The organism is Streptomyces sp. NBC_00354 (genome assembly GCF_036106915.1).
GTDB lineage: Bacteria > Actinomycetota > Actinomycetes > Streptomycetales > Streptomycetaceae > Streptomyces.
Window position 1 is genome coordinate 1 of record NZ_CP107984.1, and the last position, 55858, is coordinate 55858.

Genomic DNA, 55858 nt, shown 5'->3' on the forward strand with positions numbered 1-55858 from the left:
GCGCCGATCCGCTCCCGGGTCCAGCTGCATCACGACGGGGTCGCTGCCGTCTGACGGGATGACACCGCGCTTGCCGCCGTCTCGGGAGGACCAACCAGGGGTCCACTGCGAGACGATCCCGCTGATCGTGCGGCCCGACGCAGGGTCCTGCCAGATGACCCAGCTGCCGGGGACGTAGCTGCCCGTAGCAGGCTGGGGTGCTGTCCCCTTCCGGCGGTCGCGTTGCCAGGCCTTGCGGACTTTGGCTGGGGTGTCCGGGCAGACCGCGTGCCGGACGGTCTTCGCGGAGCGCGGGATGCGGTTGTGGGCGTCCGCGACGACGTCGGCGGCCCTCTGGGGCAGCTCGGTGGCGAATGCCTGCCTGACGGCCTGGTGGTCGGTTCCGCTGGCGCACACGGTGACGGTCCATTCGCCTTGCACGAGGAAGATGGTCGGCTCGTCCTGCCAGCGGACGGGCCAGAAGGCAGGGCCCTCGGCATCGATCCGGGCCAGTGCTTCGCGGGCCATCTCCCGGTTGATGTAGGCGTGAGCCTGGTCGGTTGCCGTACGGCGGGTCTGGCGGATGGCCGCAGCCCTCCATGCCTCCTCCGACTTGTACAGGTGCGCTGATTCTGCCGGCATGGCCTCGTTCTCGATCGCCTTCAACAACGGATCCACCCACGCCTTCACCCGCAGTTGGATGGTCCGTTCCAGATTGTGGGACTGCCCGGCGCGGGCCCAGAGGTCCGTCCAGCTCACGGGGCGGACCCTCGCCGGAAGGTGGGTGATCTGCCCGGACTCCGAAATCCGCGCCGACAGCCTGAGGGTGCTCACTGTCCGGCTTTCCGTGTCATCCGTGTAGGTCATGAGAGGTCCTCCGGGAAGTGGGATGCGGTGCGATGTCATGTCCGCTCCGGTGAGGCGGGCGTGCAGGGGGGGGCGGGAGGTTTCTCCCGCCCCCCCTGGGCGGTTGTGCCGGGGCGGGCGCGGGTCAGACGGCGATCAGGTGGAAGGCGCGTTCCATCACGTCGTCGGCGGTGCCGGAGATCACGCGCTCAGCGCGGGCGGCGCTCTTCAGGTCCGGGCTGGCACCGCGTGCGGGGGCGATGTGGTTGGCGTACTCGGTGATCGCGTTGTATCCCGCCCACGCGGTGCCCCGGATGCCCGCCTGCGTGTCGGCCTGCTCGAACAGGTTGCGGATGGTGTACCAACGGGACTCTTGGTTGTTCTTCTTGCGGGTGCTGTCGGCGTCGGCGACGGGCCACAGCTTGTCGACGACCGTGCGCAGCATGGGAGTGGTCATCTCTGCGTCGAGCATGCGCTGTGCGGCCTTCTCGAACTCCTCGGCGTACTTGAAGGTGAGTCCCAGGGCCTGGCGGGCCTGTGCGATGCGGCCGCGTGCTCCGGAGGTGTGGCGGACGGTGTAGCTGCTCTTTGCGTTCCGCAGTCCGGCGCGCAGCGTGTTCGCGCAGACCACCCGCACAGGTGTGACGACGATGCGGAATGCGCTGCTGCCGTCGTGGCTGTTGAAAGCCGCGATGTACAGGTCCACGTTGTCACTGGCGCCGATGGTCATCGTTTGGGGCAGCTTCATGGTCAGGAACACCTGTCGGCCCTCTCGCAGGGATCCGGCCGTCTCGAAGTGCGCGCCGGACTCGTCTGCCAGGAAGTTGAGAAACTCGGCGTGCTCCTCGTTCTGGACGGGCGTGTAGTCGGGGCCGACAACTCCGAGGGTTTCGGGGCGCCCGGTCTTGGGATGCGTACGGACGCTCGCCCGGTGATTCGGCACGTCCAGAAGCGTCGTGCCCTCTGCCGTCAGCTCGGTGGCGTGCAGGCCGACCAAACGGACGTTCCAACCGTCCAGGGCCGCCAAACGCATAGCGTCCTCGGCGGTCAGCGCGTCGGCGGTCACCGTTCCCAGCTTGTGCCAGGCGCTCTCACGAGCGCTGACGAACGCGGCCGTACCGTCACTGAACTGCTCGATTTCGTGTGCCACGAAAGTTTCTCCTTCTTGTGGGGTGCTCTACGCCTGCGGCGGGGGTGCCACTCCCCCGCCGCAGGCGGGCTGTGGTCAGTCGTTCGAGGTGTTCGCGTACGCGGGGATCACGGCCCGCACCTTGTCAGCGTCGATGCAGCCGGGGGGCCGGTACGGGGAAGGGGTTCACGGGTCGGGACGGTCGGCCGCCGGGTTCGGCGGCCGACCGGGGCCGCTCAGGCCAAGGCGGGGGCGTCCACGAAGCTGACCGCCGGGGGAAGCGGGTCGGACAGGTCGCGGTCCTCGGCAATGCAGTAGGCAATGTGGCTCTGCGCGGCCGTGGCCGGGAAAGCGGCGAGGTCACTGACCATCCAGGACATGAACCTCACCCCGCCGTCCGGGCCCATCGTGCGTGTGGCCAACATGGCGTTGACGCCCGTCGCCGTCGTGGCCAGAAGGAGCGCGGCGAACACGACCGGGTCGTTCTCGTCGTCCTCGCTCAGCACTGGCCCGTCGATGATGCACTCGGCCTCGATGCACTCGACGTCCTCGGTCGCAAGAACCACGGTGAGGTGGTGGACACCCTCACCGGCGACGCGGGCAAGCGACCGCAGCAGGACCATGGAACGGCGCGCGAGCTCTCGCGCGGCGAGAACGTCATGGGAAGGGAAGTTGAACATGGGCGTGCCCTCTTCTCGGGTGTTCCGCGGTGGGGCCTGCGGAGACGGGTGCCACTCCCGATCCCGCAGGGTGGGACAGGGTCGGCCGGGCAGGGGCCCGGCCGACCGTGACGCCTGTCAGCGGGCTGCGCGGGAATGTGCAGGCTGCGCATCAGCACGCGCTTGGTGGTCAGGTGACGCTCGATGAGCTGGAGCACCTGGTCCTGCGTGAGGCCCTCTGCGAAGGCTGCGCAGGTGTGGGGGATAGCGCCGGTCAGTACGACCGGGCCGCAGAGGGTGTGCGGGGTGTTGAGCAACCGCTGAGCGCTGCGGTTGACCTGGACGTCCTCCCAGAGCGCGTTGTCGTCCGACCAGGCGGTCAGGGTGTCGTCGATCCGCTTTGAGCCCATCCGGGCCGTCTGGGGGATGCCTTCACGGCCGGTCAGTTCGTGGGGCTCAGTGGAGGGGGTCCAGTCGGTGAGGACGAAACTGCCGTCGTTGTGCACGATCAGGGCGAAGGGCTTGGTGTCCGTGGTCACAGCTCTCCCTGGGTTCGCAGGTTCGGGGGTTCTTCGGTGCTGGTGGGGTCTTGCCACATCCCCTCACCAACAAGAGAATTCTACCGCAATCTAACGTCATTTGGGGGCGGGAACGCCTTCACAGCCCGCCCCGAAAGAGTGATGTATTCGCAGGTCGCAGGGGGTTTACAGCCAGGCGGGGGGCGGGCATTGCGGGGCTGGTGTCGGCTGGACCCGGAGCGCGAAGCGCGGAGGGCAAGGGGTGTGGTGGCGGGTGGAAAAGGCAGGGGTATTCTGCGCGCGCAGCGCGCACCCCTGCCTTTTCCACCCGCCACCACACCCCGCAGCGCGGGCGGTCGTGAGGGCACGGCCGGCGCAGCGCAGCGGAGCCGGTCGGGACCTCACGACCGCCCGCGGCCAAGGGGGTGGGCGGCGAAGCCGCTCACCCCCGGGCCGGCGCCGGACCCGCAACGCCCGCCCCCCGCCTGGCTGAAATGCCTTGAGGGGGCCACAGCCGGACAGCTGCGGCCCCCTCAAGGGCAAGTCGGGGTCGGGTGCTAGGAGGCCTCGTAGAGCTCCTGAGCGGCCTTCAGCGCTGCCCGGCGGACCGCCGGCGGATAGCCGAGGCGCTCAGCAGCCCCTTCGGCATCGAGACCCGCTTCGGTGCGCATCAGCGCGACGATGCGCACCGCGCGCTCCTGCTGCAGGTGCCGCTGGGCGGCAGGGGTCGAAATGCCGAGGACTTCAACGGCGTGCGACGCGGTCACCGCGGGGTTGGCGTCGAGGAGTTCGGCAATGCGGCCGGGCAGCAGGTCCCGGGGGACCATGTCACCCGATCCCTTCGGCCGACCGCTGGGAGCGCTCATGGCGCCGCGGCCGGCCGCGTACGCGAGCACCGCAGCGCGCGGCCAGTGCTCGACCCCGCCCACGACGACGACATGGCCGGCAAGGCCAGGGTCGGTCTTGTAGCTGTCCACGCTGCGCGGCTTCACATCGAGCAGGAGCGCCGCCTCACGGCGGTCGAGGAGGTCCTCCTCGCGGTCGACCGCCGGGATGACCGGTTGCGGCCGGCCGTCGCGGTGAGCCTCCACCTGCTCCAGGTCCCACAAGAGGACAAGTGCGCCTTCGGCGCTGACCGGCAGCGGAAAGTCAGCAGCCGTATGCGGCTTCGTGCGCTCGAAGCTGGACCACTTCAGCCCGAGGACGTTGGCAAGCTCACGGCGCCCCACCGCGGTTCGTCCAGCACGGATCACGACTTCCGACCTCCCGATAGGCGAGACGTGCAGGGCACGCCAATACACTCGGATCCGCCAGGGCGGTGATCACGCATGCGTGAAAAAAGGTACCGCATCCGAGCGGCATGGTGTGCCGATGGATTGCCCGAGCGCTATGCTCGGCCCTGAGACGCATGTGGGTTTCTCCCAAGGTGTGTTCTTCGGTAGGCCGGCGCCCTTGCCACCCGCCCTCGGCGGAAGTGGGCGTCGGCCACATCTCTTTCACCCACCCCCCGGCCTTTTACCCCGGTCTCTCCCCTTCCGCTCCACCCCGCCCAAATCGCCGCCCTTCCCGTGCTCACCTCCCAGCCCCAGTCACACCTGCCTACAGCGACCCCATCAACACCCCTCAACCCCAAGCCCAAGCACAACCGAGCCAGCCAGAACAGACCCCAACGCCTCCGAACTCCCCCACCCCCTCAACCCCCTATAAGAAATGTCTGACTGGTCACCACCGCCGAGACCGGCGCTGACCAGCAAAAATGCAAGGCCCTCAGCGGAGTGGTTTCCCCCTAAGACTCCCCCTCGCGCTCCCCCTCATGGACCCCCCTCAGATTCCCCCTCGCTGTCCCCCTCAGTCGCCCGGCCCTTCCGCGCTGAACCAGGCTGCGCAGCCCATCCATTCGGCTGAGCACCTGCTGCGGCCTCGACATCGGCCCTCGCCTTTTAAGCCTCTATCGCAGTACACGTCCGCAGGGTGTGAGTGAGGTTGCATGATGGTAAAGATAGGCAGAAACTGAGGCTGGGTACCTCCGTTACGGTTAAGCCATTCCATCTCATATGCGACCAGCGTACGGCCGGCCCCTCGCCCATCTTCTTTCCCGGCTGTCCAGAGTAGCGTCGCACTTGTGGAATTAGCACAACAGCATATCGGGCAGAAAGGGGAATGAAATGCACTGCAGGCGATGTCTTGTTACATTTGGCGCGCCCCTCCTCGCGTCGCTGGCGATTTCCGGAAGTTTCACGGCCCATGCCTCAGCACCCAGGCAGGCGGCAGAGGTTGCGTCGATGCCAAGCGTTTGCAGGCTTATCCAAATAGACAGCCCCGGGTACGACTCCCCCTACCATCAGGGGTGCATCGCGGGATTCAGGCCTGGCAAGGTCGCAGGCGAGCGTGACGGCATGGCGTGTCACCCAGCCAATCCCAACCCAGGGTTGAGGCCTCCGGGGGCAGGTGACTACGCAGACGGCTTCACAGACCGCTATCGGGCGTCCTACACGTATGCGTACAAGGAGGCGTTCAAGCAGGCGAAATGCAGCGAAGAAACCGCCCCGACCGCCCCAACCGGACAGTCCTATGACTACAAGAAGGGATTTGCTGCGGGCCAAAAAGCGGGTAGCGAGCGTACCGACAACTGCCCCCAGCCCACCGGAAAGTTGATTGTACCTAGGGAGGGAGGAGCGGAATTCAGGCGAGGCTGGAACGCTGGATGGGCCGCGGCGACAAGTTGCGTCAGGTGATCTTCCAAACCAGGCAGCCATACTCGTCAGTCCGCGCTGAGTCGAAGACTTGCTTACTGAAAAACTAAGGCTTGTCCCGTAACTGCTGGTCACAGGTGAGATGATCTTGGTGTGGCTGGTGTGATCACGGCGTCGGAGCCGTCTTGGATAGCCCCGTTCACGGGGCTGAGTCCGCGCTGTTTCGGGAAGCTGGTGACCGTGTTGCGGCGCGAGGGTGCGGACGCGGTCCGCAAGGGCCGGCCGTGGAGCCTTCCGCTGGAGGACCGTGCTCTGCTCGTGGCGGCGTACTGGCGCACGAACTTGACGATGCGCCAGCTCGCTCCGCTGTTCGGGGTCTCGAAGTCGGCGGCGGACCGGATCGTCGACCACCTCGGGCCGATGCTCGCCCTGCAGCCCCGCAAGCGGTTCGCCAAGGACACCGTGCTGATCGTGGACGGCACCCTGGTGCCCACCCGCGACCACGCCGTGGCAGAGCAGTCCAAGAACTACCGATATTCCACGAACCACCAGATCGTCATCGACGCCGACACCCGCCTGGTCGTCGTGGTCGGCCGGCCGCCCGCCGGCAACCGCAACGACTGCAAGGCCTGGGAGGAATCCGGCGCCAAAGCCGCCGTCGGCAGAACACTCACGATCGCCGACGGCGGCTATCCCGGCACCGGACTCGTCATGCCCCACCGCCGCCGCAAAGGCGAAGACCTGCCCGACTGGAAGCAGGCGCACAACAAGTCCCACAAACAGGTCCGCGCCCGCATCGAGCACACCTTCGCCCGCATGAAGACCTGGAAGATCCTCCGCGACTGCCGACTCAAAGGCGACGGAGTCCACCACGCCATGCTCGGCATCGCCCGCCTGCACAACCTCGCCCTCGCCGGATAGGCCAGCAGATCGCGACCGACCCTGCCCAGGGCGACTCAAAGATCATTTACGGGACAAGCCTTAGTGGTCGAGTTTGGAAGTCCTTCGGGGGTTGACGCTGAGGAAGCTCCCGTGCCTGGTGGTGGCGTGGAACGCGCCGAGGGGCGAGTTGACCTTCAAGTTGGATGAAGGTCAACAATCGGGTCCATGGACGGCACCACGGAACTACTGAGCATCAGCGCTTTCGCGCGGCGAGTGGGTCTCGCTTCGAGCGCCCTGCGTTTCTACGACGACTGCCGCGTTCTGCGGCCAGCGTGGGTTGACGGGGCGACCGGATACCGCTTCTACAGCCCTGCTCAGGAGGCCCGTGCCGCTCTCCTGCGCAGTCTGCGAGAAGCGGGACTGCCGCTGGCCGAGGTCACCGTGGTACTCGATGGGCCCGAGCGTGAGGGCCGAGAGGTGTTGGAGCGGCACCTGGAGAGGATGCGGGACCAGACTCAGACCGCCAAGGCCGCCATCGCGGTGGCTCTGCGTTCCCTCTCGACTGCCGACAGTACGACGGAAGCGCGGATCGGCGGCGTGGAGTTGGCCAGTGCAGTACGCCAGGTGGTGCCGGCCGCGGCTTCCGACGGGGAACACCCTGCGCTGGGTTGCGTCCTCATCGAATTCGAAGACGGCGAGGTTCGTCTGGTGGCCACCGATCGCTATCGCCTGTCGATGCGCGTCCTGAGGCTAGCGGCACTCGACGGAGGGCCCCGCCGTCTGCTGGTGCACGCGGCTGACCTGATCGAGTTCGGTCAATGGGCAGCGCGAGTCCACCAGGTCACCATCCAGGTCGGACCGGACGGGGCCCGAGCACGCAGTACGTCAGAGTCCCGTGTCCTGGTGACGACCGATGACCTGTTCCCTGCCTACCGCGAGATGCTCTCGGCTCTGGCCCCGCCCGAACACCGCGTGATCGTGGATCGCCTGGCCCTGCGTGACGCGGTCAACAGCCACGCAGACGCTACACACCTCGCCTTGAGCTTCGCCGGCGACGAGCTGGTCGTCTCTCTCGCCGATCACTCCAACGCCGTCACCCTGCCTGCGATCTGCCATGGAGACCTGCCCCAGCGGATCGGGTTCGACCCTGCCGTCCTGGCTCCCGCTCTGGAGGCCAGTGTCGGGCCCGACGTTCTGCTGGAGATCTCCGCCGTAGACCGGCCTGTCGTGGTGCGTTCCGCAGACCAGGGCAGCTTCACCACGCTGGTCATGCCCGTCTCCCTCAGCACCTCCAGCTGATTCTTCCTCAACACCGCACCTTCATCACCCCAGGAGAACCGTGACCGACCCCCAGAACATCGTCGTGCAGCTGTGCGTGCAGGGTATGCAGGCCGAGACCGAAGGACGAGATGCCCGAGCGCGGGACCTCTTTCTCCAAGCGTGGGAAGCGGCTGAGGACGACTACGACGCCTGCATCGCCGCGCACTACCTCGCCCGGCACCAGCCAACCCCGCAGGAGACCCTGCGCTGGAACCAGGAGTGCCTGAACCGGGCCGACAAGGTCGGCGACGACCGTGTCCGCGGCTTCTACGCTTCACTTCACGGCAACATGGCCCGCGCCCACCGGGACCTGGGCCAGATCGACCAAGCCCGCGAACACTTCGAGTACGCAGCGAAGCACATCGACGACGTCCCAGCAGGCCCCCACCAGCAATGGCTCCGCTACCGCATCGCGGCAGGACTGCGTGCCACCGCCCCGGCCGCACCACAGCAGCACGAAGACCCGGTCGGCGAACTCCTCACCAAGCTCTGCGCCCGCACGGACCTCGAAGCCCTGAGTCTGCTGCTGCCTCCGTACATGGGCAGCCTCGGCACACCTGAGGACGAGGAGAGCATCACCGCCGCCCTGCGCATGCTCCATGCCGAGCGTCGCCTTCCCGACGAGGAGCAGACCGCCCTCAGCCACGCAATCAAGGTGCGGTTCGCTGTGTGAGCACCCGATCCTCGGTGACACGCGCGTAGGCAACCGGCCGCCTTCCTCGGTGCCGATGGACCTTCAACGATCACGCCGGCCCTCCGACCTCGCGGTCGGTGGGCCGTCATACGTGCCAGTCACTACCCGCTCCTCCTACCTCCCCGAACGTCCAACGAGGTGGCAGGAAGAGCGGGGGACAGTCGAAATCGCTCACGCTTATCGGCCTGCCGCAGGATCCAGGGGGACAGGCACTTGTCCATACGCGCTGCCGTGGCGGTGGTGCTGACCGCCTCCGAGCGCCACCGACTGAAGAAGATGGCTTACGGTCATAAGACTCCTCACCAAGCCCGGCAGCGTGCAGCAGTCGTCCTCCTGGCAGCACGTGGCTGGGGTAATGGCAGGATCGCCGCCGAGACCCACCTGCACGTGGACACGGTCCGGACCTGGCGCGGCCGGTTCGCTCATGGCGGGCTGCCAGCCCTGGCCGACCGCAAGCGCTCAGGGCGCCCCGCCCGTTTCACTCCCGTGCAGGTTGCCGAGGCCAAGGCGCTGGCCTGCCAGTTACCCGCCGAGACCGGCGTACCGCTGTCGCGCTGGTCCTGCCCTGAGCTGGCCGCCGAGCTGACCGCGCGCGGGATCACCAACACCGTGTCCGCGTCCACGGTGCGCCGCTGGCTGCGCGAGGACGCGCTCAAGCCCTGGCAGAACCGGTCCTGGATCTTCATCCGTGACCCGGACTTCCGTGCCAAGGCCCAGCGTGTCCTGGACCTGTACGCCCGCACGTTCGACGGTGTCCCGCTGGGCGAGGACGAGTACGTCGTCTCCAGCGACGAGAAGACCTCCGTCCAGGCCCGCTGCCGCTGCCATCCGACCCTGGCCCCAGGCCGGGCCCGGGCGATGCGCGTCAACCATGAGTACGGTCGCGGCGGTGCGCTGGCCTACCTGGCCGCCTACGACGTCCACCGCGCGAAAGTCTTCGGCCGCTGCGAGCCGAAGACCGGAATCGTCCCCTTCATGAACCTGGTCACCCAGGTCATGACGACCGAGCCCTACGCGAGCGCCAGACGCGTCTTCTGGATCGTCGACAACGGCTCCTCCCACCGGGGGAAGAAGGCCATAGACCGTCTGACCAAGGCGTTTCCGAACGCGGTCATGGTCCACACCCCTATACACGCCTCCTGGACGAACCAGATCGAGATCTTCTTCTCGATCGTCCAGCGCAAGGTCGTCCGACCCAACGACTTCACGGACCTGACTCAGGTCCGGAACCGGCTCCGAGCGTTCGAAGACCGCTACAACGCCACGGCACAGCCGTTCCAATGGAGGTTCACCACCTCCGACCTGGACGATCTACTGGCCCGGCTCGACCGACACACATCCGCCGACCGACAAGAAGAATCCTCCGTCGCCCTGGCAGCCTGATCAACCCCCGAAGGACTTCCAGCGCCGACCACTAAGCAGGCGATCTTGCAGTTGGGAAGCCATGGCTCTTTCGGGAACCAGCTGGCGCGTTTGACCTGGGCAGTAGCCTCTGCCAACCACGACTGTGAACGAAGCCAAGCGACCAACATCGACCCAGCGTCCCTATCGCGTGGCCGCCGCAGCTTCACCGGGCAGGTGAATCCGGTACAAGCGGAGGTACGAGTGGGCAGGGTCGGCCCATGCGAGCACACCGGTTCTCGAAATCGGCCGGGAGCCAGCCATGGTGGAGCAGTCGGGGATGAGCTGTGAAACGTGCTCGCGCGGCCAGGACGAAGAGTAGAGAGGCCCACGGAGTGTGAAACCGCAGAGTGCAGTGGCCTCCCTGATTGGTGCGGAGCGCGATCTGAAAGTCCTCAGGCCCGACCAGATCGATGCTGTCCGTCACGCCAGTCCAGTACAGGGAAACAGGGGCGTGCGGATGGCCGAAGTAAGCGCCTTGATCAGTAACCGTGAGTTCCCCACTCCCGTCCAGGACCCAGCGAGGCTGCGCAGCGGCTGCTGCTGCACGGCGGCGTGAGGCATTTCCGAGAGCAGACCCCAGCATGCTGCCGATGACAAATGACGGACGGCCGACAGCAACCACGTTCGTGTGCTGGTAGCTGCCGTTCCCCCGGGCGCGCCAAGTCAGCCGCTGAGCTGGCCCCACCGCCAGGACGCGCTCATTCGGAGCAAGCCGCGCGTAAGTAGCGAGACGTGGGCGCCTCTGTAACCTGCCACTCACTAGATCCGCGAGGATGTCGCACGTATGCCACAGGTGTTCGTCCAGGTAGGTCCAGGATTGCTCGCCGTGGGGTAAAGCCCTCGGATGATCCACACACTCCCCCTCGACCGCGCTCCGGCGCCACCGTCTCCCTGGCCAGACAGTATCCGGCCCGAGGCGCCCTCTTCGCATCAACCACATGAGAAGGACGGCCGGGGAACGATCACGCTGCAGTTGGGGAAAGATCTTCAGTCCTCTTCGGAGCTGCTCATCGTCAGCACCTGGCAGGACACAGTGATGCCGGAACCAGGGGGCGTGATCTCCCGGGCGGGGACCGCCAGGGTCGCACCTTCGGCGTCCGCCGCGCCGCCCAGCATCTTCCTACGGGCGCCATCGGGGTCCTTGAACTGGCCGTACATCCCGGAGAAGACCAGGGCACCCTGTCCCTTCGGGGAGTTGGAGGTGTACTGGCCGACGACCGGCTTCGGATTGCGGATCTTCGAGTCGTAGCTGCCCTTCAGGGCTTTCTTTCCCTCGGTGTCCGACAGGTCCTGGACCAGCTCGTACTTGCCGTCCAGCATGGTCTTGGGAACAGTGAGCCGGTACCGGGCCTCGGGGAAGCCGGATCCGCTCGCCAAGGATCCGGCCCCCGCCAGCAGCCTCACGCCGAATCCGAGAACGCCGAGCACCACAAACGAGCCCGCGACGATCCCGATCACCATGCCCGTCCGCTTCTTGCGCGGCGAGCCCATCGGGGGCTGGCCCCACACACCCTGACCGGGATACGGCTGCGGCGGGTAGGGGTGACCCGGGTACTGCTGCTGGTACGGGTGGGGTGAGGACTGCGGGGCGTGCAGCTGTCCACCGTACGGATTCGGGGGCTGCGAAGACCCGTAAGGGCCAGGGGGCTGCGACATGCTCATGCCCGAACGCTACGTCAGCCCCGCATGCCGGAGCCGACCCAGGGTGCGCCGGTCGTAGGGTTCACTGGGTGAGTGACATCTATGAGCTGATGATTGCCGTCGATTTGAGGGACGAGATATCCGAGCAGGAGCTCGCCGAGCTGAGCTGGCATCTGGGGACCGGGCCCCAACCTGAGCGCCTGTCCATCGTCACCGAGTTCCCGGTCGTAGTGGTGGACGACTCTGGGGTCCCGGAGATTGAGGACGACCCCTATCCGCTGCTGGCCGGGGACGGCACAGCCTGGCGGGTGGGTGGTGTGCTCTGCTCGGCACTGACCCGTCGCGCGGACCTGCCGTGGAAGGGCTGGTCGCTGACGTCCCGCCAGGAGATCCACCCCGACGAGTTCGAGAAGGTCGGCGAGCTGCTCTGCTGGCTGGCCGCAAGGGCTCACGAAACGCACCAACTCGGGGATAGCGCAGTCGGGATCGGATCCCTCAGGTTCTATGAAGACGAGGCTCCGGATGCACTTCAGGTCAAGAGCCAGGCAGGTCAACTGGCCGACCTGAAGATTGGTGAGGAGCCTCCTCCAAGCCGTCGCGCGCCGGGCGGCAGTGCTCAGAAACGCCAAACCACCACCAGGACACCAGCGTGGTTGGCTCAGCCGACCTTGTGGTGTTCGCGGATGGCGACGATCTCGCGTACCGCGTCGGCGACGGCTCGGAAGTCCTTGCGCAGGATCTTGGAGTGGTTGCTGACGACCTTCGCGCTGACCCGGATGTTCGGGTTACGGGCGACCACCGGGTCGAGGTTGGCGCGGATCCGTTCCATCAGCTTCGGGTCGCCGCCGAGGTTGCCGCCGGTGGCGAGCACGTACCGGGCCGGCACGGTCACACGGTCGAAGACCGGGTTGAGGGCGGCGGGCGTGCAGAGCTCGTTGATCTCGATGTTGATCTCGGCGTGTTGCGCGGCGCTCATCCGCGCGGCCAGGCCGAGCGGGCGGGCGATCGGGAACAGCGGGCTCATCTTGCGGAACAGCTTGCGGATCTGTTCGCGGGCGGCGTCGTCGAGCCACTCGTGCGGCATGGCGCCGTCCACGGACACCACCCCCGCGACGCGGTCCGGGTTCCGGGCGGCCCAGTGCACGGCGAGCATGGCGCCGTAGGACCAGCCCACCAGGATCGGCCGTTCCACGCCCCTGGCCGTGAGGACGGCGTCGAGGTCGCGCAGGCACGCCTCGAACGAATAGTCCGTGGCGCGCTTCGACTTGCCGCGGGCGCGCTCGTCGTAGGTGATGTGCCGGTAGTCGCTGCCGAGGGCGCTGATGACGCGCCGCCAGTGCGACTGGTCGGCGTAGGAGCCGTTGAGGTAGACCACGGGGCGGCCAGAACCGCCGGTATCGGTCACGGCCAGTGCGGTGTCATCGATCGACACCATGCCGGTCCAGGCGGACTGCTTGATGGAGTTCATGGCTTGCCTCTACTTCCGGGGTCAGAGGTGAATCACAGCGGTGGACTGACAGTGATGTCCGAACAGGGAGTGCGGCGCCGCGTACTTCGGGGCTCTCCTCGGCCTCTTCGGGCCGGGTGACTGCTCAGGGGCTGCGGGTCAGATGCTGCGGGCGGTGATGTCGCCGTAGGCGGTGGTGGCGTGGATGTTCAGGGCGGTGGTGCCCTCGGTGTTCTTGAGGGAGTTGTGGATGCGGCCGTAGGAGGTGCCGGCGTCCAGGGCGGCGGAGACTCCGGCGGCGGCGCCGACCGAGATGTTGCCGTGCTCGGTGCGCAGCCGGACCGTGCCGCGCACGGCCTCGGCGATGGTCAGGTTGCCCTTCTGGGTGCTGATCTCCGCGGGGCCGCCCAGGCGGCCGACCGAGACGTCACCGGCGAGGAGGCTGAGGTGGGCGCTTGCGGCCTCGTCGAGGTTGACGGAGGCCTGGGCGCCCTCGAAGGTGACGTCGCCGAGGCGTCCGACACCGTGGAACTCGGCACCGGCCGCCTTCGCCTCGATACGCGAGCCGGCGGGCAGCTGGACGGTCACCTCGACCGAGCCGGAGTTGCCCAGGGTGCGGTTCTTCGCCGGTGCGGCCTGGATGCGCAGGACGCCGTCGGCGTATCCGACCGTGATCTGCTCCGCGGCCGTCACGTCACGGCCGCTCGAGGCGTTCGCCGGCAGGACCTCGACCGCGGTGTCCGTGCGGTCGGCGGCGACGAAGCGGATGCGGCCCGCGGGGATGTCCAGGACGGCGGCGATCGGGGCGGGGGTGTCGAACTTCTGCATGGTGCTTTCCTTCGGCTCGTTGTTTCCGATGAAGGAAAAGCTACGTTGCGTTCAGAGATTCTTCAACATGTTCGTTGCGTATGAATGGTGTTTGCGCAGGTCAGACTCGGCAAATTGTTGCAATGGGTTACAAATTAATGCAACGAGAACGCCTTCTGCGTTGCAATCAACTGGGAGTGAAGGCTATGCCGGAGGCATTGCGAGCGGGCTGCGGAAGGGGGCTGGGTGGCGTGCCTGGTCGTCAGCGCCGAACTCGCGCGCGCAACAGTTCCCGTACTTCCGCGACGCCCTCCCCGTGATCGAACTTGGTGTCGAGGCGCTGCGTGTCCTCGGAGGACGGCTCCGCCCACAGCGGCGGCGACCGTCGGGGCGTCCCGGGGAGCCGGATCGGCCGGCGTCTCCACAAGATCGGGATCAGGTCTCGGCAGGACCGCTCCACCGCACTGTTAGACCTTGCCGCCGAACTGCCCGCCGCCATGCTCGCCAGGGTGCTCGGCGTCCACATCCAAGTCGCCATCTGGTAGCAGAAGGCATCAGCCGGCGACCGGGGCGCCTACGCAGCCGAAGTCAGCCGGCGCACGACCTCGTGAGCGCACGCGAATCCCGACGCCGGAGACGGTGGCTGGTCGAGAGCAGTGGCCGGGCCAGGCGCTTCTCGCGGCGGTCCAGCTCGGCAAGCAGATCGGTGTCCTTGCCGTCGATGCCGAAGGTGCGGTCCTCTGCGGTGTCGGCGGCCTCGGCGTCCGCGAGCAGGGCGGCGGCCTGGGCCTCCAGAGCGGCGATCTCGGCCTCGATCCGCTCCTCCTTGCCGACCAGGCGGCCGTAGCTCATCGCTTTGTACTTGGAGGCGTTCGCTTCAAGCTTGGTGCCGTCCAGAGCGACGCGGCCCATCTCGACCACGCCGAGCCTCTGCGCGAGGTGCAGAGACTGGGTGAACAGGTCCGCGAGGGCGTCCAGGTGGCGGCGGCGGAACCGCGAGATCGAGCGGAAGTCCGGGGCCTGGTCGGCGGCCAGGAACCGGAACGCGACGTCGTCGGCGCACTTGCGCTCGATCGCCCGCGATGAGCGAACCCGGTGGTGTAGCCGTAGATCAGCAGACGCAGCATCAGCCGCGGGTCGTAGGGCGGGTAGCCGCGCTTCTCGGTGCAGTCGGCCAGGACCGGCCCCAGGTCCAGCACGTCGTCGACCAGGTCGGCGACGAAACGGGCGAGGTGGTCCTGGGGCAGTCAGTCGTCCAGCGACGGGGGCAACAGCAGGACCTGGTGCGGGTCGAACGCCCTGAACCGCTTGTCCACCCCCACCGGACGTCCCTGCGGCTGCTGCTTTTCCACCGGCTCGACCTCGAACAGCCCGTCCCCACCGCGCATGCCGTGGTCCTTCCGTCCCTACGATCATCAACCGGAGGCGGGGCGCTGTCCGGTCGGATAATCCAAGTGCGGTCTGGTCGCCCCGCGTGATACTCCTCCCCGCCATGAGCGATCTTCTGACAGCACGGCTCGTGCTTCATCCGATGACCGTCAGCGAGGCTGAGCAAGTGGTGGCGGGCGAGTCGGATGGCGGTGCCCGATGGGCGCCCGGGTACCCCACCGATGGGGACGTGTCCGCCGCCAGGCGCTTCCTGGACACCTGCGCGAACACCGGTGATCCCCAGCCGTTCGGTAACTATGAGATCCGTCGCCGCGAGGACGGTCAGGCGATCGGCGGCCTGGGCTTCCACGGACCTGCCGACGAGAACGGCAGCGTCACGATCGGCTACGGCCTCATCCCGTCAGCGCGAGGCAGGGGATACGCCTCCGAATCCCTCCGCGAACTGCTGCTGTTCGCGCGGGCACGCGGCGTCACCTGCGTGAAAGGCGACGCCGACCACGACAACATCGCGTCCCAGCACGTCATGATGGCAGCCGGCATGCGGCCAGCCGGACAAGACGAACGCGTCAGGTACTTCGAGATCGCCTGGACCGACACGACGACGAATACGACTGACCCACGCCCCTAGTTGTTGCGGGCGGGACGTTCGTGACGCTCCGCAACAACCAGGCAGCGCCGCGCGTTGCGCACGTGTCGTTCGGTGCACTTGGCACCTAAGCAGTATGGAGCGGTCCGAATCGCGTCGGCAGCGGCCCGCGTAAGGCGACAACCCTCAGAATGACTCGCCGTAGCATGTGGCGATCGCGGCGGCGCGGTTGCGTAGGGAGGTGCGCAACGACTGCGGGGCCAGGGCTTCCGCGTCCGTGCTGAGCTGCCACAGCGCCCATTCCGCGTGTCGTGAATCTTGGAAGGTCACCTCCAGCCGCAGCCAGCCGTCTGCGTCGGGGTCTTCTGCGCGGACGGCCAGCGCGGTGTCCAGCAGGTCCTCCCGCCGCGCCGGGTTCACCCGTACCCGCACGGTGATGTGGTCGCCGCCGGAGAGAAACTGCGCGGAGCGTTCCCGCCAGATCCGGTCCAGATCGACCCGGTTTGGTCGCTGTGCCGTTTCGGGGAGTTCCTCGGCGGCCAACACCCGCGACAGCCGGTAGGTGCGGTCCGCGCCAGATCTCGTAGCCAGCAAGTACCCCCGGTCGCGTACGGTGACCAAGCCGATCGGGTCCACCGTGCGCCACTGTGGTGTCTGGCCTGTGGCCGCGTAGTGGATGCGCAGCTTGTGCCCGGCGAGCACCGCGCGCCGGACCTCGATCATTGTGGTGTCCGGTACCTCCTCAGTGACCAGCCGGCGTGAGAGCAGGTCGGTCTCCGGGTCGACGAGAAATCGCTGGACCGCGTCGCTCGCGGTGGCCCGGTGGCTTTCGGGCAGCGCGTCGACCACCTTCCGCATGGCGGAAGCAAGCGCCGAGCCGAGGCCGAACACCTGCTCGCCGCGCCCCGATCCGGCGGTCAGCAAGGCAAGGGTCTCGTCGTGGTTCAGACCGGTGAGCTCGGTCCGGAAACCGGGCGACAACGCGAAACCGCCGTGCCGGCCGCGTTCGGCATAGACCGGGACGCCGGCCGCGGACAGCGCCTCGATGTCGCGCAGCACGGTGCGGGTGGATACCTCCAGCTCGCGGGCCAGCGTGTCCGCAGTCAGCCGACCGCGCTGACGCAGCAGCAGCACGAGCGAGACCAACCGGTCGGCGCGCATGCGAGAACTTTATCGGAATACATGACTGAGGATGTCGTGATTTGCTGCGAGGTTCGTTGACACGACGTCGAGCCGGCGACTACCGAGCCGATGGACGTACGTACTCCCCATGAATCGAATGGAGCTGACGTGGCGATGGAACAAATGGCGGTCAACCCGGTGTCGTGGTCGGTGGAGATGGGATTCAACCAGGGTGAGGTCGTCTCCGGGCACACGCGGACCCTGTACATCTCGGGGCAGACCGCGATGAGCGGCGACGGCAAGCCCCAGCATGACGGTGACATGGCGGCGCAGTTGGCGCTGAGCATCGACAACCTGGAGGCCGTGCTCGGCGAGGCCGGCATGTCTCTCGCGAACCTCGTCCGGCTCAACGTCTACACGACCGACGTCGATCTGCTTTTCCAGCACTACGGCGTGCTGGCGGCGCGGTTGGGCACTGCCGGGGTTGCGCCGACCACCACGATGCTCGGGGTGACGCGGCTGGCGATCCCCGGCCAGATGGTCGAGCTCGAGGGGACCGCCGTCGCGTGATGCGACCTCGCCACCTCCGCTGCTCGGGATGGTGACGTACATCGCCCCTGCACCCGACCCCGTCGCGGTCGCGGTCGGCGTCGACGGGTTCCGCCCCGGGACTCTCGTACTCGACCGCCGCTCAGCCGACTGCCCGGACACGTCACCGAGGAAGGCGCAGACCTGCAGCCGACCTATCTGCTCCGGCGGGGCAGTTGGGGAGCGGGGCCGGCATTCGAGGCCACCACGGCTATGTTGCGAGCCGCCGCCGGTGAGCTGCCCGATCAGCCGGTCAGTTCTGTCCCACGGCGCGTAGCAGGGTCGCGTTCGACACAACGTTCCGGGTGCCCGCGTCGACCCCGGGGCGGGGCGTACCACTCCAGGGAGCGGACGGAGGCGGGGCGGGAGCGGGCCGGCAGCACCGGTGCCGGTGGGTGGCCGTTGTTCACCCGGCCAGGAATTATGCTCCTTCAGGAAGTTCCGGGTCCGGAGCGCTCGCGCGGTGTCCTCGCCCCACTTCCGGTACGAGGGGAGCTGCTCGAGCACCTCGAGGTTCGTGCGCCGTACGAGCAGTTCCGCGCTGTCGCTCAGTACTTCGCGGCCGTCCGGTCCGAGGAGGGCCTTCCAGACCTGCTTGGGGTTCCGCTTCTCCTTGCAGCCCTTCATCGTGACATGGCCCTCCAGCGCGGAGGGCGCGGTGTACGGGTACGCCTTCAGGGGTTCGGCTCCGACGACCTGTTCCAGGGCTTTCCGGTCAGCCAGCATCCAGGACTCGGTCATGAGCACCGGAACAAGAGGTACCGAGGCCCCGGCCCGCGCGACCAGTCCCCGCCGCTGCTCCAGCTCGGCGACCAGCTTCAGGCGTTCGTCGCGGGCATCCTCACCACCGTGGACGAAGGCCACGTCACAGTCCCGGGCGAGTTCCTCGGCCGCGCGCAATACCCGCTCCGGCTTGGCGTTCGTGCGTACGCCGGACACTTCGCACCGCAGTACCTCCACGGTCTGCGAGCTGCGTTGCTGGATCAGCCGGTCCAGCTGGCGCTTGACGAGGCTCGCCAGGTAGGGCCCGTCGCTGCCTTCGACGAGCAGCCCGGGTTTCAACGGCCCGTACTTGTACGTCACGAAGCCCCCCGGCCCAGGTTCCTCAGCAGCCTCTCCACGTGCTCCGGTGAGACCGTCTCGCCGGGATCCCACTCCGGATCGAAGGCCCGCAGCGGACGGGCCACGGTTGTGCGGACGACGCTCTGCGTCTGCGGATCCACCCGGTCGGCCTGCTCCATGAAGACGAGGCTGCCGGAGAGGTCGTCGCGGAGCGCTGCCAGCAGGGCCGGGGAGTGCGTGGTGGCGATGAGCTGCCGGTACGGGGTGGCGGCGCGGGCAGAGACGGGGGCGGCGGCGTCCGGTGTCACTCCGGAGCCGCGCCTGAGCCTGCGTACGAGATCGGCGATGTGCTCGGGGTGCAGGCCGTTCTCGATCTCCTCCACGTACATCCCGCCTGGCCAGACCGGGTCCGCGGCAGTGGCGAGCAGGGCCACCATCCGCAGGGTGCCGTCGGAGAGGGCGGGCGGGCTGATCCAGCCCGTGTTGCTGAACCCCACCTCGAAGTCGTATTCCTCCCGGCGCCGGTCGTACAGCGGCCGGATGTCCTGCACTCCGTCGATGAGGGCGGCCAGATCGCCGACGAACCGCCTCCAGTTGCCCGGCGACTCGTCCTTGATGCGGTGCAGGACCGCCGCCAGGTTGCCGCCGTCCGGGGTGGTCCTGCCGGTGGCGAGAGCAGCCGTCGGCGTGCGCAGCGCCTCCGGATCGAGGACGAAGGGGTGCCAGGAGGCGCACTCACGGGCCACCAGTGCGCGCAGCTCGGCGCCCGGCGCCACCGCGAAGTCCTCGGTGTACCTTTCGCCGTCCTCTTCGGCGCCGCCTTCGAAGTCCCCCAGAGCCTGCGGATCCCAGGCGGGGCCGATATTCCCCTTGAAGGCCAGATAGTCCACGTCGTCCGTGCGGGCAAGGAAGGCAGAGCGCGCCTGCGCGATGGCAGACTGCGCTTCCTCATCCAGCCCCACGTTCGTCATCCACCCGGGTTTGACGAGGCTGCTGACCCAGACGGCGCTCGTCCTGTGCACTCCCACCTTGCCGTTCGGCATGCGGCCCACGCTCAGGCGGATACGGACCGGGAGCGGGCCGTCCTGCGAGGCGATCAGTGTTCCGACGGTGATGGCGAGCGTGTGGCCCGGCTCATCGGCGCCCCGGTGGAACAGACTCCCCGGGGACAGCCGGGAGTCTTCGCGGACCGTTGCCTCGAAACCGCGGTCGGCAGTGCCGGCGACCAGGCGCAGCGCATCGAAGAGGTTCGACTTCCCGGCACCGTTCGGGCCCAGCAGGATGAGCGTCGGCGGCACATCGAGGCTGAAGTCGCGGAACGACTTGAAGCCGTCGATCCGAATCTGGGTGATCATCCTCTGGTCTGCTCCTCTGGGCCGTCACGTGCCCTGCCACCCTAGCGTCGAAGACATCACCGGCATGCGAACGGGTGCTCTGGCGGCGCCGTCTGACTGCTCGCCAGGCGTACGTGTCCACCACTCAGGCCGCATCCACGACGCCCTCACGGCCACTACCTGGACGGCAGCGGCACGCCGCTGGAGCTCGACATCGACCGGGCGTTGAGCAGGAACCCTGCGATGCGGGCCGATGTCCACCGGGACATCCAGAAGAATCAGGACGAGTGGAAGCAGGAGGCCCTGGCCGCCTTCGAGAAGTCCGGCGGCGCGCCCGTCTCGATTCCCGTGGAGTACCGGGCACCCGGACAAGGACTCCGAGATGGCGCGGCTGCACACCGTCGGTCTGGCCCGGGAGTTCGACATGTGGGGCACCAGTTCAGTACAGACGTACGATTTCGGTGCACCCGGTGCGGGCGTGGCGCCGCCGGCGGACGCGGGCCGTGACGGTACGCGCAGTGACCCGTCCCGCGGCGAGGAGCAGAACCGGTGAAGCGCAGAACGGTCGGGGTCGCGGTCGGGGTCGCAGCGGTGGCGATGACGGCCGTGGGGCTGGGCATCGCCCTCGGCTGAGTGCCGGAACCGAAGGACAACCGGTCTGTCGTCCCACAGTGGCTGCAGAACGTGGCGAGCAAAGAAGCGGCTGCGTACCTGCATGTGCAGATTCCGGCGGACGCCCAGGATGTGAAGGGGGCGGGCGCGGACGGCTGGGATGCCGACAGCTACCTGCTGTCCTTCACCGTGCCGCACGCCGAGGCCGAGGCGATCGCCGCCGATCTGCGCCTCGACGAGCCCTTGAAATCCCATCCTCCGCTGCCCCCGAGGGAGTACCCGTCCCCGGTTTCCTTCGCGCACCTGGGTCTGCCCAGTCCCGACACCGTGCCGAACGCGCGCACGGGCAGCGTCTGCCCGCCGTGCATCGGGGACAAGCGCAGGTCCATGCTCCAGAGCATCGGCATCACCCTCCAGGACCTGGGAGACGGGATCACCCGGGTCTATCTCGGGGGGCAGTGAGCGAGCTCGGCCAAGGTCCGCCCGGCAGGCAGTTGGGCCGGTCATGGTCCGGGGGCGGTGGAGGCAGCCCCAGACGAACCGGCTGAATCCTCACCGGCTGACCCCGCCCGCGCCGGGTGTGCGCCGGCCCGGTCCGTCAGCGGGGCGTGAGGCGCCACTGCTGCTCGGGGCGGCCTACGCACGGCGACTGGACCACCGGTGCCGTCTGCTCCGTGTCCGCGCGGGCGACGCTCAGGCACAGCCCGCTGTTGTCGTTGACGAGGCGGTACAGGACGCGGCCCGAGGGGTCCCGGGCCGGCTCCGGGGCGACGCGCCACAGGTGATCGGGGTAGTCCCCGCAGGGGAACTGGTTGACGGTGACACCGGCGGCCTTGTTCGCGGCAGGTACGGCCGCGCACAGTCCGCTGTTGTCGTTGGCGATCCGGTACAGCGGCCCGGCGGGGCCTTGGCCCCAGGGCTCGATCCGCCAGTAGTGGTCGGGGTGGTTCCCACAGCCGAACTGGTTCAGGTCGACGACCTCGGTGCTCGCGCCGGGAACGGCCAGGCACAGGCCGCTGTTGCGGTTCACGATCCGCACCGGGGCGTCGATCGGTACCGCCGCCGGCTCGGTGGCCCCGTCCTTCCCCGTGGACGGAGACGGTCCCGCCTCAGAGGTCGGGCGTCCGGCCGGGGACGACGCGGGCGGGCTGCCCGGAGGAACGGAGGGGGTCGGTGTCGGGGATGGTGTGCCTTGAGCGGTGGCGCCGGTGGACGGCGAGGGGCTCGCCGTACCGGCCGATGGCGCGGCGACCGAACGCGGCGGCCCCGGTGGGTGTTCCGCCCCACGCTGCTGTCCCGCCACCATGGTCACCAGGACCCCGACCACCGGCACGACCAGCCCGACCAGCCACCAGGCCCACCGCGGCGGTGTGTAGCCCGTACGGGCCCCCGAACCCGTGGTGCCCGGCGTCGCCCCCGCCGCCCCTCCGGACCCGACGTCCTCCGCCACGGCCATCCCCCGCCCCCGAGTTCGCCCCACGGCTCAACTCGCCGTCACCAAAGTATTACTGAGGGAGTATCGGACAATCGGCCAGGTGCCGTGATTCCGGAGGGCATCGTGGGGGAGAACGCCGTGATCGTCGCGTTGTCGTCGCACTCGGCGAACACCCCGTCGTACATCGGGATCTGGTGCGACCCCGCACCGGGAACGCCCGGCACCAGCGTGGGGAAGCCGGACGGGGTGGCCCCGGACACGCAGCAGCCGTCCGCCTCGCCCTGGACGTTGACGAAGGTGAGCCGGGGTCACCGTGCCCGCCGCGCGGTCAGGGACGGTTCCTGTCCGGCGATCCGTTGCCCGCGCCGGCGACAGTGGGGAAGCCGTGCAGCATGCAGGGCTGCGCGGAGGTGTTCGTGACCAAGACGATGGCGGCGCCCGTACTGGTCGACGTCGACTCGGACAACCCGGCAGCCTGGCGCACGCTCAGGTACTTTCGGCTCGCGCCTCGGCCGCTTTCCGCGACGAAAGTTGCCCGTACGATCATCCTCCGTGCGGACGAAGACCGCGCCACGGGTCCCTAGCGTGGTCCGCATGACCAGTGACTCGGGGGACCGTAGCGGCGGACGCCAATGGCTGCGGGCTGCAATGGGTGTCGTGGCGGGAGTGCTCGCTGCGGCAGGTGTGTGCGCGATTTTTTGGTGGCTGGGCCTGAACCTGGGCGTCGGCGCGGCCTGGCTGTCCGGCAAGGCCGCGGTGAAGGTGGGCTTCTTCGTGGCCGCCGGTGGCCTCGCCGCTGTGACCGTGTGGTGGCAGGGGCGCCGTGCATCGCGTTCCACGCCGCCCGAGGAGACGGGCTGAGGCCCGTGCGCGGCCCTTTGGTCACCCGACCGATCGCACCGTCAGCCGGACCGACCAGGGCGTGGCACGCTGCTGGTGGTAGGCGCGGCTGAGGACGAGGACGAGAACGCGGCGAGCTGAGCCACCAGGTACGGGAGCGCCGTGGCCCAGTGCAGCCGCCGAGCGACCCTGGTTCGGGTGACCGGCGGCGTCACCGGCGGGAAGAAGTCCCGGTGGCGGACGCGGGCGGCGGGGTCGACGCCGGCCCCGCGGCAGGTGAGGGACTTGGCGTTGCGGGGGCTGGGTAAGGCTGCTGCATTGGCGGGTAACGCGGCGGCGCCGAGAAGGCTGATGGCGAGCGGGATGGTGAACAGGGCCTGGATGCGGGTGCGGTGACTCCTCCCCCTGAAGGAGGGGGTTTCTCGCTATGCCGGTTGGGCGTCGCGACGGACCAGCCCGGCCCGTAGAACGTTGAGTGCGCCCACTGTGTCCGCGTGCGCCTGGTGGCCGCACGAGACGCAGTGGAACTTCTCCTGGGTGGGCCGGTTCTCCGCCGCGACGTGCCCGCATTCGGGGCAGGTCCGGGAGGTGTTGCGGGGGTCCACGGCGATCACTTCCCGTCCGGCGCTCTCAGCCTTGGCGTGCAGGATCGTCAGGAACACCCCCCATCCGGCATCCGAGATCGAACGGTTGAGCCCGGCCTTCGCGGCGCCCCCGTTGGGCAGGAAGCCGCCCGGTGTTCCGGGGTCGGGCTTCGACGCGGGGGCCTTGACCATGTTGTGGATCTTGAGGTCTTCGTGCGCGATGAAGTCGTGTTCGCGGACCAGGCCCAAGGCGGTCTTGTGCGCGTGGTCGAGCCGCTGGCGTGCGACCTTGCGGTGCAGGCCGGCAACTTTGTGGACGGCACGGCGGTGGTTGGCGGTGCGCTTGTCGCGGCGCACGCGCGGGAACCGGGAGAGGCTCTGCTGTGCGGCTTCGAGTTTCGCGGCGGCCTTCCGGCCGTGGCGTGGGTTGGCGACATGCTCACCATTGGAGGTGGTGAGGAACGAGGCTATGCCCATGTCGATGCCGACCGCGCTGCCCGTCTGGGGCAACGGCTCGGGCTGTTTCTGCTCGGCCGTCAGGATGACGTACCAGCGTCGGCCTTCGCGCTTGACGCTGACGGTCTTGACCTTGCCGACCACCGGACGGTGCTGGTTGACCTTGACGTGCCCGATGCCTTGGAAGCGGACGCGGGTGACCTGATCGTGTGGGGTGGAGTTCCAGCGGCAGCCGTCGCCGTCCTTGGGGAAGTCGACCGTGTCGAACCAGTTGACGCCCCGGAAGCGGGGGTAGCCGGGCGCCTCACCTGACTTGACGCGGCGGAAGAACGCGGCGAACGCCTTGTCGAGTCGGCGAAGCGTCGCCTGCTGGGAGGAGAACGACCAGCGGCCCTGACGCTCCGCGTCGAATGCCCGGATCTCCTTGAGCTGCGCCGACTGCTGCCCGTACTTGACGGACGTCTTCGACACGTGCCGCCAGGCGTCACGGCGTTCCTGCAACGCCCCGTTGTAGAGCGAGCAGTGATCGCGCAGCATCCCGCCCAGCGCGACCTGCTGGCCCACGGTGGGCCGCATGAGGAACCTGTACGCACGAATCACCCGGCCCACCCCCTTCGGTTCTGTGATCAACCTAGAGGAGGCCACTGACAACGCAGCGAACCCCGGCGCTCCGCGCCTTCGGTCCAAGGATGCGTTTCCCTCCCTGGCTGAAGCCGGGGATACCCACGCAAGATCAGGGATGGATGCCGGGCATGGGGATTCCCCTTCGGTGTTCCGTGTTCGGCGGGTGGGCGTTGCCGAGCGGCAGAGCATCAAGCGACCGTTAGAGGCTATAATCGATTTGAGTGAGGGGCAATAGGTTGCATGAGACCTTCTAACCGTCGTCGGGCGCGGGTGCCGTGGTCCCTGGCCGCCTTCCTGTATCCCGGTTCCGGTACCGCAGCAGCGAGGACGCCAGGCGTGGGGTCGCCTCAGTCGCCGCTTCCGACACCGCGATCGGGTGCGCTCATGTCCCCCGTCGCGGGCGTGCCTTCGGCGAGCCCGTAGCGCAGGTACACGGTGCCCTTCGGGCCGGCTGCCGGGGGTGCGAGGAGCGTGACGTTGGTGGGCACCGCGCCGTCGTCGAACACCTTCTTCCCGACGCCGAGCACGATCGGGTGCAGCCAGAGGTCGAGACGGTCGAAGAGCTTCTCGCGCAGGAGGGTCTGCACGAGGTTCAGGCTGCCGACGACCTTCACGTGCTCGTGCCGGTCGCGGATCTCGCGCAGCGCGCCGGCCAGGTCCGGGCCGAGTTGCGTGGACCCGGCCCACGAGAGGTCGGGCCGGCCGCGAGAGGCCACGTACTTCGGGACGCTGTTGAAGAGGGTGGCGATCTCGTTGTCCTGGCCGCCCTCCTGGTGAGGCCAGTAGGCGGCGAAGATGTCGTACGTCCGCCGGCCGAGCAGCAGGGCGTCCGTGCCTTCGTACGCGGCTCCGACCTGTGCCCCGGCGACCTCGTCCAGCAGCGGCGCCTGCCAGCCGCCGAACGGGAACCCCACCGGGTCCTCGTCGGGGCCGCCGGGTGCCTGCCCGACGAGGTCGAGGGTCGCGAACATCTCGATGTGGATGAGGCCCATGGCTTGCTCCCGATGAGTCGGCTGTCTCCGTCAAGAGATAGACCTGCGGGCGCCCGCAGACTCGTCGCCGCGCCGGAACCCGGCTTCCCCGCACGGCACGGCAGGTCCAGCCGGACAGCGTCAGCGCCTGGACGCTCCGAGGGTCTGGCCGGCCGTTGCGAAGCGGTGCTCCGTCAGCTTCAGCTCCTCGTGGAGGTGGCCGAAGTACTCCGTTTCCGCGGTTCCTGTGAGTACCGCAAGCAGGAAGGCGAGGCACCCCATGTCGTGGCTCTCCCACAGCGGGCCGCGCCCCTCGTTGTAGAGCACGGACCACTCGTCGGGGTGCTGCCCGGGCCGCGCCAGCCAGTACAGGAACGCCCCCGTGCCCTCCTCGAACGCCCACGGCAGGACCCGCGCCCCCGCCTCCAGCAGGCCGGCGGGCTTCGCCTCGAATGCCCACAGGTCGGTCAGGATCTCGTCCCGTTCCGTCGTCTGCGCGTGCAGGTCGCAGTCGCTGTAGGCGGAGTCGGGGACGAGCAGCCAGATCGTCTCGTCGAAGATGCCGTCGCCGTACGTCTCGACGAGCTGCTTGTAGTCCGCGGGCAAGGCCGCACCCAGGGCACGCTCGGCCTGCGCCCAGTCCACCGCGGGCGGTGGTTCAGCGGGCGGCGGGCAGAGGCGAACGAGGGCGTCGAGAGCATCAGGGGCATCGGGGGTATCAGGGGCATCGGGGGTATCGGGGGTGATCATGGAACCGACGCTACGTGAACCCCAGTCTGTGCCCGCGACCGGTCGCCGGGCACGTGGCGGCCAGCGGCCCGGGGTCCGTTGGTCAGGGGCCGGTCGGGTGGAGGTCAGCGGGCGCTGCCGATGTTGCGGTCGGCGTCGGAGCCGCTCAGCATCAGGGTGGTTTCCTCGATGCGGTGGAAGCGGCCGTCGGGGGCGAGGTCGGCGAAGACGTAGACCTCCATGGTGACGGTGGTGCCGTCGTTCTTGGTGATGTGGCAGGTGTGCCGGTCGGCGTACTTGTTGCGGTCGTACAGCTCGTCGTGGACCTCGACGCTGCCGCCCGCGACGATGCCGCGCAGGTGCCTGATGTGGTCGAGGAACTCGGCGCGGTCGGCCCAGTCGCCGTCCGTGCGCTGGCGGTACCCGGGGGTGAAGTGGCGCTCGGCGGCCTCCTCCAGGGTGATGTCGTGGTTGAAGAGCAGGTCGCCCAGGGCGGCTTCGATACCGGTGCGGTTCATGAGGGTTCCTTCGGGTGTGGGTCGGGGTGGGTCTGCTCGGGTCTGCTCGGGTCGGGTCGGTCCGGTCGGGTCCGGTCGGGGGTGTGCCGGGGCGTCAGGCGACGGTGGCGAGGGTGGTGTCGAGCCAGTCGTAGATACGGGCGAGGGCCAGGCGCATGGCGCCGGGGTGGCAGTGGGCGCCGGCGCCTTCCTCGGCGGTGAACAGCATCAGGGTCTTGGGGCAGGTCAGGTGCTCGTAGAGCTGCTCGGGCTGGCCCTTGAAGAACTCGTCCTCGGCGGCGTCGCACACGAGGGTGGGGCACTGGATCAGCTCGGCGATGCCGCCGCTCAGGGTGTAGTCGAGGTACGAGGCGCTGAAGGCCCGGGGACTGTCGACGCCCATCACGTACATGCCGTGGTTGATCGCCCACCGCGCGGTGGCGTCCTGGGCGGTGATCTGCTCGAAGCGTGCGTCGAGTTCGGGGGCGGAATCCGCGCGCAGGAGCCGTTCGGCCTCGTCGCGGTCGCCGGGGATGTGGCGGGTGGATATCTGGCCGAGGTCGTAGACGCCGTCGACGGCGATCAGGGCGGCGAGGCGGTGCTCGAAGGCTGCTGCTCTGGGGGCGAGTACGCCGCCCATGCTGCTCCCGAGGAGCGCGATGCGGCTGTTGTCGACCTCGGGCAGGGTTTCGGCGAAGTCGACGACCGGGGTGATGACGTTCTCCCAGTCGGGGCGGAAGACCAGGCCCTGGTGGTGGCGGGGGCCGGGCTGCCCCGGGCCGTCGAAGGTCAGGACGGTGTACCCGCGCTCCACGGCGGCCAGGGCGCCGCTGAAGTGGAGTTCCTCGGCGGTGCCGTCGAAACCGCTGTGCATGATCAGGGTCGGGCGGGGCGTGCCGGTGTCGTCGGCCCGGTAGAGGTAGCCGAGCAGGGTGGTGCCCTCGTAGGGGATGTGGACCGGCTCGATGCGGGGGGCGTAGAGCGCGGCCGCGGCCTGGAAGCAGGTCACGCTGCGGTCGTAGGCGTAGTCGTGGCGGGGGTCGCACGGGTGACCGTGCTGGAAGAACTCCGCCGACCGGTAGTAGTTCGAGGCGCGCAGGAATCCGTCCCGGGCGCTGATGGTGTGTCCCGCGTCCAGGGCCCGCTGGGCTTCCGCGGCGACCCGGTCGGCGGTCGCCATCCACTCCTCGTGCCAGCTGTCGTAGTCGCCTTCCTTGATGCGCTCGCTGGTGGAGACGACCTCGCCGAAGTCGGCGCCGCCATAGGCGATGTGGCTCATCGAGCGCAGGGTCTCGTACCAGAACTGGGGGTTGCCGGGGAACAGCAGCGGCTTCATCACACTCTCCTTAAGCACAGATCTGTGCGTATGGCAGGACTGTAGACCCCTGGGGCGCCAATAAGCAAATAGTTGTGCTTACGATGTGCGGGTGACTTCGAAACAACCGGCCCCGCGCCTCCGCAAGAGCCCCGAGCAGGTCCGCTCAGCCGTCCACCAGGCGGTCATCGACCTGCTGTCCGACCCCGAGGGCGCGGACCTCACCATCCCCGCGGTCGCGCAGCGTGCCGGGGTGAACCACACCAGCGTCTACCGGCGCTGGGGCAGCCGGGAGGCGCTCTTGGCCGACGTGGTCGTCACCCGCCTCGAACGGGACTGGCCGCTGGCCGACACCGGAACCCTGCGCGGCGACCTGATGGCATGGGCCGAGGGGGGCGTCGCGAGCATCCGCACGCCCGAAGGGCGACTGCTCATCCGTGCCGTCGCCCTGTCCATGCCGGGCAGCGCCACAGCTCAGGGGGAGCGCGCGCAGCAGTTCGAGCGCCGCATCGGCGCCATCGAGCGCATCCGCGACCGTGCCACCGCCCGCGGCGAGGTCCCCCCACCCCTCGACCAGATCCTCGACCAGCTCGTCGCGCCGCTCTACCTGCGGGCGATCTTCGGCATCGACCCGCCGGCCTCCGGCTACCCGGAACTCCTCGTGGACCGTCTCCTCGGCAGCACGGCCACGCCGCAGCCGACCTGAGCGCGGACCACGCCTGCATCCCGGGCCCCGGACACCGCGCCGGCGCGGCCCGGACTGCCGGCGAACGACCAGGTCAGCGAGGAGGCGGGCCGGTGGAACCCGGAGGAGAATGGGAAGCAGCTCACGGAGGGTCATGTTTCCCCTTGCCCCATGGGCCGGCCGCTCGCTGACCGCGGTGCTGTTGAGCACGGTGTTCGCGTGGGGCGCGCCCGTTGCTGCTCCTGCCGCCGCCCCGCCGGTCCAGGCCGCGGCAGCGCGGTACATCACGCTCGATCCGACCGAGGGCCCGCCGGGGCGCAGGGGTGGAGGTCCACGGCTACGGATTCGGCAGCTGCACGAAGGCCGGCCTCGCGCCCGAGCCGCGCCCTGCCGAAGCCGCCGAGATCCACGTCACGTGGGAGGGCAGCGACAACCCGAGCGTCGTCACGGCCCGCGCCGACGGTGAGTTCGAGACCGACATCACGGTTCCGTCCGGTGCAACTCCGGGCACCTACCGCGTCACCGCCCGCTGCACGGCCAATTCGAAGCTCAGGGCGACCGCCGACTTCCAAGTGACACCCGAGCCCGGGCCGGCAGCCCTGGCATTGGACCCGGCCAAGGGTCCCGTACAGACGCCGGTCACCACCACCGGCTCCGGGTTCGACGGCTGTACCGCGCACCGCGGCCAGGCCGGTACGGTCACGCTGAGTATGCGGGTCCGGTCGGAGGACAGCGGTGTTCGTCATGGTCCCGGGGACCGGCCTTTTGGGTGTCAGCGGATGCGGAGGCTCTCCAGGTAGGAGCGTGCGTTGCGGCTGGTCTCGGCGACCGAGTCGCCGCCGAACTTCTCCACCACCGCATCGGCCAGGACCAGGGCGACCATGGCCTCCGCGACGATGCCGGCCGCCGGGACGGCGCAGACGTCCGAACGTTGGTGGTCCGCCACGGCGGCCTCGCCCGTGGCGACGTCGACGCTGGCCAGGGCGCGGGGGACCGTTGCGATCGGCTTCATCGCGGCGCGCACGCGGAGCGGTTCGCCCGTCGTCAGCCCGCCTTCCGTGCCGCCCGCTCGGGACGTCGTGCGTTTGATGCCCTCCCGTGTCGGGATCATCTCGTCGTGGGCCCTCGAGCCCGGGACGCGGGCCAGTGCGAAGCCGTCGCCCACCTCGACGCCCTTGATCGCCTGGATGCCCATCAGGGCCCCGGCCAGGCGGGCGTCCAGGCGGCGATCCCAGTGGACGTGCGAGCCGAGGCCGACCGGGGCGCCGTACGCAAGGACCTCGACCACACCGCCCAAGGTGTCGCCGTCCTCGTGGGCCCGGTCGATCTCCACGACCATCGCCCTCGACGCGGCCGGGTCCAGGCAGCGCACCGGATCCGCGTCCAGTTCCGGCACGTCCGCCGGGGTGGGGTACGTACCGTACGGGGCCTTGGCCGAGGCCAGTTCCACCACATGCGACACGATCTCGATGCCTGCGGCCTCCCGCAGGAAGGAGCGGGCGACCGCCCCGAGCGCGACGCGGGCCGCCGTCTCCCGGGCGCTGGCGCGCTCCAGGACCGGGCGGGCCTCGTCGAAGCCGTACTTCTGCATACCGGCCAGGTCGGCGTGGCCTGGGCGGGGGCGGGTCAGGGGGGCGTTGCGGCCCGTCCTGTCCCGCAGGGCCGCACCATCCACCGGTTCGGGCGACATGACCTGCTGCCACTTCGGCCACTCCGTGTTGGCGACCATGACCGCCACCGGTGAGCCGATGGAAAGGCCGTGGCGGACGCCGCCCAGGAGCGTGACCTCGTCCTGTTCGAACCTCATCCGGGCGCCGCGGCCGTGGCCGAGCCGACGCCGGGCGAGGTCGGCGGCCACCAGGCCGGTGGTCACCGGGACGCCGGCGGGGAGGCCCTCCAGTGTGGCCACCAGCGCAGGGCCGTGCGACTCACCGGCGGTCAGCCAGCGCAGCCTGCTCATCGTGCCTCCCGTATCAGGGTCAGGACCTCGCCGCGGACCTGGGCCTTCTCTGCGTGAACGAGGGCCTGGGGGCCCACGACGTTCTTCGGGTTCGTCGGGTTGGCCTCGTGGTGCGAGAACGTCCTGTCCAGGTCGAACTGCATCGGGACCACGTCCGGCGGCGGGTCCGTCAGGGCTCGGATGTCCCCCAGGCCGGTGTCTTGGCCGACCACGATTGCGTCGGCGCCCGTGACGTCGACGAAGGCGCCTCCGAACAGTTCGGCGAGGCGCTCGTCGCACTCGTCCGGGACGCCGCCGCGCACGTCGTAGGCCTTCACGATCTGGTCTAGGTCTCCGAGTGACATGGAGTCTTCCCTGCGAGGTGGATCGCCAGGGCGCCGGCCAGGCCGACTGCGGCGAAGGTGACGAAGGCCCACTGTTGCGCGCCCTGGGCGACGACGGCCCCGCCCAGGGCCGGGCCGACAACCGCGCCGAGACGGCCGATTCCGGTGGCCCAGCCCATGCCCGCGGCGAGCTGCGGGGCCGGGTAGAGGGTGGGGACGGTGGCGTACACCATGACCTGGGCGCTGAACAGCCAGATGCCGGTGACGGCGACGATCACGTAGGTGACGGGGAGTGGCAGCCGTACGGCGAGCAGCAGGGCGCTGGCCGCGGTCAGCAGGAACCAGACCGCCGAGACGCGGGCAGCTCCGAACCGGGTGGCGACGGCGCCCGCGATCAGCATGCCGACCATCCCGCCCGCGTTGATGACGAGGAGGAAGGCGACCGAGGACGTGGGGCCGTATCCGGCGGCCCGCATGAGCTGGGGCAGCCAGGTGCTCACGCCGTAGACGAGCAGGAGTCCGCAGAAGGACGCGACCCACAGCAGAGGGGTGGCCCTGCGGCCGGTGCCGCGGAGCAGGGCCAGGGCAGCGTGCCAGCGGGCCCGGGCCCCGGCCGCCGGCGCCGTGGTGGCGTGCGGGGGCCGCAGACCGTAGCGCTGGGCCAGCTTCCGGGCCTCGGCTGCGCGCCCCTTGGCGAGCAGGACGGCCGGGGACTCGGGCAGCAGCCACAGCAGCAGCGGTACGGCCACCAGCGCGGGCACGGCCCCGGCCCAGAACACCGAGCGCCAGCCGCCGTCGGCCGCCAGAGTGAGGCCCAGGACGGTCGCGAGCATACCGCCGACGTGGTAAGAGGTCATCAGCGCGCCGGCAGTCAGGGCGGCTCGGGCGCCCGGCGCGAACTCCATCACCATGCTCAGGCAGGTGGGCATGACCCCGCCTAAGCCGAGGCCGGTGATGAACCGCCCCAGTCCGAAGGCCTCGACGCCTTGGGCGCCGGCGCACAGCGCCGAACCGGCTGAGAACAGCAGGGTGCAGCCGACGATCACCGGCCGACGGCCGGTCCAGTCGGTGAGATTGCCCGCGACGAGGGCCCCGATGAGCATGCCGAAGGTGGTCCAGCTGCCGACGGTCCCGGCGACGGCAGGGGTCAAACCCAGTCCAGGGTCGGCGAGCATCCGGGGCATCACCGCCCCGTAGACGTTGACGTCCATGCCGTCGAAGAGGACGACCAGCCAGCACAGGGCCGACACGACGAGGGGGCGACGGTGGCTCGGGCGGGGGGCCGCCGCAACGGCGGCCCCCCGCCCGCTCAGGGTTCGACTGGTGGTCATCATGCGGCGCCGGCCAGATCCAGGACGTAGCGGCCGTAGCCGCTGGAGGGGGACAGGCCCTTGCCGAGGCCCGCGGCTGCTCGGTGTTGTTGCATAAGCACCGAGAGCGGGTGGTAGATCATCGGCTTGTCGTGGACAGGCAGCAGCTGCTTGGAGTGGATGCTGGTCAGCGGCCGGAGCCGGGTGCCGGAGCCTCCGGCGAGGGTGATTCCGCGCATGGGCGGGCGCCTTTCTGGGTCGGGGCGGGGCCGGTGGGAGGGACCGGGCTTCAGAGGCCACCCCTAGGTCCACGAGCCGGTCTTGACCGATCCGTACACCTCGTCGGTGGAGTCGTGGAGGCAGCGCGGGCGCGGGTCGTCGGCGACGGGTTCGAGCTGGGTCGAATCGCAGAGGGGCGGGCGGGGGTGGGCGCCGGTTCCAGAGAAAGAGCCCATTACCTCTTTCCTGCCCTCGCGGATCTCGTGGTGGGGCGGGGACGGGAAGCCGTACACCCTCTCAGGTGCCGGTTTTCCCGTCCCCGCCCCCCGCTCGGCGTCGCACCCGGCGGCCGCTCAGGCGGTCAGGCTGAGGGCCGGGGTGGTGGTGACGAGGAGGGTTGCGATCAGGTCGGCCAGGTGGAGGGACTGGGACGGGTTGAGGCGGGGGTCGCACGAGGTGTGGTACCGGTGTCCGAGCCAGGTGTCGTCGATGTCCACGTCCACGCACTCGGTGACGTCGTCTCCGGAGAGCTCCAGGTGGACACCACCAGGAGGAGTGCCGGTCTCCTGGCAGGCGGCGAAGAAGCCGCGCAGTTCCTCTTCGATCGCCCGCATGGTGCGGGTCTTGACGCCCCCCGGGCTGGTGACCCCGTTGCCGTGCATGGGGTCGCTGACGAACCGGTCGGCCAGGCCTATGGTGGAGGCCGCGGTGAGCAGTTCCCGGGCACGTTCGTAAGCCAGTGCCCAGCCCATCCGAAGGACGAAGGTGAGTCGGCCGGGGACGTTGTCCGGGTTGAGGACCGCGTGCAGGGCGAGGAGTTCGTCAGGAGTACAGCCGGGGCCTACCTTGACGGCGATCGGGTTGGCGATGCCGGAGGCAAACTCGATGTGCGGGCCGGTGAGGGACCGGGTGCGCTCACCGATCCACAGCAGGTGGCCGGAGTGGGCCCAGCGGGCGCCGTCGACGGTTGAGGTGCGGGTCTGGGGGAGTTCGTAGTCGAGGAGCAGGGCTTCATGAGAGGTGTAGACCCCCGATCCGGCCAGGAAGGAGAGGGTCTTGGCCGACTCGCGGTAGGCGCGTAGCAGGTTGCGCGGGTCAGGGATGCGGCCGACGGCGGTGAAGGCAGCGGCGTTGACGGCGTCACCGAGGTAGGAGGGCAGTGAGGTGTCGCCGCGTCGTTCGACGGATGATGAGCGCGGCTTGGCGTATTGGCCGGCGATCCGACCGACGGTGACGACCCGGGTCCCGGAGGCTTGGGCGATCCGCTCGGACATGGCGCGCAGCAGGTCGACACGGTTGCGTACGGCGCGGGGGGTGTTGTCGGCGAAGGTCTCGGCGCAGTCGCCGCCCTGGAGGAGGAATGTCGGGCCGGCGAGTTCGGTCCGCAGGGCGCGGGCTTCTGCCATCGGGACGAGCGGGTCGGTGTGGGCGAGGACCCGTCGGACGCGCGCCGTCTCCCGGGGGTCGGGCCAGCGGGGCTGGTGGTCGGGGAGGGCGGCGCGCGATTGCGTTTCGGCCTCGGTCGTGGCGGTCAGGAAGCGGGGATTGAAGACCTCGTGCACGAGGACCGTGGCGTGGTTGGAGAAGGCGATTTCGTAGGCACGGCCGGGCGCGCCGGCGGGGAGCAGGCCGAAGGGTTCGACGGTGAGGCCGGTGGCGAGGATCCGGCGGCGTTCGTACAGGCCCAGGCTGCGTGTGTGCAGGCCGAAGGGGGTGTCGTCCCGGGGTATGACCTGGGGGGCATCGGTGTGGCGGAAGGTGATCAGATTTTCGCTGACCACGGACCCGGTGCGGTCGCGCAGACGGGAGCGCCGGATCCGCAGGTCCGCGTGGGGGCCGGCGCCAAAGACATCGGTGAGGTGACCGAAGGTCCGCACAGTAGCCGGGTCAGGGCCGGGCAGCACTTCGGCGGAGAGCGGGGAGTCCATGAGGGATTGCAGCAGCACGGTCGTGGAGCCTTCGTTGCGCAGCATCATGCGGGTCACCGACGGCAGCGCGGGGGGCTCGGCGAATTCGGGGTACGCGGACAATCGAAACACCCTTGGGTCGGTGATGGTCATCGTGACGTGGGCATGGGCATGGGCGTGGGCGTGGTGGCAAGTACGACCGGGACGGGCGGCGGGTCAGACCGCTTCGGCGGGCCCCCGGAAGACGGAGGTCTCGGCCACCACCTGGCCGATCAGCTTTGCGGCAGCCTCGGCCCCGTTGCCCGTCGGCGCGATGGCCCGGGATGCCTCCGCGGCCCGGGCGCGGAAGGTCTCCGGTTCGTCGAAGGCCGCGCGCAGGATGGTGAGCAGGGTGTCGGCGTCGGGCTCGGTGGCCGTGGTGTATCCGAGGTGGTCGAGCCGGGTCATGGCCTCCCGCTCGTGATACTCGTCCCGTCCGCTGAGCACGTAGGCGACCGGGGCGTCCATCACGGCTAGCTCGGTGACCGAGAGCCAGCCGGGGGGCGAGAGGATGACCTTGGCGTGCTTGACCAGGGAGTGCCAGTCGGCGACGTAGTCAACGAAAACGACTCCGTCGCGCTCCTCGGTGAACGTCTGGCGGCCGATCAGGACGAGCCGGGCCGTCGGGTGGTCGACGCGGAGCTTCTCGAAGGCGGTGAGGTACTCACCGAGCAGTCGTTCCTTGTTCTCGGTGAACATGGTGGTGCCGCCGAAGCCGACGATGGCGTACTCGGTGCCCTGCAGACCAAACCGGGCGTCGATCTCGGCGCGCGGTGCCGGGTCGGCTGCGCACTCATCGCGGACGATCGGGCCGACGACGTGGCCGTTGCCTGCCGCGAGGGCGTCGAACACCGGGGTGCCCCGGTCGAGTTCGGGAACGCTGGGCTTGTCGGTGAGGACAGCGCGGGCCCGACGGGTCACCCATCCGAAGAGGGTGGTCAGCGAGGTCCGGATGGCGTCGACCTCTTCGGGGTCGTCGAAGTCGAAGCCGGCCTCCAGGAGGGTGGCGTTGTCGATCTGGCCGAGGGTGAAATCGTAGCGCTCGGTGATCAGGACGTAGGGGACGCCGGAGATCTCGGCGGCCAGGCACGCGGCGACGTTGTAGTCGCTGACGACCACATCGGGCCGGATGGAGCCGATCAGCGCGACCGCGGCGAGCATCCGGTCGCCGCTTATGAAGGTGCGGTTGAGGTAGCCGGTGACGTACGAGGTCCAGTCGAAGCGTCGGGTGAGCTGCGAGGTGTTGGCGTGGTCCTGCTGATCGGAGGCGGTGTGCACGTGCACGCCGAGGGCTCCGAACATCGGGGTGAACAGGGCGCTCTTGGAACCGAGGTACACGTGCTGTTCCGCTTCGGGGAACAGCGTGCGCACTTTCGCGGCCACCGCGAGGGCCCGCATGTTGTGGCCGGTGCCGGTTTCGGCCGGCAGGTGGAGGATCTTCATCTGTGGCACCTTTCGATGTGGGGACGGGCCGGTTCGACCGGCCGGGTGGGAAGAACCCGGCAGGTCGCGACGGACTTGGCGGCAGGGCCGCGGTCTGACTGCGGGACGGGGGCGCGAGGGAGTGAACGGGCGATCGGGGGATCTGGGCCGGGCGGCTCAGGCGCTCGCCAGCTCCATCACGTACTGTCCGTAGCCGGATGAGGGGGAGAGCTCTTTGCCGAGCAGGGCCAACTGCTCGCGGTCGATGTAGCCCATCCGGTAGGCGACCTCCTCCAGGCAGGAGATCCGGATGCCCTGGCGCTTCTCCAGCACCTGTACGAACATCGCTGCCTCCAAGAGGCTGTCGTGGGTGCCGGTGTCGAACCAGGCCGAGCCGCGTCCCAGATTGACCAGGCGTGCCCGGCCCTCGCGGACGTAGGTGAGGTTGAGGTCGGTGATTTCCAGCTCGCCGCGGTCGGAGGGGGTGAGCTCGGCGGCCCGGCGCACCGCGTCGCCGTCGTACATGTACAGGCCGGTGACAGCGAGGTTGGAGGCGGGCGCGGCGGGCTTCTCTTCCAGGGTGACGATGTTCCCCGCCTTGTCGACGGTGGCCACCCCGTACCGTTCCGGGTCGCTGACCGGGTAGCCGAAGAGGGTGCAGCCGTCGAGGCGTTCGGCCTCGGCGCGGAGCATGTCGGGCAGCCGGTGCCCGTAGAAGATGTTGTCTCCGAGGATGAGGCAGATGTCCTGCCCGTCGGCGAACCGGCCGCCGAGGGTGAGAGCTTCGGCGATGCCGCCCGCTTCCTGCTGCACGGTGTAGCTGAGCGAGACGCCGAGGCGTTCCCCGTCACCGAGGAGCGCCCGGTAGGTGTCGAGGTGCTGGGGGGTCGAGATGACCAGGATCTCGGTGATGCCGGCCTGCATGAGCACGGACAGCGGGTAGTAGATCATCGGCTTGTCGTAGACCGGCAGCAACTGCTTGGAGTGCACGCTGGTGAGTGGGCGCAGGCGGGTGCCGGAGCCGCCGGCAAGGATGATGCCGCGCATGGTTCCCCCTTTGGGGCGCTTGGCACAGGGCGCCGGTTCGCTGGGCGCCGGGCCTTGGGTGGGTGAGGTGGGACGGGCCGTCAGTCGGCGTCAGCGGTCGTGCTTGTGTCGCCGGTGCGGACACCTGGGGTGACGGAGAGAAGGGGGCGCCACCAGTCGGTGTGCTCCCGGTACCAGGTGATGGTCTCGGCGAGGCCGTCTTCGAAGGCGACCTCGGGGCGGTAGCCGAGGGCTCGCAGCTTGGAGTCGTCCAGGGCGTAGCGGCGGTCGTGGCCCTTGCGGTCGGCGACCGGGCGGACGGCGGACCAGTCGGCGCCGCAGGCTTCGAGGATCAGTTCGGTGAGGCGGCGGTTGGTCAGTTCCCGGCCGCCGCCGATGTTATAGACCTGTCCGGACTCGCCCTTGGCGAGGACGAGGTCGATGCCCCGGCAGTGGTCGTCGACGTGGAGCCAGTCGCGGACGTTGAGGCCGTCGCCGTACAGCGGCACCGATCCGCCTCGCAGCAGGGTGGTGACAAAGAGCGGGATGACCTTCTCGGGGAACTGGTATGGGCCGTAGTTGTTGCTGCAGCGCGTGATGGAGAGGTTCAGGCCGTGAGTCCGCGTGTAGGCCAAGGCGAGCAGGTCGGCCCCGGCCTTGGCGGCCGCGTAGGGCGAGTTGGGGGCCAGCGGCCACTCCTCGGTCCAGGCCCCCTCGTCGATGGATCCGTAGACCTCGTCCGTGGAGATGTGGACGAACCTCGCCAGGCCGACGGTCCGTGCGGCGTCCAGCAGGTTCTGGGTGCCGAGGACATTGGTACGGACGAACTCGGCCGGGTCCTGGATGGAACGGTCGACGTGGGTCTCGGCGGCGAAGTTGACCACCGCGTCCACGTCGGCAAGCAGCTGCGGGACGAGGTCCGGGTCGGCGATGTCGCCCTCGACGAACCGCAGCCCGGGATGGTCCGCCACCGGGGCGAGGTTGGCGAGGTTGCCCGCGTACGTCAGCTTGTCGAGCACGGTCACGCGGTCGACTGCGAGGTCCGACCGGCCGTCGAGAAGCCTTCTCACATAATTTCCGCCGATGAAACCAGCACCACCGGTCACTAATATGTGCATGAAATGTATCCGCCCTTCGACGGTGTCACTCGATATTCCGCGGCGCATAGCGCCGTCTACAGAAATACGGAAAGAAGAGGGAGCGGAACCATATCGCCTATCCGACGCTCCCCGTTGCCCCCGCGCCCTCCGGGCCTGGACGCAGCCGCGGCCCGGAGGCGATGTCCAATGATCGTAGAACGTCGAACATGCCTGCGCAACACTATACTAGCCAAGGTCGAGGTCAGCGGGGCGCGCCGACAGCCGCACGAAGGGCAATGGCTTCGTCAAGTTCGCACTTGGGAAGCAGAAGCGGAATTCAGCATTCCCCCAAGAAGTGTCGACGTAAAACAGTTTCGATACCGGATGAACCACGCGGGAAAGGTGAGCAGAAACTTCGACAGCAGGTTGCGGAGCTGACCGCAGAACACTAGTTTCCGGCTACATGGAACATTTCCCGGCGCCGTCGGCGCTCATAGAGGGCGACACCGAGGTGGCGCCCGACACGACCATCGGGCCTGGCACCTGGATCCGGTTCGGCACCTCGATACGCGGGTCCGCCCTCGCGGGCGGGGTCTTCGTCGGCTTCCGCTGTCGACTGGACGGGGTCCGTGTGGCGAGCGGCTGCCAGATCGCCTCACTGGCCCGGATCGGACGTCTGGGCGCCGCCCCCGTCACGATCGGGGCCGGCGCCTGGATCGGCGCGCGAGCCGTGGTGGAACCCGGGGTCCGCATCGGCCCTGGCGCCGTCGTCGCTGCCGGGGCGCACGTCCTCGCGGACGTCCCTTCCGATGTGATCGTCGTGGGCCGTCCGGCGCGCGTGCTGCGTCGGCGCGAGGTGGAGGAGGACGAGGCGCCCGACTTCACTGCCATCATCGACCGGGTCCGGGCCCGCGGCGACGCCGGGCGGGCGCTTCCGCCCGCCCACTGGACCTCAGTCGGGGACGGCTTCCTCGACGCCGCCCTCTCCGGTGGCCCAGATGTGCGCCTGGGCGCAGGGGTGATCGCCATGGGCCGCCCCGACGGGCCATCGCCGCGCGGGGGCATACGCGTCGGCGCGCGCGTCCGGATCGGCGCGGGGTCGATCCTCGAGGGGTCCGGCGGCATCGACATCGAGCCGGGGGCGGACCTGGGTGACGGCGCCCTGGTCGTCTCCAGCGGCCATGACCTGAGCCGTCGCTCCCTGCCCTGGCGGGGCGGGCCGGTCCGGATCGGCGCGGGGGTTGCGATCGGCGCGGGGGCGACGATCGTCGGCCCCTGCCGACTCGGCGACAAGGCGGTCGTCGCCCCCGACTCCGTCGTCGTCGGCGACGTCTCCGCCGGCCACTTCACCACCGGCGTGGTCTTCTGCGCCGACCAACCACGCCAAGCCCTGTCGCGCTCCTGACATCGTCGCTCGCCTCAACTCCCCTTCCCTCCCGTGCTGTCGCGCCGGATCTTCTGCTACGCTCCCCTTACTTCGATTTTCTACGAACAACGAACTTCGGGAGCGGGCGCCCGACCCACGCGCTCCGGATCCAAAGGAACCCGATGACCAGTCCTCCTTCCCTCCGCACCTTCGTCCGGGAACACTTCCTTGACGAAGAGGCCCGCGTCCCGGCCGTCCTCGGCCGCGACTCCACCGACGTGATCACCCCCGACCGCACCCTGCGGGACGCCGCACTGGCCCTCCTGACCCTCCCCGGCCCGGACGACACCAACCTCGCGCGCCGACTCCTCGGCGCCCTGCAGCAGTTCGACGACCCGGACCTGCCGGGCTTCCGCGAGCTGCTCGACGTCACCGGCGCACCCCACCCGATCGGCGATGTCCGCACCCCCTCCGTGCAGGCGCTCGCCGCCTGGGCCCTGCACCGGGCCGGGACGCTGACCGGCGACGACACTCTGCTCACCGAGGCAGAGAGCCGGCTGGACCGCGTCGTCGAGGCAGTCCTCGGACACGACTGGCCAGCTCGGCTCGACCGCTCCGCGACCATGGTCCTGGACGAGGCGGGCCCGCTGGAGGAGACCACCGTACTGATCCTGGCAGCCGACGCCCTGACCCCGAGGACCGGTTCGGCCTTCCTCGACGCGGCAGCCGACCGGCTGGACCGCTACGCCCACGGTGACGCCGTCTGGGACTGCCTGACCCCCCGAGGGGTGCCGGACACACTCCGCGGCCACCGCACCGGATCGGCCGCCCTGGCAGCCCTGGCCTGGGCGGCGCTCCACCGCCGCGGTCGCGCCGGCGCCGCGGACCGAGCCCGCCGGGCCTTGGTCCACGTCCACGGCCACCACCAGCACGTCGGCACCGGCGGCTACTGGGACCGCAGCTCCGCCGACTCCGTGGTGCGCGTCGACGCGGTGGCCGCCCTGCACGGCCGCCCCGACTCGCCGTTCCCCGCGAAGTTCGTCGCCGACCACGCCCTTCTCGCCCTGGCGGCGCGGACCGTAGCCGCGCTCGACGACCCGGACGCGCAGAGCGGACCGGTCCTGAAGGCCCTCGCACAGGAGGCCGAAGCCGAGCTGGAACGGAACACCGACCCTGTGGCAGGCGGTGTCTTCCACGGCCAGGGCAGCTGGTTCTCCACCCCTGTAGACCCGACGGTCCCCCTCGCCCGACATGTCATGGTGCCCCCGCGCACCACCGGCTCGTTCGCCGTCGGCAACACCACGTACGTCCCCTTCCACGGCAAGCACGCCCGCACCCAGCTGCTGGCCCTGGCCGCCCTGGGCGACCGGGTGGTCGCCCCCCGCACCGCGCCGGAGCTCATCGAGCGTCCGGAACCGGACCCGTTCGACAACGACCTGGGACACGTCACCACCGGACGGCTGTCAGAGGGGCTCATCGAAATCGGGCGCTACCTGCGCTGGCTGCGCTCCACCGCCTCCGGCCTGGGCTACGGCCTCACCCCATACCGGTCCCCGCTGGGCCTGCGCTCCGACCGCACCGCACAGACCTTCTCGGTGCTGCACGTCGTCTCCGACCTGCTGGCCCTGGACGAGCCGGTGCCGAACACACCTGGTGTTCTCACCGGTGTCTTCGCCACGCAGAACCCGGACGGCGGCTTCGGCGAACAACCCGCTCTGCCATCCGAGACGTTCACCACCTACTGCGCGGTGCTGACGGCCGTCGTGCTGGGGGGCGCGGACCACCCCGACTTCGACCGGGACGCCTGCGTGGCCTTTCTCCGGTCCTGCCAGCGCCCGGAAGGCGGGTTCGGCAACGCGCCCGGCTTCCCCTGCGACGCCTGGCACTCCCACCTCGCCACCCTGACCCTCGTCGCCCTGGGCGTCCGCCCCGAGCGGGAAGACGACCTGGTGGCCTACCTGCTCGCGTGCCGCAACCCGGACGGCTGGCTACGGCAACCGGCCCGGCTCCCCGTCCGACACCTTCGCGACCTTCCGCGTGATCGGCGCCCTGATCGCCCTCGGCCTGCACCCGCCGCACTCCGACGAGACCGTCCTCTGGCTGCGCGGCCTGCAGACCGAGGCTGGAGGCTTCCGCTACCGGACGGACGGCGCGGAGAGCTTCGTCGGCTCGTACCACGCCATCGGCGGGCTCTACATGATGGGCGCGCTGCCAGCCGACACCGAGGCCTGCGTCCAGTGGATCACCGTCCGCCAGAGTGCCGACGGAGGGTTCTCACGCGCGCCCGGCGCCCCCTCGGAGACCACCGACGAGGGATTCATCGCGATACAGGCACTGCACATGCTCGAAGGGAAACTCAACCGCTCCTGGGCGGTGATGATGACATGACCACCACCTCACGCGCCTCCTCCACCACCGGCGCGACGCCGGTGCCGGCTCCGGCCGTCCGCTCGTCGCGGATGGTCGCCTTCCTCGCGTTCGCCACGATGTTCGTCATCGGGACGGACACCTTCCTCGTCGCCCCCCTGCTGCCGACCCTGACCCACGCCTTCGACGTCTCCCCCGACGTCTCCGGCTGGATGGTCAGCGCCTACGCCCTGGGCTACGCCCTCTTCGCCCTGATCGCCGGGCCGATCTCGGACGGGCGGGACCGGCGCCGGGTGCTGCTGACCGGGTTGACCGGATTCATCGTCATGACCGCACTGTGCGGATTCGCGCAGGGGTTCTGGACGATGATCCTCTTCCGGTTCCTCGCCGGTGTGAGCGCCGCGTTCGTCTCCCCGCAGATCTGGGCGTCCATCCCGGTGCTTGTGAAGCCCCAGGAGATCGTCCGGACCATGGGCTTCGCCACCGCGGGGCTGTCCATCGCCCAGTTCGCGGGCATCCCGCTCGGCAGCTGGCTTGCCGCAGGCTCCTGGCACCTGCCCTTCTGGGCCATCGGCGGCCTCTCGGTGGCGCTGTGGCTGCTGCTCGCCCGCCTCTTCCCGTCCGTCCCGGGCCGGCCCGGCGCAGGCAGCGGGGCAAGGGCCATCCTCAGCGCGTACAAGACGGTACTGGGCACCGGCCGGCTGCGCTGGTACCTGCTGGGCTACCTCGTCTTCCAGACCGGCAACTTCGAGGCGATCTCCTTCCTCGGTTCCTGGTTCACCAAGGACTTCGGGCTGAACGTCGCCTCCGTCGGCACCGCGATGATGGCGGTGGGTGCAGGCAACGTGATCGGCTCCCTGTTCGGCAGCCGCCTGGTCGCACGCCTGGGCCTGTACCGGTCTCTGCTGACCGGCGTGCTGACCATGGGCGCCCTGTACTGCCTGGTTCCGCTCTCCCCGAACCTGGCGGTGGCGCTGACGCTGCTGGCACTGGTGATGATGGTTGGCGGGTGCGTCTTCCCGGTCTTCATGAGCATCCTGCAGTCGCAGACCGAAACCGCCCGGGGCACCGTCTCCTCGCTCTCCAACTCCGCGATGTACGTGGGCACCACCGTCGGTGGCGCCGTCGGAGGGCTGCTCCTCGGCAACGTCACAGGGTTCTGGGGAGTGGCCGGGTTCACCGTCGCCGCCTACCTGGTCTCGCTCTTCGTGTACGCGGCGGCCAGCGCCTTCCGCAAGCAGGAGGCGAGCGCGTGAGCACCGCCCTCCTCTTCGACCAGTACGGGGAACCCGGGGTCTTGTACCCGGCCGAGGTGCCCGATCCTGTGGCCGGGCCCGGTCAGGTGGTCGTCCGGTACACCGCGATCGGGGTCAACCCGATCGACTGGAAGATCCTCTCCGGCGCGGTCCGTGAGCACGTCCCGATGGACCTGCCCGGCGGCTGCCTCGGTGTCGAGGCGGCGGGCGAGGTCGTGGAGGTCGGCGCTGGGGTGCGCCGCTTCCGGGTCGGCGATCACGTCATCCGGCACGGCCGACCCGGCGCGTTCCGGGAGTACGAAGCCGTGGCGGCCTCCCAGGAGGCTGACGAACTCACCCTCCGCCCGGACCGGTTCCCCGACGAACAGGCCGCCGTCCTGCCGGTGGCCGTCGGTACCGCCTACTCGGCCCTGCGCCGGGTGGGGCTGCAGCCCGGGGAACGGCTGCTGGTGCACGGCGCGTCCGGCGGCGTGGGCCTGGCCGTGGTGCAGCTTGCCCTGCTGCTGGGCGTGGGCGAGGTGGTCGGCACGGCCTCTCCCGCCCGCCACGGCCTGGTCCGCGCCTCGGGGGCGACCCCGGTCGTGTACGGGGAGGGGCTGTCGGAACGCCTCACGGAACTCGGACCGTTCCATGCCTCGGTCGACTGCGCAGGCGGGCCGGAGCCCACCGAGACGGCAGTCCGGCTCGTCGCGGGCGCTGCTCGCCGTGTGACGATCGTCCCGGACGCGGCGGCCCACGCGCGCGGGGTCCCCCTACTGGAGCATCTCCCGCTGGAGCTGGCGAGCACTCTGGACCTGATCGGCACAGCCCCGTTCGAGCTGCCTGTGGCCGCCCGGTACCCGCTGGAGCAGGCCGGCGGGGCACTTGCGCACTCCCTGCGGGGCGGCGTCGGCGGGAAGATCGTGCTCGTGCCCGGCGGTTGAGCCCGCGGCCCGGCCCCGAGGCCGAGTGCCCGACACCGCGGCACCGGCCGACGGGCCCCGAGGCCCGTCGCCCCTTCCTCCGGCCGACTTCGTTCTTCTATAATCGTAGAACGTTGAATCTGCCAGGCCCGGAGGTGCTCGCCGGGGAGGCGCGCGGCCCCGGTGCCCCCCACACGAAGAAGGTCGCCCATGCGCAGCCCGCTCTACCATCCTGATCGGTGTGAGTTCTCCCTGGACAGAGTGCTGCACGCGCTCAGCGATCCCATCCGTCGGGACATCGCGCGCGTGATGTACGTGGAGGGATCCCGCTCCTGCGGCCAGCTCGTCTACCCGATCGCCAAGTCGACGCTCTCGCACCACCTGAAGGTGCTGCGAGAGTCTGGTGTCATGCACACCGAGGTCCGGGGCACGACCCGGATCATCACCCTGCGGCGCGACGACCTCGAGGCCCGGTTCCCCGGGCTGCTCGACGCCACACAGATCACCAGCCCCGCACCGGACGCGGAACCGGCCGGCGCGGGCGCGGCCTCCGTCTGAGGGGACCTTCCCGGCCCCGCTCACAATCCCCTCGGGCCTCGACATCCGGCGCGTCCCCCTGCGCCGGCCTCTTGCAGCGAAGGGATACCGATGACCTCGACCGTGCCCCGGCGCTTGGCCCGCAAGGCCGGCGTCGACCTTCCGGTCCTCGGACTGGGCACCTGGCGGACGATCGACCGGGTCGGCCCGGACGGACTGGCAGGCCTGCTGGCGGCCGCCCGCGCGGTCGGCGCCCAGCTGGTGGACACAGCCCCGGTCTACTCCGACGCGGAACCCAGACTTGCGGAACTACTCCGTGATGACCCGTCGTTCTTCGTCGCCACGAAGATCTGGGACACCGAACCGGAGGCGGTCGAAGCCGTCTTCGCCCGCCAGCTCGCGGGCTACGCGCGCCCTTCCATCGACCTCCTCCAGGTGCACAACCTCAACGGATGGCAGGCAAACCTGGGCTGGCTGGACCGGCAGAAAGCGGCCGGGCGGGTCCGGTTCACCGGCGTCACCTACCAGTTCGACCACGCCTTCGGCATCGGCGGCACCCGAGCCGACCTCGCTCACATCCTCACCACGGACCTGGTGGACTTCGTCCAGGTCAACATGAACGCGGCGCAGCCCACCCTGGCCGAAGACATCCTCCCGGCCGCCGCCGAGGCCGGCATCGGCGTGGTCGTGATGCGGCCGTTCGGCGAAGGCGCGCTGCTGGCAACGCCGCCGCCTGCGGCCTTCCTGCGCGAACTGGGCTGCACGAGCTGGTCCGAAGCCCTGCTGCGCTGGGTGCTCGCGCACCCCCAAGTCACCACCGTCCTGACGGCGACCTCCCGGCCAGAGCACTTCCTTGCCAACGCGGCGGCCGTCCGCTCGGGTCCGCTGGGCCCGGCGGAGGCGTCAGCCGTGGCCGACCACGCCCGGTCGGTCCTGGGAGCGAGGGCCGGGCGATGAGCACGAACCGACGAACGGACGGCAGTCGCCCTGGCCCCACCCGGCAAGGTCCCGCCAGGGCGACGCGCCATGGCGAACGGAGCGACCCCTTGAGCCTGCACGGCGGCGGTGAGAGCCTCACCGGTCGGATCAACCACCTCTTCTCGGTAGCCGGATTTCTCGACCATCGAGGCCGGTGGCAGACCTTCGGCACCGGCGAGGTCGCCGACCTGATCAGCCGCTCCGAGGACCGCTACGGGGTCCGGCTCTCCCGCAGCTACCTGGGGATGCTCCGGTCCGGGCGCTACAACAACCCCTCGATCGCCGTGGTGATCGCGCTCGTCCGGTTCTTCAACGACCATCTCGCCGAGGGCCAGCCAGAGATCAGCGTCGACTGGCTCACGTCCGGCGCCACCGGCACTGCCCCCGGGCACGGCGCCGCCCCCGGCGCACCGTCCACCCACTTCACGGCCGACGGACCCGACACGGCCGACGGGCTCGGCGCGCTCGCGGACCGGCAGGTGCAGCACATCGCCCTACGCGCCGGCCGCATGACGCCCGAGCTGAGGAACCGGCTCATCGCGATCCTCGACACCATGGAGCAGACCCCGTGACCACTGGCCGGCTGCGCACCATGCGCGACTGCCGCAGGTACGTCCGCTCCCTGCGGCTCGATCCGTATACCTCCGCCCACGAGCTGTGCGACCAGATCGGCTCGGTGCGAGGCAGGCCCATCCGGGTGATCGAGGCGCGCCTGCCGGTCCCGGGCCCGATGGGGGTCTGGGTCTGCCGGACCGACGACGACGTTGTGATCGTCCAGGACCTTGCCGTCGGGGCCCACCGCGACCACATCGTGCTGCACGAACTCGCCCACATACTGTGCGAGCACGAGGGCGAGCGGTACCGGCACGACGAGCCGGCGCTGTCCGCGCTCGACCACGCCCCCGACGGGGGCGCGGTGGTCCGGTTCCGCTCGGTCCACGACTCGGCGGCGGAGCGCGAGGCGGAACTGCTGGCCGCCGCTTTCGCCGAGTCCGCGATCGACGACCGGGCCGAGGCAGGAGTGGCCTGGGATGTACAGCGGTACTTCGGCGGGACCTGAGCCGCCGTGATCACCCGTCTCCAGTCCCTCCTGTCCGCGTTCCTGTGCCTGGCGCTGCTCGCCAAGATGGTGGCACTGCGGGTCGGCTCCCGGCCGACCCCGCAGGCCCCGATGCTGCTGACCGCGTTGGGCAGCTTCACCGTCGCCGCGCTCGTAGGCATCCCCGCGGTCCGCGCGCGGATCCCGTTCACGACCCTGCCCGGGGTCGCCTCCATCATCATGGACACCGGTGTGTCGGTGAGCCTGGCCCTGCTGACGACCTACTTGTGGACGCCCCTGGAGCGCGCCGGCTCGGTTCCCTGGTGGCGAGGGCAGCTCTTCCTGACCGCGTGGGCGGTGAGCGGGCTGCTCGCCGCTCTGATGGCATCGACTCCGGCGGCCCTGCGCACCAATCCGCTGCAGAACCAGTACACCGGGGACTGGCGGATCGTCGGCGTCTACGTGATCGGGAACCTGTTCTTCCTGATGTGCTCCGGGGCCTCGGCGATCGCCTGCGCCCGGATCGTCCGAATGGTGCGCGGCCACATCGCCGTCGGGGTTGCGGTGGGGGCCGTCGGTATGGCGGCCTACGCGATCACTTGCGTGAACCGGCTGTTCCTGGTCGCCGGTCAGCCGCTGCTGGAAGGCGGCTGGTTCACCTGGTACAGCGTGCTGAACTTCGTCTTTACCGAGGCCGCGGTCCTGGCCAGTGTGCTCGGTCTGCATTTCACCGCCGTCTGGCGGGTCGCGGTGGGCTGTCGGCGGCGGTTCGACGACCTCCGGGCCTTCCTCCTCCTAGGGCCGGCGTGGCGGCGACTGACCGCGCTCCACCCGGACGTGGTGCTGCCCTGGGAACCCGGGCCCCGAGGCCTGCGGGACCGGCTGGACCTCTCGTACCGCAGATACCGACGGGAGATCGAGTGCCAGGACGCCCTGCTGCTGACCGGGCCGGCCTCGACCGAGTCCGGTATGAAGACCGCGAGGTAGACCACCAGCCGATGCGTCGACGAACGACGCCCACCCACCTGCCCAGTGTCAGCCGGCACCCGCACCCCACCAGATCAGGGATTGGAAACAGGAACCGGCAGAGCCACTCAAGAAGAGGCCTGGTGGCAGGTCCACGCCTGGCCCTGGTCGTCGACGTCGAGTGACCTCAGAGCAATGCGGGGCGGGAAGGTCCGCAGCAGACCGAGGTCCAGGGCCGGCTCCTCGCCGTCGACGGGGCCTCCAGGAACGACGCCGTGGAGGGTGTACGCCTCCACGCCCCGGTAGAGCGCCCACTCGCGGGGCTCGGCCCTACCTGCAAGAACCTGCCGAGGAGCCCCGGCCCGCCCTCCAGGACACCCCGGCCCTCCCGCTACCCGCGAGGGACGGCCAGGTCCGTGAGCAGTGCGCTCCCCGGCTCGAGGTCCGACCAGGCGCCCTGCCGGCTCAGTACGGCCACGGCCGAGGTCGGGAACTTGGTGCGGACGCGCTCCAAGGCGTCCCCCACGGCCGCCCCTGCGACCAGCAGCACCAGATCCTCCAGGCCCGGATTGTGCCCGACCAGCAGCAAGGTGCCCACCTCGGGAGAGACTTCACGGACGACGTCGAGGAGGTCCCGCGCGTCCGCCCCGTACAGGCGCGGGTCGTGCCGGACAGGCGGCGTGCGGTCCAGCTCCGCCGCGGCCAGGTCCCAGGTCTCCCGGGCGCGGCGTGCCGGGGAGCACAGCACGAGATCCGGCACGTCGAAGGAGCGGGCGAGCAGTCGGCCGGCCGCGGGCGCGTCGCGCAGCCCGCGGGGCCCGAGCGGGCGGTCGTGGTCGGGAACCCCGTCCGGCCAGGCGCTCTTGGCGTGTCGCAGGAGCACGAGTCGGCGCGCCGTGCCTTCCGCGGCCGCGTTCCGTACGTCCTGAACCTCGGGGGCTTGGTCGCGATGCCTCATGGTTCGAGCGTAGAGCCCCGGGCCATGGATCAGGCCGTTCGGCGTCGTCGTACGCGCAGGCTGCCCGTTTGCGTACGCGCGCCTCCCGGGCGACTTGGGAGCGAGCGCCTGAGTCGGCGGAGCCGGGCTGCGGAGCCGGGCTGCGGAGCCGGGCTGCCGCGCGTACCCGACTTGACCGGGCACAGGATGTCGGGTCCGGCAGGGGGCCTGATGCCTAGCGTGGTGATCGCGAAAGAGGAAGGGGACCGGGAGTGCTGGAGCGTCTCAACCAGAGCCTGGAGTACATCGAGCGCCGCCTCGACCAGCAGGTCGATGCGGCCGAGCTGGCGCGCATCGCGGCCACATCGGAGTATCACCTGCGCCGGATGTTCTCCGCGCTCGCAGGCATGCCGCTGTCGGAGTACATACGGCGCCGTCGGCTCACTGTCGCGGGTGCCGAGGTTCTCGCAGGGCGTGAGCCTCTGTTGGGGATCGCGGTGCGCTACGGCTACGGCTCGGGCGAGGCGTTCGCCCGGGCGTTCCGGGTCATGCACGGGGTCGGCCCCGGTGAGGCCCGGCGTATCGGCGCCGCGCTCGTCTCCCAGCCCCGGTTGACCTTCCGCCTCACCGTCGAAGGGAGCAGCAGCATGCGCTATCGCGTAGTGGACAGGCCGGACTTCAGCGTCGTCGGCCTCAAGGCCCGGGTGCCATTGGTGCACGCGGGGCCGAACCAGGCGATCATCGACTTCGTCCGCGGGATCGACCGGCAGATCCTGGGGCGCCTGGAGAAGCTGTCGGACCAGGAGCCGCAGGGCATCGTCGCCGTCTGCGACGACCTGGACCCGAGCCGCGCCGAAGGCACCGAGCTCGACTACTACCAAGGGGTGATCACGTCGGCGGCTGCCCCCGACGGCACCACGGTTCTCCCCGTCCCGGCCGGCGTCTGGGCGGTCTTCACCACGTCCGGGCCGGCGCCACAGGCCATCCAGGAGCTGTGGCGGGACGTGTTCACGCAGTGGTTTCCGTCCAACCCGTACCGCAGCCGCCCCGGCCCCGAGATCCTGCACACCCGCCTGTCCTCGGACGGGATCGAAGCCGATGCCGAGCTGTGGCTTCCGGTGGAGCGGGAACAGAGCTGAACAAGGTGCCTGACCGGTGAGCGCTTCAGTCGGCCGAAGAGGCCGGCTGAAGCGGCGCCATCGAGAGAGGTGGGACGGGGCGCTCGGTCGCCGTTGACGGTCACCTTGGGATACCGCGACGATCACCAGCTGTCAGCCCCCACGACCCCACGCCTACAAGATCAGTGGTTGGCTTCCCCCAGGTAGCTCAGGGCTTGGCGGAAGTCGTCGAGGGCAGGCCTGAACTCGCCGGTGGCGGCGTGGAAGGTCGATCGATCGATCAAGATCCTGGCCAGTGTCCGCGTTCCGTCTGCCGGATCGCGCTGAGACAGCCGACGGGCCAGACCCACTCCGTCGTCGAACAGGGAGCGCACTCGCTCCGCGAACAGATGGGTGCGGTTCTCCCAGTAAACGGCGGAGCGGACGGTGAGGACCCGGTGCAGGCGGACCAGTTCGGCCAGATGCCAGTCCGGATCCTCCGTGGCTCGCGGAGCAAGAGCGTCCACCTCTTCACGTAGGGCATGACGGCTGTCGAAGCAGCGCCGCTTGGCATCGGGCGACCATTGCATGGGCGCCGCCCCCGAAGGCGGACGCGGTCCATCGGGCGCAGGCCGATCACTTTCGGCGCCGGAGAAGGACAGCAGCACTGCCCAGAACGACGCCTGATAGCCGCTCCAGGACTTCCGCTCACCGTTATCGGCCAACTCCGTCAGCAAGGCGAGTGCCTCTTGCCGCACGAGGACCGCCTGCTCGCCTCGGCCGTGAGTGTCGAGCATCTGCGCGTACCCGATGAGCGAGTAGAGATGGCAGGCCATCGAGCCGCGGTCATTCGCGGCTTCGGCCGCTTCCATCCTGACGAGCATCTCGAACGCGGCGAGTGCTTCGCCGGACCTGCCGGCGTCATGGAGAGCGGCGATCCATCCCAGGAGTGACCAGGCGAGACCGCCATTGCCGGGCCCATCGGGCAGGATCGCTGCGACCAACTCGGTCATGGCATCGGCAGCCTCGGCATACCGGCCTTCCTCGGAAAGACCGGCAGCCCACTCATGCAGCCCTTTGACCACGGGGTCGCCGGACAGTTCGGCCTGTGCACGGCCAATGGCGAGCATCTCGGCCCGCATGGCGAGTCCTTCGGCGCGTCGACCCAGGCTGTACAGCTCCCTCTGGCACGTGTTGAGAGCCTCGTACAGAACATCCGCACGGGCAGGTTCGGCCGGATCGATGGACCGCGCCGCGGCCACCGCCTCCTCGCGCAGCGCGAGACAGGCCGCATGCTTTTTGCCGGAGCCAGTGTCGTAGCTCAGACGCTGCAGCGCCCTGGCCAAGAGGGGCAGGTACGAGGCGGGGCTGACCTGAGCGAGCACCCGGTAGGCGTCGACTTCCTCGCACGGCGTGCGGCGTCCCGACGCGAGCAGCACATTCCGCGCTCGAACGATGTCGTCCTGATCGACTTTCCCCGAGTGATTCATAACGGAGATTCTGGGCGCCCCGGAGAGGGCCGAACAAGGCTGGTCGCCTGTGCCGTTCCTCCTACGAAAACACCCTCTGACCTGTCATGATGGGTGTGACATCACTTCCCCGGGGTGGAACGCGCCGGTGGTGCTCATCGGTGCCTCAGGTGCCGGGATGTCCACCCTGGCCAGCACGTGGCCCGCAACTCAGGCCTCTCACCTGACGCCCTGCGCGCCGCGGTCAGCGACGAGTGGGGCTTGCACGGTTTCCTGGTGAGCAATGGCGGTATCGAGGTCACGAAAGCGGAAGCACTCCCTGGCGACGTCATCTTCTACGAGCAGGTGGCTTCCGACCCGGCCGAGCCCCAGGGCGAGATCTACCACGCTGCCGTGGTCACTTCGGTGACCCCTGACGGCGACGTCAAATTGAGCCAGCACACCAGCTCGTTCCAGAACGTCAGTCTGGACAGCCGGGAACACATCGCCGCCAAGAACCACGGTGAGCAGCGCATCCACATCGTCCGACCGCACCCGAATTGGTACTGATGGAAACCTCCCCCTCCCCCGCCGCCGTCCACGACACCGGGCGGGCGCGCCGCGTCTCGCCCGGCATGCTGTGTGCGGCACTGCTCGTCCCGGTCGTGGCCGCGCTCGGTGTCGTCACCTCCTGGTACGTCCAGGTCATCCACGGAGACTGGGTCGACAGGCAGCAGGAAGCATGCCGGCTCATGGCCCGCCCCCTGGGCGAGTACGTCGCCGCATGGGCAGGGCCGGCCCTCGGTGTGACGGCCGTGCTCCTGTGCGTGCTGCTCGCCAGGCGGATCCGTCGGCGCTACAGCCTCCGGATCTGGGAGACGTGGCCGGGGCTCGTGGCCTACATCGTGGTGTGGATCAACGTGCTGGCGATCTTCCTGGAACTGTTCACGCTGTGGGCCACGTTCACCCCCGACGGATCGGGGTCGGTCCTGGGCGACTGCGAGTAGGAGCCACGGCGAACCGGCGGCGGCACCTTGGCACCGGCAGGGCGTCCGGGTGGCTCCGCCGAGTGTCCTCCGCCTGCTCGCGGCGGCCTGCTCGCATCCACCTGCACGACGGCTGCCGCCACGCCGCGACCGACAAGGCATTGTCCGACCTCAACTGATGGGTACCGATGGTTGCGCCGTCCTTCCCCGACACGCTCGGCGTCACCACCGCCGCACGGAAGCGTGCCGTCACGCTCGGCACGGTGACGGCGGCACTGATGGTGCCGCTGATGATCGTGGCGGGTGTGGCGGCTTCCCTGCACACGCAGGAGATCCAGCACGAGTGGGCTGACCGGCAGCGGGAAGCCTGTCGGCACTTGCCCTTCCCGATGGCGGAGTACGTCCCCGGATGGGCCGGTGCGGTCCTCGGCGTGGCAGCGGTGGCGGTGTGCGTGCTGCTCGCGCGACGGCTGCGCGGCCGGTACGGCCTCCGGCTCGGGGAGACCTGGCCGGGTCTGCTCGCCGGCACCACCATGTGGTTCAGTGTTCTGGCGATTCCGATGGAGCTGATCCAGTTGTACGTCGTGTACTCGGCCGCCGCGTCGGGGATCAACCTCGGCGACGGGTGTTAGCCGCGCGGCCACGGGATCAGCGTCGGCGGGTCCGGGCCAGGGCCGCGCCCGACCGGCCTGACGACGGCGCTCACATACGATGGCGGGCGCCGGGGTCCCGCTCGGCTACGTGCCGGGCGACTGCGTGGACGCGAGGGCGGGCGCACCGTTCCAGCGAGCGGACGGGGACACGGCGGAAGCGCGCTGCCAGACCTGGGGCCTCTCCCCCGCTTTCCCGGACCCACGGGAACCCCTGCGGCAGGTTCGAGCGGTGTGTCGCGTCTGCGGTACCGGAGACGGGCGGGACGCGGGATAATCAGGTCCATGGTCAGGCCCTCCTCCAGCAGCACGGCGCCCTCCGCGGCCGAGGTGCTCCACGCCCGGTACGCAAGCCGACTGCCCGCCTCCCTGGAAAAGCTCGCAGGTCCGCGGCACGGCGTGGTCGAGCTGCCGCTGCACGTGGCCTGGTCCGGACTGCGCGCCTACGACCTGGACCGTCCGCGCCTGCGCATGGGCCTCTACCGCACTGTCCTGGCCGAGGGCCAGCACGAGGACCTCGTTACCCTGCTGAACCGCGACCTCCTCCTGGAGCAGTGGCCCATCCTGCGCACCCTGGTCAGCAGGCACATCTGCCGGGTCTGGGAGGAAGCGTTCCCCGAGCTCGCCACCGCGAGGTCCGCCGCCGCGTGAAGCTGAGCGACCTGCACCGCCGGCTCCTCGCCGCGGTGATCGACATCGGCGCGCCGTACCCCCTCGTGCTCACCGGCGGGTACGCCGTCCAGGCCCACGGCCTCGTCGAGCGCCTGAGCCAGGACCTCGACGTCGCCACGGAGAACCCCGCCCCCATGGCGGAGATCGTCACCAGCCTTGAGCAGGGCCTGGCCGAGCGGGGCTGGCAGGTCCGCGTGATCGCCGTCGACGCACTCTCGGCCCGCCTGATGGCCATCGACCCGGACACCGGCGGGGAGTGCGAGGTCGACGTTCTCAAGGAGCACTTCTGGACGCCGCCGGCCCAAACCGAGTACGGGCCGGTCCTCGCCTTCGACTCCGTGATCGGCACCAAGGTCCGCGCCTTGGCCGACCGCGGCGCCGTACGCGACCTCATCGACGTCCATGCCGCCTCACGACACCGCACCACCCACGAGCTCGAACGCCTCGGCGAGCGCCACGGCCGCGACGAGTTCCGCCTCGACGACCTCCGCGACCGCCTCGCCGGAGCCGACTGGGCCGACGACGCCGAGTTCGCCGCGTACGGTCTGACGGAAGCCGAGACGACCGAGCTGCGGGCCTGGGCCCTGGACTGGGCCGGTGACTTGGACGAGCGTCTGCACGAGCACCCCGAGGACTCGGACTACGACGAAGACGAGGCTTGAGACCCCGTTCGAGATCTCGATCGAGGCGACCCGGCTGGGCGCTCCGGGCAGAATCCCGTAGAGGCGCCGGTGGCGGTTCCGTTGAGGGTCATCCCCCGCGTGCGCGGGGAGCAGGCTTGGAGTTCGCGCATCGTCTCTTCCCGCTCGGCGAGCTGGATCACGGTGGGACTTGCCCTCGGAGGAGCTGGGATTCGGCTCCTCCGGGCATCTGCCGTTCGGGCGAGCCGGGGTCAGTCCTCCGCCTCCGCCAAGGGCTCGTCCGGGTCGGTGGCCATGGTCAGCTGGGTGATGTCGCAGCCGTCCGGGGTGCGGACGTCGATGCGGTACAGGCCCGGGGCCGGGGCGGTTGCCGTTGCGGTGGCCACGCCGTCCTCCCAGGTCAGGGTGAGTGGGGTCGGGCGGGTGGGGTTCTCGAGGTCCGTGAGGCGGCAGGTCAGGCCCGAGAGGGTGTCGACGTCGCTGAGGTGGAGCTTCCAGGGCAGGCCCGCCGGGACCAGGTCGGGGGCGCTCAGGCCGCAGCCGGCCTCGCCCTGGGGCGGGCCGGGGTTGATGTCGTCGCGGACGATCTCGGTGACGGCCTCGAGGGCGGTCTGCGCCTTGGCGACGTCGCCGTGCTGGAGCGGCAGGTGGGTGATGATGTCGGTGAGGACCGCCGACTCCTTGTAGACGGTGCCGTCGCCGTGCACCTGGAAGTACCGGACGCGGTCGTGCCGGTCGAGGATGAAGGTCCCGTCGGAGTTCTGCCGCGCGCCGTCGAGGTGGGCCTCGACCTTGCCGTCGGTGATCGTCAGGTTCTGCCAGGTGGGCTGGTTGACGCCGACGACGGAGCGGTGGCCGGGCAGGGTGATGCCCTTCTGGCCGTGGTGGAAGCGGGCCGCGTTGCGCGCCAGTTCCGCGTCGCCGCCGATGGCCGCGACGTCGCTCGGCGTGAGGTGGCGTACGTCGTCCCCCGCGCGCAGGCTCCGGTACTGCGGCAGCAGGTCGTGCAGGCCCGGCATCGTGGCGCAGACGGCCCGGAGTTTGCGGTGCGGCAGCGGTACGGGGGTGCCCCGGCCGGTGGCGAGGATGACGGCCGCCTTGACCGAGCCCTGGAAGGGCGTGCCGAGGGTGATGACGCCCCGGGTGTCGGCCTGGAGGTCGCTGTCGTAGCCGGGGTCGAGGGCCGCGCGGGTGATGAGCCCGCCCATGGAGTGGGCGACGAAGACGAGCCGTCCCTCCCGCTGGTCGGCGCGGTGCCGGCGGGCCTCGGCGTGGGCGGGGTGGCGGCGCCAGTCGGTCAGGTGGAGGCGCGCGGCGTCGGCCAGGAGACGGCCGTTGGCGGCGACGGGCAGGCGCCAGTCGTAGGCGAACTCCAGGATCGCGGCGTCGTCGGCGACGCTGGTGCGGATCGTGTCGACCAGGTCGGTGTACGGCTCGCTGCCGGCGAGGTACGGGGTCCAGGCCGAGTGCTTGAGGAGGCCGGTCGCCTCGATGCGGCCGTTCTTGCCTGCCAGCTCGTCCTCGGTCATGGCCAGGGACTTCAGACCGGAGGGCGTGGTCCAGGCCTTCAGCAGCCAGGAGACTCCGCCGATGCCCCACACGTCCTTGCCGGTGGTCGTGTCGTGCAGGGTGCTGCCCATGATCCCCGGTACGACGACCACCGCGTCCTGGGTGACGTAGTCGGGTAAGTCGTCCGTGCGGTCCTGGTGCCGACGCTGGTGCGGGTGCTCGTTCATGGCAGTGAAGAATAGGGACCGTGGACGGGCAGCGGGGCGAGATCGGCTTAGCCGATGCGGTGGAGGAGGCTGCGCTGCCGGTGGTGGTGGGGCCGCCGCCTGCCGGCACCCTGTACGTCCTGCCGATGGAGGACGGGACCGAGGCAC

55 protein-coding genes and 5 pseudogenes (1 of these 60 cut by a window edge) are annotated in these 55858 nt (G+C 69.7%); 30 read left to right on the forward strand and 30 right to left on the reverse strand.

What is annotated here, in order from left to right; translation table 11 throughout:
- The 3 genes from OHT74_RS40965 to OHT74_RS40975 all read right to left on the reverse strand — a co-directional run.
- Positions 1–738: hypothetical protein (locus tag OHT74_RS40965; RefSeq protein ID WP_328618802.1), on the reverse strand; the 738-nt coding region annotated here is incomplete at its 3' end.
- Between the two features lie 232 nt (positions 739–970).
- The gene (locus tag OHT74_RS40970) at positions 971–1975 is read right to left on the reverse strand and encodes a DUF932 domain-containing protein (protein ID WP_328618803.1); all 1005 of its coding nucleotides are present in this window, start codon (positions 1973–1975) and stop codon (positions 971–973) included.
- Between the two features lie 215 nt (positions 1976–2190).
- A complete protein-coding gene (locus OHT74_RS40975) occupies positions 2191–2634 on the reverse strand; it encodes a hypothetical protein (protein ID WP_328618804.1) in 444 nt (147 codons plus the stop codon).
- Positions 2635–2741: 107 nt separating this feature from the next.
- Between OHT74_RS40975 and OHT74_RS40980 the strand changes: the two genes are divergently transcribed.
- Entirely contained in the window at positions 2742–3017 is a 276-nt protein-coding gene (locus OHT74_RS40980) for a hypothetical protein (protein ID WP_328618805.1), read from the forward strand.
- 671 nt (positions 3018–3688) lie between these two features.
- On the opposite strand, the gene OHT74_RS40985 is transcribed toward OHT74_RS40980, so the two are convergent.
- Positions 3689–4384: a hypothetical protein gene (locus OHT74_RS40985; RefSeq protein ID WP_328618806.1), complete on the reverse strand. Its 696-nt coding sequence runs from the start codon at positions 4382–4384 to the stop codon at positions 3689–3691.
- 1593 nt (positions 4385–5977) lie between these two features.
- On the opposite strand from OHT74_RS40985, the gene OHT74_RS40990 reads away from it, so the two are divergent.
- From OHT74_RS40990 to OHT74_RS41005, 4 genes are all read left to right on the forward strand, one after another.
- Positions 5978–6745: a transposase gene (locus OHT74_RS40990; protein WP_328618807.1), complete on the forward strand. Its 768-nt coding sequence runs from the start codon at positions 5978–5980 to the stop codon at positions 6743–6745.
- Between the two features lie 186 nt (positions 6746–6931).
- A complete protein-coding gene (locus tag OHT74_RS40995; RefSeq protein WP_328618808.1) occupies positions 6932–8005 on the forward strand; it encodes a DNA polymerase III subunit beta family protein in 1074 nt (357 codons plus the stop codon).
- A gap of 40 nt (positions 8006–8045) precedes the next feature.
- The gene (locus OHT74_RS41000; protein ID WP_328618809.1) at positions 8046–8699 is read left to right on the forward strand and encodes a hypothetical protein; all 654 of its coding nucleotides are present in this window, start codon (positions 8046–8048) and stop codon (positions 8697–8699) included.
- A 234-nt stretch (positions 8700–8933) separates the two neighbouring features.
- The gene (locus tag OHT74_RS41005) at positions 8934–10103 is read left to right on the forward strand and encodes an IS630 family transposase (RefSeq protein WP_328618810.1); all 1170 of its coding nucleotides are present in this window, start codon (positions 8934–8936) and stop codon (positions 10101–10103) included.
- Between the two features lie 1008 nt (positions 10104–11111).
- Here OHT74_RS41005 and OHT74_RS41010 read toward each other — a convergent pair.
- The 3 genes from OHT74_RS41010 to OHT74_RS41020 form a co-directional block, all read right to left on the reverse strand.
- Entirely contained in the window at positions 11112–11786 is a 675-nt protein-coding gene (locus tag OHT74_RS41010; RefSeq protein WP_328618811.1) for a hypothetical protein, read from the reverse strand.
- 637 nt (positions 11787–12423) lie between these two features.
- On the reverse strand, positions 12424–13233 hold the full coding sequence (locus OHT74_RS41015; RefSeq protein ID WP_328618812.1) for an alpha/beta fold hydrolase: 810 nt from the start codon (positions 13231–13233) through the stop codon (positions 12424–12426).
- Positions 13234–13371: 138 nt separating this feature from the next.
- Positions 13372–14040, reverse strand: a complete 669-nt coding sequence (locus tag OHT74_RS41020; RefSeq protein ID WP_328618813.1) for a DUF4097 family beta strand repeat-containing protein — start codon at positions 14038–14040, stop codon at positions 13372–13374.
- Between the two features lie 323 nt (positions 14041–14363).
- Here OHT74_RS41020 and OHT74_RS41025 point away from each other — a divergent pair, with 323 nt between their 5' ends.
- Positions 14364–14564, forward strand: coding sequence for a hypothetical protein (locus OHT74_RS41025; RefSeq protein ID WP_328623514.1), 201 nt, complete (start codon positions 14364–14366; stop codon positions 14562–14564).
- Positions 14565–14679: 115 nt separating this feature from the next.
- Here OHT74_RS41025 and OHT74_RS41030 read toward each other — a convergent pair.
- Positions 14680–15335: pseudogene (locus OHT74_RS41030) on the reverse strand (transposase); the annotation flags it as partial.
- Between the two features lie 176 nt (positions 15336–15511).
- On the opposite strand from OHT74_RS41030, the gene OHT74_RS41035 reads away from it, so the two are divergent.
- On the forward strand, positions 15512–16036 hold the full coding sequence (locus OHT74_RS41035; RefSeq protein WP_328623515.1) for a GNAT family N-acetyltransferase: 525 nt from the start codon (positions 15512–15514) through the stop codon (positions 16034–16036).
- A 144-nt stretch (positions 16037–16180) separates the two neighbouring features.
- Here OHT74_RS41035 and OHT74_RS41040 read toward each other — a convergent pair whose 3' ends face one another.
- Positions 16181–17155: a helix-turn-helix transcriptional regulator gene (locus tag OHT74_RS41040; protein ID WP_328623516.1), complete on the reverse strand. Its 975-nt coding sequence runs from the start codon at positions 17153–17155 to the stop codon at positions 16181–16183.
- 135 nt (positions 17156–17290) lie between these two features.
- Here OHT74_RS41040 and OHT74_RS41045 point away from each other — a divergent pair, with 135 nt between their 5' ends.
- Positions 17291–17686, forward strand: coding sequence for a RidA family protein (locus tag OHT74_RS41045; protein ID WP_328623649.1), 396 nt, complete (start codon positions 17291–17293; stop codon positions 17684–17686).
- 1097 nt (positions 17687–18783) lie between these two features.
- On the opposite strand, the gene OHT74_RS41050 is transcribed toward OHT74_RS41045, so the two are convergent.
- Complete coding sequence (locus tag OHT74_RS41050; RefSeq protein WP_328623517.1) at positions 18784–20121, reverse strand: AAA family ATPase; 1338 nt, start codon at positions 20119–20121, stop codon at positions 18784–18786.
- 361 nt (positions 20122–20482) lie between these two features.
- Here OHT74_RS41050 and OHT74_RS41055 point away from each other — a divergent pair, with 361 nt between their 5' ends.
- Positions 20483–20653 (forward strand): hypothetical protein, encoded by a 171-nt coding sequence (locus OHT74_RS41055; RefSeq protein WP_267003430.1) that lies wholly within the window; start codon positions 20483–20485, stop codon positions 20651–20653.
- 131 nt (positions 20654–20784) lie between these two features.
- The gene (locus OHT74_RS41060; RefSeq protein ID WP_328623518.1) at positions 20785–21174 is read left to right on the forward strand and encodes a hypothetical protein; all 390 of its coding nucleotides are present in this window, start codon (positions 20785–20787) and stop codon (positions 21172–21174) included.
- Between the two features lie 136 nt (positions 21175–21310).
- Here OHT74_RS41060 and OHT74_RS41065 read toward each other — a convergent pair whose 3' ends face one another.
- Together OHT74_RS41065 and OHT74_RS42360 are read right to left on the reverse strand one after the other, a co-directional pair.
- Positions 21311–22168: an RICIN domain-containing protein gene (locus tag OHT74_RS41065; protein ID WP_328623519.1), complete on the reverse strand. Its 858-nt coding sequence runs from the start codon at positions 22166–22168 to the stop codon at positions 21311–21313.
- 307 nt (positions 22169–22475) lie between these two features.
- Positions 22476–22694 carry a DUF4232 domain-containing protein gene (locus OHT74_RS42360; RefSeq protein ID WP_443047770.1) on the reverse strand — a complete coding sequence of 73 codons (219 nt, stop codon included), beginning with the start codon at positions 22692–22694 and terminating at the stop codon, positions 22476–22478.
- A gap of 47 nt (positions 22695–22741) precedes the next feature.
- Here OHT74_RS42360 and OHT74_RS41070 point away from each other — a divergent pair, with 47 nt between their 5' ends.
- Positions 22742–23008: a hypothetical protein gene (locus OHT74_RS41070; RefSeq protein ID WP_267003438.1), complete on the forward strand. Its 267-nt coding sequence runs from the start codon at positions 22742–22744 to the stop codon at positions 23006–23008.
- 404 nt (positions 23009–23412) lie between these two features.
- Here OHT74_RS41070 and OHT74_RS41080 read toward each other — a convergent pair whose 3' ends face one another.
- From OHT74_RS41080 to OHT74_RS41100, 5 genes are all read right to left on the reverse strand, one after another.
- Entirely contained in the window at positions 23413–24627 is a 1215-nt protein-coding gene (locus OHT74_RS41080; protein ID WP_328623520.1) for an RNA-guided endonuclease InsQ/TnpB family protein, read from the reverse strand.
- 371 nt (positions 24628–24998) lie between these two features.
- Positions 24999–25643: a dihydrofolate reductase family protein gene (locus tag OHT74_RS41085; protein ID WP_328623521.1), complete on the reverse strand. Its 645-nt coding sequence runs from the start codon at positions 25641–25643 to the stop codon at positions 24999–25001.
- 120 nt (positions 25644–25763) lie between these two features.
- On the reverse strand, positions 25764–26372 hold the full coding sequence (locus tag OHT74_RS41090) for a hypothetical protein (RefSeq protein ID WP_328623522.1): 609 nt from the start codon (positions 26370–26372) through the stop codon (positions 25764–25766).
- Positions 26373–26476: 104 nt separating this feature from the next.
- The gene (locus OHT74_RS41095; RefSeq protein ID WP_328623523.1) at positions 26477–26869 is read right to left on the reverse strand and encodes a nuclear transport factor 2 family protein; all 393 of its coding nucleotides are present in this window, start codon (positions 26867–26869) and stop codon (positions 26477–26479) included.
- A 94-nt stretch (positions 26870–26963) separates the two neighbouring features.
- Positions 26964–28184: an alpha/beta hydrolase family protein gene (locus tag OHT74_RS41100; protein WP_328623524.1), complete on the reverse strand. Its 1221-nt coding sequence runs from the start codon at positions 28182–28184 to the stop codon at positions 26964–26966.
- 91 nt (positions 28185–28275) lie between these two features.
- Here OHT74_RS41100 and OHT74_RS41105 point away from each other — a divergent pair, with 91 nt between their 5' ends.
- Positions 28276–28869, forward strand: a complete 594-nt coding sequence (locus OHT74_RS41105; protein ID WP_328623525.1) for a TetR/AcrR family transcriptional regulator — start codon at positions 28276–28278, stop codon at positions 28867–28869.
- Positions 28870–29171: 302 nt separating this feature from the next.
- On the forward strand, positions 29172–29648 hold the full coding sequence (locus OHT74_RS41110) for a hypothetical protein (RefSeq protein WP_328623526.1): 477 nt from the start codon (positions 29172–29174) through the stop codon (positions 29646–29648).
- On the opposite strand, the gene aroC is transcribed toward OHT74_RS41110, so the two are convergent.
- The 9 genes and pseudogenes from aroC to rfbB form a co-directional block, all read right to left on the reverse strand.
- Positions 29621–30808: a chorismate synthase gene (gene aroC / locus OHT74_RS41115; protein ID WP_328623527.1), complete on the reverse strand. Its 1188-nt coding sequence runs from the start codon at positions 30806–30808 to the stop codon at positions 29621–29623. The genes OHT74_RS41110 and aroC overlap by 28 nt on opposite strands.
- 197 nt (positions 30809–31005) lie before the next feature.
- Positions 31006–31152 (reverse strand): annotated as a pseudogene (gene manB / locus OHT74_RS41120) (phosphomannomutase/phosphoglucomutase); the annotation flags it as partial.
- Positions 31134–32465, reverse strand: a complete 1332-nt coding sequence (locus tag OHT74_RS41125) for an MFS transporter (RefSeq protein ID WP_328623528.1) — start codon at positions 32463–32465, stop codon at positions 31134–31136. The pseudogene manB and the gene OHT74_RS41125, both read right to left, overlap by 19 nt.
- 89 nt (positions 32466–32554) lie before the next feature.
- Positions 32555–32680, reverse strand: a pseudogene (locus tag OHT74_RS41130) (sugar phosphate nucleotidyltransferase); the annotation flags it as partial.
- A 63-nt stretch (positions 32681–32743) separates the two neighbouring features.
- Positions 32744–32896: a hypothetical protein gene (locus OHT74_RS41135; RefSeq protein ID WP_328623529.1), complete on the reverse strand. Its 153-nt coding sequence runs from the start codon at positions 32894–32896 to the stop codon at positions 32744–32746.
- Between the two features lie 117 nt (positions 32897–33013).
- Positions 33014–34690 (reverse strand): 3-deoxy-7-phosphoheptulonate synthase, encoded by a 1677-nt coding sequence (locus tag OHT74_RS41140; protein ID WP_328623530.1) that lies wholly within the window; start codon positions 34688–34690, stop codon positions 33014–33016.
- 93 nt (positions 34691–34783) lie between these two features.
- The gene (locus OHT74_RS41145) at positions 34784–36049 is read right to left on the reverse strand and encodes a hypothetical protein (protein WP_328623531.1); all 1266 of its coding nucleotides are present in this window, start codon (positions 36047–36049) and stop codon (positions 34784–34786) included.
- 156 nt (positions 36050–36205) lie between these two features.
- Positions 36206–37075 (reverse strand): glucose-1-phosphate thymidylyltransferase RfbA, encoded by an 870-nt coding sequence (rfbA, locus tag OHT74_RS41150; RefSeq protein WP_328623532.1) that lies wholly within the window; start codon positions 37073–37075, stop codon positions 36206–36208.
- A gap of 80 nt (positions 37076–37155) precedes the next feature.
- The gene (rfbB, locus tag OHT74_RS41155) at positions 37156–38172 is read right to left on the reverse strand and encodes a dTDP-glucose 4,6-dehydratase (RefSeq protein ID WP_328623533.1); all 1017 of its coding nucleotides are present in this window, start codon (positions 38170–38172) and stop codon (positions 37156–37158) included.
- Positions 38173–38596: 424 nt separating this feature from the next.
- On the opposite strand from rfbB, the gene OHT74_RS41160 reads away from it, so the two are divergent.
- From OHT74_RS41160 to OHT74_RS41195, 10 genes and pseudogenes are all read left to right on the forward strand, one after another.
- On the forward strand, positions 38597–39538 hold the full coding sequence (locus tag OHT74_RS41160; protein WP_328623534.1) for a DapH/DapD/GlmU-related protein: 942 nt from the start codon (positions 38597–38599) through the stop codon (positions 39536–39538).
- A gap of 1217 nt (positions 39539–40755) precedes the next feature.
- Positions 40756–41472 (forward strand): annotated as a pseudogene (locus OHT74_RS42365) (prenyltransferase/squalene oxidase repeat-containing protein); the annotation flags it as partial.
- A 34-nt stretch (positions 41473–41506) separates the two neighbouring features.
- Positions 41507–41788 (forward strand): annotated as a pseudogene (locus OHT74_RS42370) (prenyltransferase/squalene oxidase repeat-containing protein); the annotation flags it as partial.
- Positions 41737–43122: an MFS transporter gene (locus OHT74_RS42375; RefSeq protein ID WP_443047778.1), complete on the forward strand. Its 1386-nt coding sequence runs from the start codon at positions 41737–41739 to the stop codon at positions 43120–43122. The pseudogene OHT74_RS42370 and the gene OHT74_RS42375, both read left to right, overlap by 52 nt.
- Complete coding sequence (locus OHT74_RS41170) at positions 43119–44045, forward strand: NADP-dependent oxidoreductase (protein WP_328623536.1); 927 nt, start codon at positions 43119–43121, stop codon at positions 44043–44045. Before OHT74_RS42375 ends, OHT74_RS41170 begins: the two co-directional genes overlap by 4 nt.
- A 189-nt stretch (positions 44046–44234) precedes the next feature.
- Positions 44235–44582 (forward strand): ArsR/SmtB family transcription factor, encoded by a 348-nt coding sequence (locus OHT74_RS41175; protein ID WP_328623537.1) that lies wholly within the window; start codon positions 44235–44237, stop codon positions 44580–44582.
- Between the two features lie 90 nt (positions 44583–44672).
- The gene (locus tag OHT74_RS41180; RefSeq protein ID WP_328623538.1) at positions 44673–45518 is read left to right on the forward strand and encodes an aldo/keto reductase; all 846 of its coding nucleotides are present in this window, start codon (positions 44673–44675) and stop codon (positions 45516–45518) included.
- An 89-nt stretch (positions 45519–45607) separates the two neighbouring features.
- Positions 45608–46111, forward strand: coding sequence for a hypothetical protein (locus OHT74_RS41185; RefSeq protein WP_328623539.1), 504 nt, complete (start codon positions 45608–45610; stop codon positions 46109–46111).
- Positions 46108–46599, forward strand: coding sequence for a hypothetical protein (locus OHT74_RS41190; protein ID WP_328623540.1), 492 nt, complete (start codon positions 46108–46110; stop codon positions 46597–46599). Before OHT74_RS41185 ends, OHT74_RS41190 begins: the two co-directional genes overlap by 4 nt.
- Positions 46600–46605: 6 nt before the next feature.
- The gene (locus OHT74_RS41195; protein ID WP_328623541.1) at positions 46606–47565 is read left to right on the forward strand and encodes an MAB_1171c family putative transporter; all 960 of its coding nucleotides are present in this window, start codon (positions 46606–46608) and stop codon (positions 47563–47565) included.
- A 107-nt stretch (positions 47566–47672) separates the two neighbouring features.
- On the opposite strand, the gene OHT74_RS41200 is transcribed toward OHT74_RS41195, so the two are convergent.
- Together OHT74_RS41200 and OHT74_RS41205 are read right to left on the reverse strand one after the other, a co-directional pair.
- Complete coding sequence (locus OHT74_RS41200; RefSeq protein WP_328623542.1) at positions 47673–47840, reverse strand: hypothetical protein; 168 nt, start codon at positions 47838–47840, stop codon at positions 47673–47675.
- Positions 47841–47935: 95 nt separating this feature from the next.
- Positions 47936–48502: a SixA phosphatase family protein gene (locus tag OHT74_RS41205; protein WP_328623543.1), complete on the reverse strand. Its 567-nt coding sequence runs from the start codon at positions 48500–48502 to the stop codon at positions 47936–47938.
- A gap of 251 nt (positions 48503–48753) precedes the next feature.
- On the opposite strand from OHT74_RS41205, the gene OHT74_RS41210 reads away from it, so the two are divergent.
- On the forward strand, positions 48754–49620 hold the full coding sequence (locus OHT74_RS41210) for an AraC family transcriptional regulator (protein ID WP_328623544.1): 867 nt from the start codon (positions 48754–48756) through the stop codon (positions 49618–49620).
- Positions 49621–49781: 161 nt separating this feature from the next.
- Here OHT74_RS41210 and OHT74_RS41215 read toward each other — a convergent pair whose 3' ends face one another.
- Positions 49782–51068 carry a hypothetical protein gene (locus OHT74_RS41215; RefSeq protein WP_328623545.1) on the reverse strand — a complete coding sequence of 429 codons (1287 nt, stop codon included), beginning with the start codon at positions 51066–51068 and terminating at the stop codon, positions 49782–49784.
- 177 nt (positions 51069–51245) lie between these two features.
- Here OHT74_RS41215 and OHT74_RS41220 point away from each other — a divergent pair, with 177 nt between their 5' ends.
- The 5 genes from OHT74_RS41220 (at position 51246) to OHT74_RS41240 (ending at position 53996) form a co-directional block, all read left to right on the forward strand.
- Positions 51246–51596 (forward strand): hypothetical protein, encoded by a 351-nt coding sequence (locus OHT74_RS41220; RefSeq protein WP_266674410.1) that lies wholly within the window; start codon positions 51246–51248, stop codon positions 51594–51596.
- Positions 51596–52033, forward strand: coding sequence for a hypothetical protein (locus OHT74_RS41225; RefSeq protein WP_328623546.1), 438 nt, complete (start codon positions 51596–51598; stop codon positions 52031–52033). The genes OHT74_RS41220 and OHT74_RS41225 overlap by 1 nt, the downstream gene beginning before the upstream one ends.
- Before the next feature lie 167 nt (positions 52034–52200).
- On the forward strand, positions 52201–52644 hold the full coding sequence (locus OHT74_RS41230; RefSeq protein WP_328623547.1) for a hypothetical protein: 444 nt from the start codon (positions 52201–52203) through the stop codon (positions 52642–52644).
- A 303-nt stretch (positions 52645–52947) separates the two neighbouring features.
- Positions 52948–53313, forward strand: coding sequence for a hypothetical protein (locus OHT74_RS41235; protein WP_266674404.1), 366 nt, complete (start codon positions 52948–52950; stop codon positions 53311–53313).
- The gene (locus tag OHT74_RS41240) at positions 53310–53996 is read left to right on the forward strand and encodes a nucleotidyl transferase AbiEii/AbiGii toxin family protein (RefSeq protein ID WP_328623548.1); all 687 of its coding nucleotides are present in this window, start codon (positions 53310–53312) and stop codon (positions 53994–53996) included. The genes OHT74_RS41235 and OHT74_RS41240 overlap by 4 nt, the downstream gene beginning before the upstream one ends.
- A gap of 230 nt (positions 53997–54226) precedes the next feature.
- On the opposite strand, the gene OHT74_RS41245 is transcribed toward OHT74_RS41240, so the two are convergent.
- Positions 54227–55711 (reverse strand): esterase/lipase family protein, encoded by a 1485-nt coding sequence (locus OHT74_RS41245; RefSeq protein ID WP_328623549.1) that lies wholly within the window; start codon positions 55709–55711, stop codon positions 54227–54229.
- Positions 55712–55731: 20 nt separating this feature from the next.
- On the opposite strand from OHT74_RS41245, the gene OHT74_RS41250 reads away from it, so the two are divergent.
- Positions 55732–55858, forward strand: partial view of a WD40 repeat domain-containing protein gene (locus OHT74_RS41250; RefSeq protein ID WP_328623550.1) — the 5' portion only. Its footprint extends 4481 nt past the window's final position; 127 of the gene's 4608 nt are visible here — the first part of the coding sequence; it begins with the start codon at positions 55732–55734; the stop codon falls past the right edge of the window.

What these genes read in the sequence shown, in the direction of transcription:
- OHT74_RS41090 (WP_328623522.1), bottom strand. Translation starts at nt 26,372, where the DNA reads ATGATCACCCCCGATACCCCCGATGCCCCTGATACCCCCGATGCCCCT.
- OHT74_RS41225 (WP_328623546.1), top strand. Translation starts at nt 51,596, where the DNA reads ATGGAAACCTCCCCCTCCCCCGCCGCCGTCCACGACACCGGGCGGGCG.
- OHT74_RS41050 (WP_328623517.1), bottom strand. Translation starts at nt 20,121, where the DNA reads ATGATCACCCAGATTCGGATCGACGGCTTCAAGTCGTTCCGCGACTTC.
- OHT74_RS41205 (WP_328623543.1), bottom strand. Translation starts at nt 48,502, where the DNA reads ATGAGGCATCGCGACCAAGCCCCCGAGGTTCAGGACGTACGGAACGCG.
- aroC (WP_328623527.1), bottom strand. Translation starts at nt 30,808, where the DNA reads ATGAGCAGGCTGCGCTGGCTGACCGCCGGTGAGTCGCACGGCCCTGCG.
- OHT74_RS41020 (WP_328618813.1), bottom strand. Translation starts at nt 14,040, where the DNA reads ATGCAGAAGTTCGACACCCCCGCCCCGATCGCCGCCGTCCTGGACATC.
- OHT74_RS42360 (WP_443047770.1), bottom strand. Translation starts at nt 22,694, where the DNA reads ATGATCGTACGGGCAACTTTCGTCGCGGAAAGCGGCCGAGGCGCGAGC.
- OHT74_RS41125 (WP_328623528.1), bottom strand. Translation starts at nt 32,465, where the DNA reads ATGATGACCACCAGTCGAACCCTGAGCGGGCGGGGGGCCGCCGTTGCG.
- OHT74_RS41215 (WP_328623545.1), bottom strand. Translation starts at nt 51,068, where the DNA reads ATGAATCACTCGGGGAAAGTCGATCAGGACGACATCGTTCGAGCGCGG.
- OHT74_RS41235 (WP_266674404.1), top strand. Translation starts at nt 52,948, where the DNA reads ATGGTCAGGCCCTCCTCCAGCAGCACGGCGCCCTCCGCGGCCGAGGTG.
- OHT74_RS41245 (WP_328623549.1), bottom strand. Translation starts at nt 55,711, where the DNA reads ATGAACGAGCACCCGCACCAGCGTCGGCACCAGGACCGCACGGACGAC.
- OHT74_RS41180 (WP_328623538.1), top strand. Translation starts at nt 44,673, where the DNA reads ATGACCTCGACCGTGCCCCGGCGCTTGGCCCGCAAGGCCGGCGTCGAC.
- OHT74_RS41065 (WP_328623519.1), bottom strand. Translation starts at nt 22,168, where the DNA reads ATGGCCGTGGCGGAGGACGTCGGGTCCGGAGGGGCGGCGGGGGCGACG.
- OHT74_RS41095 (WP_328623523.1), bottom strand. Translation starts at nt 26,869, where the DNA reads ATGAACCGCACCGGTATCGAAGCCGCCCTGGGCGACCTGCTCTTCAAC.
- OHT74_RS41145 (WP_328623531.1), bottom strand. Translation starts at nt 36,049, where the DNA reads ATGAAGATCCTCCACCTGCCGGCCGAAACCGGCACCGGCCACAACATG.
- OHT74_RS41175 (WP_328623537.1), top strand. Translation starts at nt 44,235, where the DNA reads ATGCGCAGCCCGCTCTACCATCCTGATCGGTGTGAGTTCTCCCTGGAC.
- OHT74_RS41160 (WP_328623534.1), top strand. Translation starts at nt 38,597, where the DNA reads ATGGAACATTTCCCGGCGCCGTCGGCGCTCATAGAGGGCGACACCGAG.
- OHT74_RS41045 (WP_328623649.1), top strand. Translation starts at nt 17,291, where the DNA reads ATGGAACAAATGGCGGTCAACCCGGTGTCGTGGTCGGTGGAGATGGGA.
- rfbB (WP_328623533.1), bottom strand. Translation starts at nt 38,172, where the DNA reads ATGCACATATTAGTGACCGGTGGTGCTGGTTTCATCGGCGGAAATTAT.
- OHT74_RS41010 (WP_328618811.1), bottom strand. Translation starts at nt 11,786, where the DNA reads ATGAGCATGTCGCAGCCCCCTGGCCCTTACGGGTCTTCGCAGCCCCCG.
- OHT74_RS41035 (WP_328623515.1), top strand. Translation starts at nt 15,512, where the DNA reads ATGAGCGATCTTCTGACAGCACGGCTCGTGCTTCATCCGATGACCGTC.
- OHT74_RS41055 (WP_267003430.1), top strand. Translation starts at nt 20,483, where the DNA reads ATGGCGCGGCTGCACACCGTCGGTCTGGCCCGGGAGTTCGACATGTGG.
- OHT74_RS41135 (WP_328623529.1), bottom strand. Translation starts at nt 32,896, where the DNA reads ATGGGCTCTTTCTCTGGAACCGGCGCCCACCCCCGCCCGCCCCTCTGC.
- OHT74_RS41230 (WP_328623547.1), top strand. Translation starts at nt 52,201, where the DNA reads ATGGTTGCGCCGTCCTTCCCCGACACGCTCGGCGTCACCACCGCCGCA.
- OHT74_RS41015 (WP_328618812.1), bottom strand. Translation starts at nt 13,233, where the DNA reads ATGAACTCCATCAAGCAGTCCGCCTGGACCGGCATGGTGTCGATCGAT.
- rfbA (WP_328623532.1), bottom strand. Translation starts at nt 37,075, where the DNA reads ATGCGCGGCATCATCCTTGCCGGCGGCTCCGGCACCCGCCTGCGCCCA.
- OHT74_RS41100 (WP_328623524.1), bottom strand. Translation starts at nt 28,184, where the DNA reads ATGAAGCCGCTGCTGTTCCCCGGCAACCCCCAGTTCTGGTACGAGACC.
- OHT74_RS41040 (WP_328623516.1), bottom strand. Translation starts at nt 17,155, where the DNA reads ATGCGCGCCGACCGGTTGGTCTCGCTCGTGCTGCTGCTGCGTCAGCGC.
- OHT74_RS41070 (WP_267003438.1), top strand. Translation starts at nt 22,742, where the DNA reads ATGACCAGTGACTCGGGGGACCGTAGCGGCGGACGCCAATGGCTGCGG.
- OHT74_RS41085 (WP_328623521.1), bottom strand. Translation starts at nt 25,643, where the DNA reads ATGGGCCTCATCCACATCGAGATGTTCGCGACCCTCGACCTCGTCGGG.
- OHT74_RS40995 (WP_328618808.1), top strand. Translation starts at nt 6,932, where the DNA reads ATGGACGGCACCACGGAACTACTGAGCATCAGCGCTTTCGCGCGGCGA.
- OHT74_RS40975 (WP_328618804.1), bottom strand. Translation starts at nt 2,634, where the DNA reads ATGTTCAACTTCCCTTCCCATGACGTTCTCGCCGCGCGAGAGCTCGCG.